The organism is Marinobacterium sp. MBR-111 (assembly GCF_040547585.1).
GTDB classification, from domain to species: Bacteria; Pseudomonadota; Gammaproteobacteria; order Pseudomonadales; family Balneatricaceae; genus Marinobacterium; species Marinobacterium iners.
Genome location: NZ_JBEPQA010000029.1, coordinates 1 through 41803, shown reverse-complemented (window position 1 = coordinate 41803; position 41803 = coordinate 1). Strand labels below are relative to the sequence as shown.

The window sequence follows — 41803 nt, the reverse complement described above, 5'->3', positions numbered from 1 at the left end:
GGTGAATCGAGAATGGCGTCCATATTACCGCCGCAGGCCGCGTGGTTACAGGTGTGTGGAGATGCGAAGCTGAGTTTTAAGTCACGGAATCAGGTATATGGCATACTCAGCGCTGCACATGGAGGAACTGTGTGCATATAAATGGTGAAGTTTGTCGGTAGGGTTTCGATGTACGGCATTGTTCGTCGATGTTGTATCTGTCTACGCTTCCTAAGCTAATCCATCTTTGATACAAGGAGTGTCAAATGAGCTTCAAGAAATTGGCTTTCTCAAGCGCTTTCGCATTAGCTGCCTCCCTCATGATTGCACAGAGTGCTAGCGCCGCATCTGCTTCATACAGTACTCAAGCTGTTGCACCGTCGATTTACTATAAAAATGACTGGCAAAGCGTAGCTTATCCAGTATTAGGCAGCCCTCCAAGTAATGCGAAAGTGACCCAAGTAAGTTACACTTGGAGCTATACTTATCCACGGCCTACAGGCCTTTTAGTCTATTTATGCAATAATATTGGCACAGTCTGCTGGAATGTGACTAATTATGCGTCGGGCACAGTCAATTTTACAGGATATGACGTGCCTGCAAACCAGTCGTTGAGGCTTTATGCAAAAGTAGAAGGTACAGGCACGATGGCACCATTGTATGGTGGTACTACCACTGTTTCCGTAAATTACACATACTAGTCAACATTACTCCATCGGCAGTTCCTGTTGGAAAGCGATGAGAAACTATTCAGTACTCATCAGAAAAATACAGATCTAAAACTCTATCGGTTTGATAGTCAAAAAAGTGGGTTATTATTTAGATAACCCACTATTTAAAATTTTTATTTTTCTATTTAAAGAAGTAGCCATCGCCTGTTGCTTCACGATAAATATCACTAGAATTTCTATTGGTAAAATCTATCATCTTAGCTAGTATTTCTGAAGGATCTGTACCCATTGCCTTTTCTGATTTATATAGTGCTAGACGTTGCGCATCAAGAATTTTGGCTTCTTTCTCAAAAGCCTCTTTAAACTCGGTAAATGACTCATCAACGATTCTACCAGTAGTGGATAGTTTTATAGGACCATCATTATTAACGCTTTCACTTATATCATAGGCGATCATACTTCTAGAATAAGCCATTAAGTTAGCAGACTTCTCAGCAAATTCAGGATTTGACTTAGCCTCGTTTATCATTCTTTCTTGCCCAGGTGTTCTTTTAGGGTGTATGGCAGACTCTGGTATCTGATCAAAGCTCGTAGCAGCTAACGCCTTACCCTTATTGGATAATGTAACTTGCTCCCCAGCACTGGACGATTTAGTTTGCTTATCCGGCAAGATGTTGCCTCCTGTCTGAAGTTCTGAGGGCTGTTGAATTTTGTTGTAAGTCAATAGGTTATGGCTAGATTGAATGATCATGCTGCTCTCCTTGCTTTTGATGTTACTTTTCATAGCAGATTACGTGCCAATAATGTGATATGGAATTTTATTAACCCGGCGGCAGTTTCTGTCGGCAAGAAGCCAGGAACCATGCGGCCTCCAGCCTGATTTTACAGACCTAAATTGCCACCGGTTTAATATCATGTATCCCCTTTAGCGGCATATCGACACTGCCGCTTTCCTGAATTCCCGGGTACTTCCATAAATCAATGGGTTATAGCTAGAACCAACAATCATGATGCTGGTGCTCCTGTACCAATTTAATACTTGTAGGATGATCTGTACCAATTCAATACCTGTAAATAGTCTTCTGGCTGAGTTGCCATATACTCATGGATTTTCTTAAATATATCTGCGGCAGAACTTCCCATCGCTGATTCTGAATTGAAGATTTGCGTAGTTTTCTCAGTTATCGACTGAGTTAGTGCATTGAATCGCGCTTCACTTTCCTTGGTTACCGGTTGTCCAGTGGCCAAGTAGTGCGGAGTTCCACCAAAATTTTCCGGAATAGAAACTAGAGGTCCGCCCGGAATTGTTGCCATCATTTTAACATCATCCATCGCTTCCTGTTGGTCTGGATTATTGCTTAAGCGATTGATTACCTCCTGCACCCAGCCCGGCAATTCGTTTGATGCTGCTTGTTTGGCCTCGTCGGATATCGTAACTTCAGCGACTCTACTGGATGTAGAGTTCACTGCATCGTTCAATATGCTAGAGAAACGCGAATCCTCTTGTTTATCGTGGCTCTGCTTAGAACTGTTCTGATAATTATTGATGGTGTTTGAATAATTACCAATTGAAATGTTGCTCATAGGAATTACTCCTTTTTTGTCGGGGGATTAAATAGCTGGATCGCTTTAAAAGAGATCCAGCTGAGTTAACTTAATAGTTATAGTTAACAATTACCTGATCTGTTCCGCCATATACAGGAGCAAAGCTTGAGCTGCTCCCAATCCCGTAAATCAGAAAGAACTTAGTTGCTGCGGATCTGCCTCTGAAAGCCTCTGAAGAGCCACTAGATAATGTGCTTACGTTAATGCATGCACTGGTTGTTCCGTGGCATAGCCAAGCGACCCAAGTTCCGCCCGGCGGAATTGAGCGTGATGCATATTGCCAGCTAACGCTTGTTACAGAGGAATCTGACGGCGGATTACCTAACACATCAAAATTAGTTTGATACCAAGTATTAGGTGAGTAGATCGCCGCACCAGGTGAGGAGTCGACATACGAGGCTGAGCTCGCATAGGACACACTGCTGAGTGCACTAAACAGTAGGGCGGCGCAAAGTTTCAGAAAGTTCAATTTTTTCATTTTCAAACTCCATTTTTGGGCAGTCATCATATTTGTTATCAGGCCAGATGACTGAAATATCCCATGGTGGTGTAGGCCTGATTCTTTTCGACCTACCCCTTACCCGTCACTCCGATGACGTATTAGTATTAAGGGGAAAGCAGGAAGTGTGCCAGATCCATGCTCATACTGCCGGTAATAGTCAGTAGACAGGCGAATGCCCATAAAGTCCTTGTTTTTAGTACTTGGTGGTGTTTTTCTGAAATGGTTATTTGACTAAAAAGATTGTGGGCCTGTGGCAAGAAGTTGCCGTCCATGACAATTTTTGCCGGGAAATCATTAAGGCGATAACCGGTAGGTATTCTCTGGCGGGTTGTAAAGGCAGGAATAGATTCAGAAGACGATATTTTATCGACGATAGATCGTCTTTTGGTCCACAGTTGGGCGTAGACAATGCAATCCATGCAAGTTCCTTCCCTGTGCTCGCTCTATAAATAACGTTCCATAGAGAGAGCTAATGTAAGACTAAGTCTCGTCTATTGATTGTGTTTCAACCCAAATGGCTTCAATGCACCTAGTGTTGAAGTTTCTTCCTTTCTAGCATCAACATGATTTTTATTCAAGATGGCCGTCTGTATTTCTACGTAGCCAGATTCTATCCCGAAAACCTCCACACCTCCCGGCATAGCCCGTCCAGTGGTAACGGTGACACGTGTCGGCGGCTGTGACATATCGCTGCGATAGATAACGAATGTTTGACCCGAGTGATCTTGATGTAAAGCCTCTCCAGGAAGGACCAGTCCGTTCTCGGCGTGATAGGTCACAATAGCGAGCCTTGCGCTCATCCCCAGTCGTATTCGCTGTTGTTGCTCTTTCGTAAGAGGGTCGATGTTTACGGAGACTTCATATGTACTGCCGCCACCATATCGTTCGGTGGATAGGGTATTGGCCCCAATGCTTCCAACGACGCCTTGTAGGGTAATACCACTGAATCCGTCTCCGGATATTTGCACCGGCATGTTTTCTCGCAGCAGGTGCAGATCGGCTTCTTCCACACGGGTAACGGCCTTAATGCGCTCCATGCTCACCAGCTCAAATAGCGGCATTCCCCGAGTAGCCTGTATCCCCTGTAGCGGCATATCGGCACTGCCGCCTTCCTGCTTTCGTGGGCGCAGTACAATACCGGAAAATGGAGCATGAAGTTCATGCTCTTCACGCTGCTCCTGTAAAACCTTAAGCTTGGCTTGTGCGTTGGTCAGCTCCATCTCGGCTATCCGACGGTTTGTACCTTCACCCTTGTCGAGGGCTGCTTTCAGCTCCGTCTGGGCTCCGTCCAGATCAAGCTGATATGATCTGGCCTGCTCTTCCAAAGTATCCACTTCCATGCGTGCTACGATGCCCCGTTCGAACAGCCTCTGGGTGTCGGCGAGCTTGCTGCGGGTGTTGTTCAGTTTTAATTGAGCGTTGGTCACCGCCCGGCGTGCACGCGTTACCTCCTCACTTTGTGACCAATCCCGCATCTCTTGCACGGTATGCTGGGCTTTTAATTGATCGGCCATTGCCTCACGAAGCTGAATGTCCAATTGTGTTGTGTCGAGTGTCAGTAGCAGTTGTCCACGCTCGACTCTCTGACCTTCGAACACTTCTATTTTTTGTATCAAGCCTTCGAACGGTGCCGTCACGGTCGTGCGACTTGCGGCCTCGATACGTCCAACCAGGCCCAGGGTGTTTTCCAGGGTTTGCGGCTGCACATACAGCCATTGATTGTCAGGCGTATTAGCTGAGCTGTCGTTATGGGCAAAGAGGTAAACGGCTATCAGAGTCAGCGCTCCCAGACATCCTCCCAATAACCAGAGGCCGCCGTTGCGCAAATGCGGGAGTACGGAATACTTAGTCTTTAAGATCAATGTCCCAGCTCTCCAGGGTAGTGCCCAATGTCTGGTCAAGGTCGGCCTGAGCGTTCAGGTAGGCGATCAGCGCATTGAGACGGGCGCTTTCGGCACTGCGTAAATCCGCTTCGAAACTCAGAACCTGAAAGTTGCTGGAACGACCTGCTTGGAGTTTTTCGCGCTCGATCTCCAGTTTCCGGCGCGACAGATCACGTGCCCGCTGAGCAATGATGTATTGTCGCCAGCGGGTGCCAAGATTGCGTACCGCGTTTTCCACGTCACGCTCCAGTGACTGGCGCGCATCGGCCAGAAGGATCTCCTGTGTATCGACTTCGACCTGGGCATGCACTTCTGATTGACGCTGGTTTAAGCTGCCCAAGGGGATCTCAATTTGAACGCCTGCGTAGGTCTTCCAGTTGCGTGATGAGGTATCGATTGCCGAACCGGTCTGATAAGACCGATTTTGGCTGGCGCCAGCGATTAGTGAAACATCCCACAGCGTTTCATCGTGGGCAATCGTAAGATTGATCGCCGCCTGTTCCGTCGCAAGCACTTGTTTAAGGTAGGCAGGTTGTTGCTCTTTAGCGATAGCCTTGGCCCGAGCCAGGCCTATATCAACTTGAGTCGCGTTGAGAGAATCGACTGCTTTGATTGGAGTATTCAAATCCAGAGCCAAGAGCTTTAGCAATTCAAGACGGCTGGCATCGAGTTGGTTGCGGGCTTCTTCGACGGCCAACTCCTGAGTTGCAACGTCAGCTTCAGTCTGTACGACTTCAAATTCCGCCATACGCCCAGCAAGGATCATTTCGCGGTTTGCCGTTAGCAACTGCTGTGAACGCCTCAGTGCATCGCGTGCTATTCGGACTTGCTCCTGGGCACGCAACAGCTCTCGGTAAGCGGTAATGATATTGGTGATCGTGTCCGATACGGTGGCTTTGAGAGTTAAACGATTTGCCTGTTCTGTGGTCTGTGCAAGCCGTACGGGTGCCGTAGCTACCTCTCTTCCTGCGCCGCGTAACAACGGTTGTATTACTGTGAAACTTGCCCCGTCATGATCAGATTGGCCGCTGTTGTTTGTTTGCGTAAATTGTTTGGCCCACGACAGGCTGAATTGAGTACCATATTCTCCCTGCAAGGTCACCGTTGGGGATAGATTGGTTTGCCGGTACTGGTCATCCTGATTACGGTAGGCCAAATGACTACCTTTAATTGTCAATTTAGGGCTAAAGTTATCTTCCGCTACACGCAGATCGAATTTTTGAGCAACTCTCTGTAGATAAGCGCTACGGATAGAGTGGTTGTCGCGCAACCCCAGCGACACAGCTTCGTTTAGCGTAAGCGCTACTGTCTGTTCTTTCAGGGAAACACTGTTGACGGATATACCGGTCCGAGAAATTGGGGGGGACACGGGCGCTGCAGCATTTGATGTAGTACAGGAGAGCTGCATCAAGCCTGTTAGGCAGATGAGCAAGGTGCGTAGTTGCCAAATACGATTAGTCATCACGCAGAGCCTGTACGGGTTCCAGACGGGCTGCACTGCGGGCAGGGTAGAGGCCAAAGAACAGGCCGATAGCAACCGAACTGATAATGCCAAGCGGTAATGCGAGTGCAAAAAGTGAAAACTCCCATTCGGAGACCTCAACGAAGAGCCAGCCCGCGAATACGCCTATGATAGCGCCGGTCACCGCGCCCACAGAGGTGAGAACTCCGGCTTCCAGCAGAAAGAGTACGGTGATATCCCATGGCCGTGCACCTAAAGCCATGCGTACACCAATCTCCCGACGCCGTTCCGATACATTCATAATCATCAGGTTCATGATACCTATGCCACCGACCAGCAGAGAGATGCTTCCCACCCCAGCTAGCAGGTAGGAGAATGTCTGAGATTGTTTTTTAATCCCATCGAGAAGTTGTTGGGGGATCTGGACCTGAACAGAGTGGTCCGGCGCTAAGGGGGAGAGGTAGTCTTTTAGTGCAATTGCATCCTCCGGCAGCGTTTCGGTTCGTCGCCCTCTTGCGATAATGCTGTTTATTTCAGGAGTAGGGGTAATGCGTCGCATCCCTTCTATGGGGAGTACAATCGCGTCGTCCATTGGAAGAGGGATCAAAGGGTTCTGCCCTTGTTTGGCTAGGATACCCACAACTTCGAAAAGGTAGTTTCCCACCTGTATCTGGCTGCCTATTGGTTCGACCAGATTCAACTCTTTGGCCGCGTTAGCTCCAAGAACGGCATAGGTACTTTGACTATCGTAGATCGTGAGGAAGCGGCCGTTGCCGATATGTAGGTTCATTACATCCTGTAGGTCAGGAGATGTACCTACAATGCTTAAATTATGCTTTCGGCTGGCAGCATAAACATCCGTGGAATAGAGGATGGCTGGTGCTATATGAGCAATGCCTGACAACGACCGCGTTGCCGCTTTGGTATCCAGTTTCGCTGGAGCGGGGCTCATATTAACACCTGGTACCGCGGAAAAGCGGGCAACGATAATATCGCTCCCCAGCCCCCTGAACATCTTTATCGACTCATTAGCGGCATTGTGGCCGATATTCAACAGTGCCACAACGGAGGCACAACCCACTGTTATACCCACTAATGCCAGTAGTGAACGGCGTCCTAACAAACGTAGACTTGCAAGCGGCTCAGTCAGGGTGTGCCTTAGCGAAGGGCCGTAAGCAAGTGGCTTCTCCTCAGTCATGCGATACGGGTTACTACGACTCATGCAACCGACCGTCCTCGACACGAAGACAACGTTGCATCTGCTGAGCCATCCTTTCATCGTGCGTCACTACGACGAGAGTCACACCTTGTTCTCGGTTCAGAGAGAGGAGCAGGGACAAGATTTCTTTTGCGGTTCCGCTGTCGAGGTTCCCGGTGGGTTCATCGGCAAGTAGAAGTGCCGGTTTCCCGATCAGGGCTCTGGCAATGGCAACACGCTGCCTCTGTCCACCGGACAAATCTGCAGGAATATAGTGCGCCCGCTTGGCCAACCCGACTCGCTCAATCTCACGTTGTGCGGCTCTGCGAGCAGCTTGTCGTTCGTACCCCCTATAAAGAAGCGGCAGTGCTACATTATCCAGGGCGCTAAGCCGGGGGAGCAAGTTGAAGCTCTGGAAAACAAAGCCGATAGTTTGATTACGTGTGATCGCGCGAGCTTCGGGGCTAGCGTGGGTTATATCCTGTCCATCGAGTAGAATATGCCCGCTAGTAGGCTGGTCCAGCAGCCCTATAATATTGAGTAGAGTGCTCTTACCCGAACCGGAGGAACCGACGATAGCACAGCTTTGTCCTCGGGTTACTGATAGAGACACTTGGTGTAGGACAGGCTGAGGGTCGGTTCCAACATCGTAGGTACGACAGATCTCGTTGAGTTGTATCAGGCTTCTGTCGGTAGGAATAGTTAATTGGCCGTTCTCTTCGTTAAACACAGCATCATCCATAATGCGTAGTATTCTCTCTGAAAAGTGATATCAGGACGTCAGTTATAGCACATTCACCTCTGTGATGTTGATAGCCAGCGATAGATAAACAAAACAGGTTATGCCGAAGTTAGGTAAGCTGTGATTAAGTCCACATCATGATGCATTCGTGGTCGTCAGCAGCATCAGGGAGGTGCGTATTGGAGCAGCTGCTCGGGCTTGAAGAGAACCAACCTCGTCGCAGCGTGCATCTTTCCGTGCCAGAATGATCAGCATATGAACGAGAGGTTCCATTCATGAATTTCCAGCAAATTGAAGATGAAGCACTGCATCTTCCAAAAGAAAAGAGAGCTCGGCTGATTCACCGGCTGGTATTGAGCCTGGACACACCTACTGAGGAAGAGCTGCGTTCTGACTGGTTGCATGAAGCTCAGCGTCGGGCAGAAGAGCTTGATGATGGCGCTGTGCAGGCTGTACCAAGTGAAGAGGTTATGAGAAAGGCCCGAGCGCTGACCAAATGAGCTATTACTTTCACCCGGCAGCGGAAGCCGAGTTCCTGGAGTCGGTCGGTTACAACGACGACTGGATTGCGGTCTGTGACCATGTGCCGTTGACCTTGAGCATCAATGAGAGCTGACAGCATGACCCAAGATACCCCCTCCATCCATGACTTCGATTTCAGTCTGATCTGTGAATATTTCGCGGCACTGGAGCGGCAAGGGCCGGGAAGTCCCGAAGTGACGCTCAAGGCGCTGAGTTTCACTGACGGGCTGACACTTGACTCACGCATTGCCGATATCGGCTGTGGTACGGGCGGGCAGACGCGGGTACTGGCGCAGCAAGCGCCTGGGCAGATTACCGGGCTGGATCTGTTTCCCGATTTTATCCACAGGTTCAACGCCAGGGCTCAGGCTGAAGGGCTGGCGGATCGCGTACGAGGTGTGGTCGGGTCAATGGAGGCGTTGCCTTTTGCCGATGAAGAGCTGGACCTGATCTGGTCTGAAGGGGCGATCTACAATATCGGCTTTGAACGTGGCCTGCGCGAGTGGCGCCGTTTTTTGAAGCCGGACGGGTATCTGGTTGTATCAGAGGCGTGCTGGTTTACCGAGCAGCGACCGGACGAGATCGAGCGCTTCTGGGTCGATGCCTATCCCGAAATCGATACCCTCGCCAACAAGCCCAGGCAGGTTCAGCAGGCCGGTTATCTGCCGGTAAGCATGTTTATCCTGCCGGAAACATGCTGGACCGATCACTTTTACACGCCGCAGGTATCACATCAGCAGCAGTTCCTGCAGCATGCAGGGAATGCCGCAGCGGCCAGTCTGGTCGCCGAACAGCGGCGTGAAGCCGAGCTGTACGATCGCTACAAGGCGTATTACGGCTATGCCTTTTTCATCGCGAAAAAGGTGGCTTGACCCATTTTGGGTTAGGCTATGTCTGTACCGTGTTCCTGTTTTCATAATCATCCTGAGACGATCCACCGATGAGCCAAACACAGCCCAACAATCCACTGCACGGCCTGACCCTTGAAAAGACCCTGACGCGCCTGGTCGAGCATTATGGCTGGGAAGGGTTGTATGACGAGGTTCGGGTGAATTGCTTCTGTAACGAGCCGTCCATCAAGTCGTCGCTCAAGTTTCTGCGTCGCACGCAATGGGCACGGGACAAGGTGGAAGCCTTGTATATCAATACGTTCTGCTGAAGGCGGATATCACATGAACACCATACTGATCGGCAAGGGTGAGCAACCGGTACGGTTGCTGGGCCATTACGGCAACCGACATGGCTTGATTGCGGGGGCCACCGGTACCGGTAAAACGGTATCGCTCATGGTGCTGGCCGAAGGCTTTTCACGCATGGGAGTGCCGGTGTTCATGGCGGATGTGAAAGGCGATGTGTCGGGCCTTGCCATGGCCGGTCAGCCTGGCGACAAGCTGATGCAACGTGCCGCCAAAATCGGTATGGAAGGGTTTGCCACTGAGGCGAGCCCGGTGCTGTTCTGGGATCTGTACGGCCAGGCCGGGCACCCGGTGCGCACCACCATCAGCGAGATCGGACCCACACTGCTGAGTCGCATCCTTGAGCTGAATGATACCCAGGCCGGTATTCTTGAGGTGGCCTTCAAGCTGGCCGATGATCAGGGCCTGTTGCTGCTCGACCTTGACGATCTGCGCGCCCTGCTGGGCTTTGTGGCAGACAATCGCAAGGACATATCGGCTCAGTACGGGTTGGTCAGTGCCCAGTCCATTGCCGCCATTCAGCGCAGCCTGCTGTCACTGGAGCGCGAGGGCGGTACCGCCTTCCTGGGCGAGCCGGCGCTTGAGATCATGGATCTGATGCGCACGGATATGAGCGGCCGTGGCGTGATCAGCATCCTCATGGCGAACCGGCTCATGCTGAAACCGCGCCTGTATTCCACCTTCCTGTTGTGGCTGCTGTCAGAGCTGTTCGAAAACCTGCCCGAGGTGGGGGATCTTGAGCGGCCCAAAATGGTGTTCTTCTTTGATGAGTCCCACCTGCTGTTTGATGACGCTCCGGCGGCGCTACGGCAGAAGGTGGAACAGGTGGTGCGGATGATTCGCTCCAAGGGCGTCGGCATCTATTTCTGCTCACAATCACCCGATGACATACCGAACGAGATTCTGGGTCAGCTGGGCAACCGTATCCAGCACGCGCTGCGGGCCTACACGCCGCGTGATCAGAAAGCGGTGAAAACCGCTGCCGAAACCTTTGTGGCCAACCCTGGGCTGAACGTGGAGGAGGTAATTTCACAGCTGGCCGTGGGCGAAGCGCTTGTTTCCACCCTACAAGAGGGTGGTGTGCCCATGCCGGTCGAGCGCACACTCATCTGTCCGCCGCGCTGTCGCATGGGCGCCCTCACCGCGGAAGAGCATGCCGCCGTGCTGGCGCGCAGCCCGGTCGCGCAAAAATACGATACGCCGGTCAACCGCGAGTCGGCCTATGAAATTCTGGCCCAGCGTGCGGCTGAAAGCTCAGCGGTTAAGGAGACCGCCAAGCCGGAACAGGATGAAGCATCCGAATCCAAGGGGGTGGTCAGCGACCTCCTCTGGGGCAACAAGCGGCGTCAGGGGCTGGTTGAAACCATGGCCAAGCAGGCGGCACGTACGGTCGGGAATCAGCTGGGCCGCAAGATCCTGCGCGGTCTGTTGGGCGGACTGTTGGGTGGCAAGGGACGTTAACGGACAGATTAGCAGGCCCGCGACCAGTGGCAGTGGGCTCAGGGAGTAATGCCATGAAAAAAATCCTGCTCGCACTGGTTGTCGTATTTGGCCTGTTCCAGTTACAGGGTGGTCACCTTGATGGACTGCTGGGCAGTGCCCCCGCGACAGGACAGTCCCATCTTTCTGCGCAAGAGCAGGAACTGTACAACACGCTTGAGCGGATTCGCCAGAACGGCCCTTATCCCTATCAGCGTGACGGTATTACCTTCGAGAACCGCGAACGATTATTGCCGATCAAGCCAAGGGGCTATTACCGGGAATTCACCGTAGATACACCCGGGTTGTCACACCGTGGGCCACGCCGTGTGGTAACAGGCGGAAACCCTCCTGAAGTGTTCTATTACACGGAAGATCACTATCGTTCCTTCCGGCGTATTCAGGGGCGCCAGAATGACTGAAAAGCCTGCTCCCATCATCTGGCAACACAGTGCGCAGCCCGACCCGCAGGCCATCCCGCTGGATGAAAATGGTTGCCTGAACAAGGCTTCAATCCTGAACCGTCTTAAAGCCGCATTTCAGTTTCCGGATTACTTCGGTGAGAACTGGGATGCCGCCTATGATGTGCTGCTGGATCATGTCGACCAATTGGAGGCTGAAACCGTGTGGCGGTTTTCAATTGGTCGTGACACCAAGGTGAATGAGCCGGAGCTGGCGGTGTGGGTTCAGCTGATGACGGATCTGTGTGCCTACGCCGATGCACAAGGGCTGACGTTACAGGTGCTGATCCAGCAGCCTGCGGCAACATTCAAAACATAAAACCTGACTATCGTGTCTTAAAACCGGATAATACGGCTCAAGTTAAGCATTCACCCATCCGGTACCCCGCTCATGGAAATCAAGGTCAACTATCTCGACAATCTCCGGCTTGAAGCCAAATTCGACGACTTCACGGTGATCGCCGATCAGCCGATCCGTTACAAGGGGGATGGCTCGGCGCCCGGTCCGTTTGACTATTTCCTGGCATCCTCGGCGCTGTGTGCGGCCTATTTCGTCAAGGTGTACTGCAACGCGCGTGATATTTCCACCGAGAATATCCGCCTGTCACAGAACAACATTGTTGATCCTGAAGACCGCTACAACCAGATCTTCAAAATTCAGGTGGAGCTGCCGGAGGATATTTCCGACAAGGATCGGCAGGGCATTCTGCGCTCCATCGACCGTTGCACCGTGAAGAAGGTGGTGCAGACCGGCCCCACGTTTGAAATCGAGGTTGTGGATAACCTGGATGAAGACGCGCAGGCGCTGCTGCTGGCCAAGCCCGAAGGCGAAGGTGCCACCTGGATCGAGGGCAAGGATCTGCCGCTGGAGCAGACCATCGCCAACATGACGCAGATTCTGGCGGATCTGGGTATGAAGATCGAGATCGCCTCCTGGCGCAATATCGTGCCCCATGTCTGGTCGCTGCATATTCGTGACGCAGCGTCCCCCATGTGCTTCACCAACGGCAAGGGTGCCACTAAGGAGAGCGCGCTGGCGTCGGCGCTGGGTGAGTTCATTGAGCGACTCAACTGCAACTTCTTCTATAACGACCAGTTCTTTGGCGAAGAGATCGCCGATAGCGCGTTTGTGCACTATCCCAACGAGCGCTGGTTCCAGCCCGGGCCGGATGACGCATTGCCCGAGGGTATTCTGGACGATTACTGTCTGGATATTTACAACCCGGATGGCGAGCTGTTCGGCTCCAATCTGATCGATACCAACTCGGGCCGTGTGGACCGTGGCATCTGTGCGCTGCCGTTTGTGCGTCAGTCTGATGGCGAAACGGTGTACTTCCCCTCCAACCTGATCGAGAACCTCTACCTCAGCAACGGTATGAGCGCCGGCAATACGCTGGTGGAGGCACAGGTACAGTGCTTGTCAGAGATTTTCGAGCGTGCAGTGAAGCGAGAGATCATCGAGCAGGAGCTGGCGCTGCCGGATGTGCCGCTTGAAGTGCTTGAACAGTACCCCGACATTCTGGAAGGCATTCGTGCACTGGAAGAGCAGGGCTTCCCGGTGCTGGTGAAGGATGCCTCCCTCGGAGGGCAGTTCCCGGTGATGTGCGTGACCCTGATGAACCCGCGCACCGGTGGCGTGTTTGCCTCGTTCGGTGCCCATCCCAGTTTCCATGTGGCGCTGGAGCGCAGCCTGACCGAGCTGCTGCAGGGCCGCAGTTTCGAAGGTTTGAATGACTTCCAGCCGCCCACTTTTAACAGCCTGGCCGTGACCGAGCCGAACAACTTTGTCGAGCACTTCATCGACTCTTCTGGCGTAATCTCCTGGCGCTTTTTCAGTGCGAAGTCGGATTATGACTTCAACCACTGGAACTTCTCTGGCAGTAACCAGGACGAAGCCGATACCCTGTTCGGCATTCTGGCTGAGATGGGCAGGGAAGTGTACATGGCGGTGTATGAGGACTTGGGGGCGCCGGTCTGCCGCATTCTGGTACCGGGCTACTCCGAGGTCTATCCGGTGGACGATCTGGTGTGGGACAACACCAACAAGGCGCTGGACTACCGTGAAGAGATTCTCAACCTGCACCGCTTGAGTGATGATGAACTGGCGGATCTGTCCGAGCGGCTGGACGAGAGCCAGCTCGACGTCTACACCGACATTCGGACCTTGATCGGCGTGGAGTTCGACGAGAATACCGTCTGGGGTCAGCTCACCATTCTGGAACTGCAGCTGCTGATCATGCTGGCGCTGGAGCGCCATGAAGAGGCGCTGGAGCTGGTGGAGCAGTTCCTGCAGTACAACGACAATACCGTCGAGCGTGGCCTGTTTTACCGTGCCGTGCAGGCGGTGTTGGAGGTGGTGCTGGATGATGAGCTGGAGCTGGACGATTTTCTGCCCAACCTGTCCCGCATGTTCGGAGCAGAACGGATGCAGGCCGTGGTCGGCTCGGTGATGGGCGAGGTGCGTTTCCATGGCCTGACGCCCACCAGTATGAAACTGGAAGGACTGGACAGACACCTACGTCTGATCGACAGTTACAAGAAATTGCACGCCGCGCGTGCAGCAAAGGCCGGTTTGTCTTGAGGGGCGGTCGGTTTCATCAGATCTGTGGAGGTAAGGAATGCTGACAACAAATCGTTCATCGGCGTTGATTCTGGGCGTGTTTCTTCTGCTTGGGCTGTCAGCGCTGGGTGGCCTGCTGGGCAAGGCGGCGCTGGATCATAAACAGCTTGATCGCACGGTGACTGTAAAAGGGCTGTCGGAGCGAGAATATCAGGCCGATATCGTAATCTGGCCGATCCCCTTCGCTGTGGCCAGTAATGATCTGGACTCGCTGTACACCGATCTGGAGGTGAATGCGGCACAGATTCGTGATTTCCTGACCGAAAATGGCATCCAGCCGGACGAGATCAGCTATGCGCCGCCGGTGATTACCGACCGTTCGGCGCAGCAGTATGGCGGCGACAACCGTGCCGAGTTCCGCTATGTGGCCAGCCGCATGGTTACGGTCTATTCGGAGAATATCGAAGGGGTGCGGGCTGTGATGAATGAACTGCCAGAGCTAGGCAAGCGCGGCATCGTGTTGACCGGGGGTGACTATCAGTCGCAGACTGAGTACATCTTCACACGCCTCAATGAGGTCAAGCCGGAGATGATCGAAGAGGCGACCCGTAATGCACGTGAGGTGGCGCAGAAGTTCGCGGCCGACTCACAAAGCCGGCTGGGCAAGATCCGACGCGCCTCTCAGGGCCAGTTCAGCATCAGTGAGCGTGACCGAAACAATCCGCACATCAAGCAGGTACGGGTGGTGTCCACGGTCGAGTATTACCTGTCCGATTAAGTCTTTAAACAGCTGTTTTTGATCCAGCCCGGCGTCCGGGGCTTCAGTCCCGGGCCGCTTTGTGGGACAGTGTCGGCTGACAGCAGCATTGATGGAAACACAGCGTTCGATGAGCAAACTCAATATTCTGGTGGTCGATGACGCTCGCTTCATCCGCGAGCGCGTGACCTCCATGGTGCGGGAAGCCTTTCCCGACTTCAGCGTGATGGCAGTGGAAAACGGTACCGAAGCCACTCGGGCCATGCAGCAAAAACGTTTTGATCTGATTTTGTGTGACTGGGAAATGCCCGAAATGAGCGGGCTTGAGGTGCTGCAGTGGACCCGGTCGCAGGACGATTACAAACAGACCCCGTTTTTGATGGTGACCAGCCGTGGCGAGCGTGAATATGTGCTCAAGGCCATTCAGGCAGGCGTGAACGACTATCTGGGCAAGCCCTTTACCCGTGAGCAGCTGGTGCAGAAGATGGTCAAGGCGCTGGATAAGCGTCAGCAGCTCAGCCCTGAGCAGCAGGCGCGTGCGGCGGCCATGCTTGAGGCAGATAAAAAGGCTACACCTGCCGAGGCTTCGGCGCCTGCCAAAATGCGCTCCAAGCCCAAGGGGCTGGCGCAGCTGCGCAATAGCGAACAGACTTTCCGCTGCGCCATTAAGGATCTCAACCTGCGTGAAGTGAAGGTTGTGATCAAGAATGAAGGTGCGTTTCCGCAGGTACTGGAACAGGTGGTCGTGGATATCGAGCAGCTGTCAGGCGACAGCGTAGCGCGTATCAATGGCTTCATCACCTCGATACAGGCCACGGAACAGAAGCTGGATGCGGCCTATGTGGACGTGAACGTATTTTTTATGGACGATGACCCGGACAAACTGGCGCATCTGTCCAAATACATTGCCAGTGTGCGTTAAGTCATGAAACTGCGAGTTGCATTCCTGTTGGCCCTGTTGCTGGGCGGTTGTGCCGCCCCGCCGCCCCCGGTGTCTGAGCCAAGGCAACAGGAGCCGGGTGTCTCCCCATTGCCACTGTCGATCGTGCCCGTGTATGACAGCCGTGCCGAGGTACAGCTAGGGCAGGCGCTGGTGCAGCACTATCTGAGCGGCCCCTATTACCGCATTTCGGCTCCGCTGCTGCTGTCGCAGCAGTATCAGGCCCTTTATGCCGCAGACACCTCTGACCCGCAACGGATGCTGGCGCTGTTCAGCCACCCGCAGGGGCATTGGGGTTTTGTGGCCGTGAGCGTGGCGCAGGGCAGTGTAATGAACCTGTTCGAGCTGCAACATCGTAATGAAACCGGTTATGCACTGGTACTGAAGCGGGCGCGGATCTGCTTCAACACCGGCGCCGACCAGCCGCCACGCTGGCAGGGGCGCAGCTGGGTGTATGCATCACAACCGGGGAAGTTCGAGTGCACTGGCCAAACCAACGGCTCCCTGTTCCAGCTTGGCTCCGGCCTGCCTGGTGCGTTGGGGCCCTATGCCGAGTCTGGTGATACCGTGCTGTACAGTCGCGACCGCGAGTCGCTGCAGCAGATCGCCAGCCTGTTGAAGCACCAGTTCCGTCATCTTCGGGTTCCGCAGATCCGGCCCGACCCGCTTTGATCCCATTTCAGGACACACCATGCTCAGCTATCAGCACGGCTTTCATGCCGGCAATTTTGCCGATGTTCACAAACACCTGACGCTGGTTCTGCTGTTGCAGGCTTTGAACCGCAAGGCCAAACCCTGGAGTTATCTGGAAACCCATGGCGGGCGTGCGCAGTATGATCTGCACGGTGATCAGGCGGCCAAGACCGGCGAATTCCAGCAGGGTATTGCCCGCCTGTGGCGTCAGTCGGTTCCCGAAGCGGTGCAGCCCTACCTTGAACAGGTCGAAGCCGTAAACGGGAAGGCGTTGCAACATTACCCCGGCTCTCCGCTGATCGCGGCCCAGATGGCGCGTGATGCCGATCAGATCAGTGTAATGGAGCTGCACCCGGCCGAGGCTGAAGCGCTGAAGCAGGTATTCCGTCAGGATGGCCGAGTGGCGGTACATCATCGTGACGGCTATGAAGGGGTGCTGTCGCTGTTGCCGCCGAAACCCAACCGTGGGGTGGTGTTGATCGACCCGGCCTACGAGGTGAAGCAGGAATACCAGCAGCTGGTGCGTTTTGTCAGCAAGGCGGTCAAGCGTTGGCCCAATGGCTGCTTTGCCATCTGGTATCCGTTACTGCCGGCAGGGCTGTGGCAAAAGATGAAGTCAGAACTGGCGGCGAGCGGGATTCGCAACATTCTCTGTTCCGAGCTTGAAATTGCTGCAGCAGAGGGCGAACGGGGCATGTATGGCAGCGGTATGCTGGTGATCAACCCGCCCTGGCAGCTGGATGCCACACTTGGGCAGGTTTCACCCTGGCTGCAGGCAACGCTGCAGCAGGGGGAAGGGCGCTGGCGCGTGGAATGGCTGGTGCCTGAGTAAGGCTCAGTACAGCGCTTTCTCGTCACGCACCACGTCGATCAGCAGCTCCAGAAACAGGCGGTCGGCATCGCTCTGTTCCAACGGAATCTTGACGTTGGTGGTGGATGACAGCTCTTCGGCGATCAACACGCCGGCGTTCTTGTCATTGAAATGCTTGCGAGCGATCTCCAGCGCTTTCTCGCTGATATCAGGCTCGACCAGCACCTTGCGGATAAAACGCAGCAGCTCGTTGATCACGCGCTCCTTGTTTTTGATCTCGGCAATGCTCATTGTTTTGCTCTCCGGCATGTAGAACGTGGACATGCGCCTACTATAACGCTAATGCCCGACAACGCCCAGAGGGCTGTCCTGTACAGTATCGGCGTCGTTCAATGGTCGTAGGCGGTTGATCGCAGCTTGTCAAGGTGCGAGAATGTCAGGCTATTTTCTTGACTTGTGGCATGCAGGAAATCCCGACGTCACAAGGGGTTATTAAGCGAACCCGGCTTAAGTCTCAGAACAGGTCTGTCAGATAAGAGATCCTCATCTGACCAGCACCGAACATGATCCAATGATGCCTGCGGGCAGGGCGCGGCCAGCGATACGATTGCTCCGCGGCCGGGTCATGTTCTCGTTGCAGAAACGCTGAAACTGTTAGTTCGCCGGCAGGTGGCCGGCGCTGAGTAGAGGGTACAACAGTGGAATTACTTTCAGGCGCAGAAATGGTGGTACGCGCCCTCAAAGACGAGGGTGTTCAGTACATCTATGGTTATCCGGGCGGGTCGTTGCTGCATGTGTACGACGCTCTGTTCCAGCAGGAAGATGTACAGCACATTCTGGTGCGCCATGAGCAGGCTGCAACTCACATGGCGGATGCTTATGCGCGTGCAACCGGTAAAGCCGGTGTCGCGCTGGTGACATCCGGTCCGGGTGCAACCAATGCCGTGACCGGTATCGCGACCGCGTTCATGGACTCCATCCCGATGGTGGTGATCACCGGCCAGGTGATGAGTCATCTGATCGGTGAAGATGCCTTCCAGGAGACCGACATGCTCGGTATCTCCCGTCCCATCGTGAAACACAACTTCAGCGTCCAGCGTCCGGAAGACATCCCGGCGATCGTGCGCAAGGCGTTCCATATTGCCGAGAGCGGCCGTCCCGGTCCGGTGGTAATTGACCTGCCCAAAGACATGACCACGCCGACCGAGCGCTACCCGTACGAGTTTCCGAAACACGTCAAGATGCGTTCGTACAGCCCGATCACCCGTGGTCACAGCGGTCAGATCAAGAAGGCAACCGACATGCTGCTGGCGGCCAAGCGTCCGGTGATCTATACCGGCGGTGGTGTCATCATGGGTGACGCCAGTGCCGAGCTGACCGAGCTGGCCAAACTGCTGAACTTCCCGGTAACCAACACCCTGATGGGGCTGGGCGGTTATCCGGGTACCGATCGTCAGTTCATTGGTATGCTGGGGATGCATGGCAGCTACGAAGCCAACATGGCGATGCACCATGCTGACCTGATTTTGGCTGTGGGCGCTCGCTTTGATGACCGCGTAACCAACGCCTGTGACAAGTTCTGTCCGACTGCCAAGATCGTACATATCGATATTGATCCGGCCTCCATTTCCAAAACCATCCAGGCGGATGTCCCCATCGTGGGTCCGGCCAAAGTGGTACTGGAAGAGATGGTGCAGCTGGTCAAGGGCAGCAAGAAACAGCCGGATCAGGATGCACTGCACGCCTGGTGGCAGCAGATCGACGAGTGGCGTCAGCGTCACGGCGGTCGTTACCGCACTGATGACTCCGCATTGATGAAACCGCAACAGGTTATCGAAATGCTGAGCCAGGTGACCAATGGCAACGCCTTCGTAACTTCTGACGTGGGCCAGCACCAGATGTTTGCGGCGCAGTACTACAAGTTCAACAAGCCAAACCGCTGGATCAACTCCGGTGGCCTCGGCACGATGGGCTTCGGTTTGCCGGCTGCCATGGGTGTGAAGATGAACTTCCCGGATGACGACGTTGTATGCGTCACCGGCGAAGGCAGCATCCAGATGAACATTCAGGAACTCTCCACCTGCAACCAGTATGATTTGCCGGTGAAGATTCTGTGCCTCAACAATCAGTCGCTGGGCATGGTACGCCAGTGGCAGGACATGAACTATGAGTCCCGTCACTCCCAGTCTTACATGCAGTCGCTGCCTGACTTCGTCAAGCTGGTGGAGGCCTATGGTCATGTGGGCATGAAGGTCGAGAAATACTCTGACCTGGAAGGCGCCATGCGCGAAGCCTTCGCGCTGAAGGATCGTCTGGTCTTCATGGATATCGCGGTCGATCCGTTCGAGCACGTTTATCCGATGCAGGTACCGCGCGGTTCCATGCGTGACATGTGGCTGACCAAGACAGAGAGGACCTGAGCATGCGCCATATCATTTCAGTCCTGATGGAAAACGAGCCGGGCGCCCTGTCGCGCGTGGTAGGGCTGTTCTCCCAGCGTAACTACAACATCGAATCGCTGACGGTTGCACCGACCGAAGACTCCACCCTGTCACGTCTGACCGTGACCACCATCGGCAACGATCGTGTTGTGGAGCAGATCACCAAACAGCTGAACAAGCTGATTGACGTGGTCAAAGTGGTGGACCTGTCCGAGGGTGATCACATCGAGCGCGAAGTGATGATGATCAAACTCAAGGCCAGCGGCCAGATGCGCGCCGAGATCAAGCGGACCTGCGACATCTTCCGTGGTCAGATCATCGATGTGACCCCGACGACCTATACCGTGCAGCTGGTGGGCGCATCCGACAAACTGGATGCCTTCATCAATGCGCTGGGCAGCGCTTCCATTATGGAAGTGGTGCGCTCGGGTGTGTGTGGTATTGCGCGTGGCGAGAAAGTCCTGAGCCTTTAAAAGCTATCGGCGTCACAAAAAAAACCGCTGGCCGTGCAGACGACCAGCGGTTTTTTGTTGCCCACTGCCAACTCAGTGGGCGTCGAGGCGGTTGCGTCGGTCCTGCCGCCAAAGCAACACGCCGGTAATCAACACCGCGATGCTGACCAACCCGACAATGATCGTCGCCAGGGCGTTGATTTCGGGGCTGACCCCGAGGCGAACGCTGGAGTAGACCACCATCGGCAATGTGGTAGCACCGGGGCCTGACACAAAGCTGGCCACCACCAGATCATCCAAAGACAGCGTGAATGCCAGTAGCCAGCCAGCGATCAGCGAAGGAGCGATGATCGGCAGAGTGATGCTGAAAAATACCTTCAGCGGGCGGGCTCCCAGATCCAGCGCCGCTTCTTCCAGCGACAGGTCCATATGCGCCAGTCGGCTTTGTACCACCACGGTGACATAGGCCATGGCAAAGGTGGTGTGGGCGATCACGATGGTGGTCATGCCGCGTCCGGCAGGCCAGCCGATGACGTTTTCCATCGCCACGAACAACAGCAGCAGCGACAGGCCGATAATCACCTCCGGCATTACCAGAGGAGCTGTAACCATCACCTCCAGCGAGCCCCTGCCGCGAAAGCGACGGAATCGCACCAGCGCTAGTGCCGCCAATGTGCCCAGCACCACCGCTATTGTGGCGGTCAGAGCGGCAATGCGGACACTGAGCCAGGCGGCCCCGAGCAGGGCTTCATTCTGCAGCAGTTCGCCGTACCATTTGGTGCTGAAGCCGCCCCATACCGTGACCAGCCGACTTTCATTGAATGAATACACGATCAAGCTGATGATCGGGCCGTACAGAAAGGCATAGCCCAGCAGCAGAATGGTAATCAGCAGTGGCATGCGTTGTTTCATGCGGCACCCTCCTCGGAGGCTCTGCGCTCAAAGTGGCGCAGCAGCACAAAGGGCACAATCAACGCCACCAGCAGCAGTGCCGCCAGCGAAGACGCCAGTGGCCAGTCCTTGTTGTTGAAGAACTCGGTCCACATCAGCTTGCCCAGCATCAGCGTATCAGGCCCGCCCAGCAGGTCGGGAATGACGAATTCGCCCATCACCGGAATGAACACCAGCATGGCACCGGCCAGTACGCCCGGCAGCGACAGCGGCAGGGTGATCAGCAAAAACTGCTTCCAGGGGCGACAGCCCAGATCGGCGGCCGCTTCCAGCAGGGTCAGATCCAGTCGGATCAGGGTGGCGTAGAGCGGCAACACCACAAACGGCAGATAGTTGTAGACCACGCCGATATAGACTGCGAACGGTGTGTGCATGATCTCCAGCGGGGTGTCGATCAGGCCGGTCCAGAGCAGGAAGTTATTGAGTAGCCCGTTGCCCTTGAGGATACCGATCCAGGCATAGATGCGAATCAGGAAAGAGGTCCAGAACGGCAAAATGATCAGCATCAACAGCGGCAGACGCCAGTGCGAGGGTGAGCGCGCGATGGCATAGGCCATGGGGTAGCCGATAAACAAACAGCAGAGGGTGGAGATCGCCGCGACCTTGAGCGAACCCAGCAGGGCGCTCAGATAGAGTGAATCTTCCAGCAGCAGCTGATAGTTGCCGAAGTTGACCATGATGGTCACCAGCCCGTCTTCGATCTCGCGGAGCAGGTCCAGATAGGGTGGCTGTGCCAATACCGGCTCGGACAGGCTGATCTTGAGTACGAAAAGGAACGGCAACAGGAAGAACAGCGCCAGCCAGAACCAGGGGATGGCGATGATCAGGTTGCGCGCCGGTGGCAAGTGCCGTTTCAGCTTCATTCCGTCAGCACCCCGCAGCTGTTGGCCGACCAGCCCAGCAGTACCTCTTCGTCCCAGGTCAGTGGCTGCTCGGCCAGTGCCTGCACGTTGGACTGGGTGAACTGCACTCGCTTACCGCCAGCCAGCTCCACATGGTAGATCGATACGTCGCCCAGATAGGCGATCTCTTTGATGATTCCACGCAGTTGGTTGGGTGCATCGGCATCCAGCTGACTCAGGACCCGAACTTTTTCAGGACGCAGCGCGACCGTCACGGCCATTCCAGGTACCAGTGGCTGACTGTGGCGTACCAGCAGCTGAGAGTCGGCCTCGTCACACTGCACAATCACCTGATCGTCGTCCTGTTGCACCACGTAACCGTCAAACAGATTGACCGACCCAATGAAGCTGGCGACATAACGGGTGGACGGAAACTCATACAGACGTCGAGGCGGGTCGACCTGTTCTGTGCGCCCTTCATGCAACAGCGCGATGCGCGAGGACATGGTCATCGCCTCTTCCTGATCGTGGGTCACCACGATAAAGGTGATGCCGAGGCGTTCCTGAATGTTGACCAACTCAAACTGGGTTTGCTCACGCAGTTTCTTGTCCAGCGCCCCCAGCGGCTCGTCCAGCAGCAGAATCTTCGGGTGTTTGGCCAATGCGCGGGCCAGCGCCACACGTTGGCGTTGGCCGCCGGAGAGCTGATGCGGTTTGCGTTGAGCCAGCTTCTCGATCTGAACCAGTGCAAGCATTTCGGCGACACGAGCCTGACGCTCGGCCTTGGGCATGCCTTCCTGCTTCAGGCCGAAGGCGATGTTGTCTGCCACGGTCATGTGCGGAAACAGGGCGTAGGACTGGAACATCATGTTCACCGGTCGCTCGTATGGAGGCACATCAGTGACATCCTGACCGTCGATGAAAATGCGACCGCTGGTCGGGGTCTCGAAGCCGGCCAGCATGCGCAGCAGGGTGGTTTTGCCGCAGCCTGAGGGGCCAAGCAGAGAAAAGAACTCACCCTGATGAATGTGTAGGCTGACATCGTCGACCGCATAGAATGAGCCGAAGCGTTTGGTGAGGTTTTCGATTCGAACCAGAGGCTCCCCTTCGGGGGCCTGCCAGGGCTCTTCGGGTTTGAACTGGCGCAGTGTTGCCATCAGTGGTGGGTACTCCCGATAAAAAAGATGCCCCTGATTTCAGGGGCATCTCAGGTTCAGGTGATCGACTGGGTTCAGCGGCCGGTTTTGACTCGGGTCCAGCTACGGTTCATGTCGCGAATCTGGCGTTCTGTCGGCGTTTTCAGCACGATCAGCTTTTCACGCGTTTCCTGCGGCGGATAGATCCCGGCATCGTTGCGGATCTCTTCGTCGATCAGTTCGGTAGCCGCCACATTGGCGTTGGCGTAGGCCACATAGTTGGTGATCGGTGCGATGACGTCCGGCTGCAGCAGGAAGTTGATGAACTGGTGCGCGGCTTCCGGGTGCGGTGCATCCACCGGAATCACCATCACATCGGTCCAGACCACAGCACCTTCGGAGGGTACAGCATAGGCCACTTCAACCCCGTTGCCGGCTTCGGCCGCACGGTCACGGGCCTGCAGAATGTCACCGGAGTAGCCATGCGCGACACAGATATCGCCATTTGCCAGGTCGTTGATGTACTGCGAGCTGTGGAAGTAACGAATATTCGGACGTACGGCCATGACGGTTTCAGCTGCCTTTTCCAGTGCAGCCTTGCTGAAGTCGGTGGTATCCTCGCCCAGATAGGCACGTGCCGCGACAAATACTTCGGTCGCATCGTCCATCAGCGTCACGCCACAGCCGGCCAGTTTGGCTACGATTTCCGGATCAAACACCAGGCGCCAGGTATCCAGCGGCATGTCGTCTCCCAGAATTTCACGCACCTTCTTTACGTTGTAGCCAATGCCGGTGGTGCCCCACATATAAGGCACCAGATGTTGGTTATCCGGGTCGATGTCGGCCAGTGATTTCATGATGACCGGATCCAGGTTATTCAGATTGGTCAACTTATCTTTGTCCAGCTTCTGGTAAAGGCCTGCCTTGATGTGACGGTCGGCAAAAGGGCGTGCTGTCGGGAACGCCAAATCATAGCCGCTGCGACCTGCCAGCAGTTTGGCTTCAAGCACCTCGTTGGAATCGTAAACGTCATAGACGACCTTGATTCCGGTCTCCTGTTCGAACCGCGCCAGTGTGTCTTCAGCGATATAGTCAGACCAGTTGTATACGTTGAGTTCCTGCGCTGATGCGGCTCCCGCCAGCAACATGCCAGGGAGCAGTTTTCCGAGTTGCTTGAACACTTTTTTCATCGCCATGGGTCTCCGGCAACGCTGTGAATGGTGGAGGCTCAAGAGAGTCTCACGGTGTGTCCGGCAGCGAATGCAGCGGACGGATTCAAGCGTGAATATGGAACAAAAGACTGGCAAAAAAAAGTATTTTTTTGCAACTGCGGTTAAACAGGGCGGTTGAGCCTGATCAGTTTTATCAGTTGATCGCGTACAGCTGACTGAAGACGAGTGTGGTCTATAGTGAGACACACCACAGAAGGACAAGGAGAACGGGCATGTGTGATATCAAGGGGTGTGGCAATACGCATTCGGACAAGCCGCTGCCGCAGGCAACCGGTGAAGAGCGGCGCAATTTTCTCAAGGGCATGATGGCATTGCCCCTGGCGGTGGTGCTGGCGGATCCGTTACTGGCGCAAGCGGCAGGCAACCGGACTCGGTCGGTGCAGCTGGCACTGGGGGGGGGTGACAAGGTGCAGGCACACCTGGCCATGCCCGAGGGTGATGGGCCTTTTCCTGCGGTGGTGCTGATTCACGAATGGTGGGGGCTGAATGACCAGATCAAAGCGGTGGCGGCTGAGCTTTCCAATTTAGGCTTTATGGCGTTGGCGGTGGATCTTTATAAAGGCGGTGTGGCTGATACCCGTGAGGATGCAATGTCATTGATGCAGGCGGTCAATGAAGAAGAGGCAACAGATACACTGACCGGCTGGATCGACTGGCTGCGCCGGCACCAGAAGTGCAATGGCAAGGTCGCGACCATGGGCTGGTGTTTTGGTGGTGGCTGGTCGCTCAATGCGTCCATGGAAACTCCGGTTGACGCGACCATCATCTATTACGGCAACGTGACCCGGACGCCAAAACAGCTGTCACGGCTGCGGGGGCCGGTGTTGGGTCATTTCGGAACTCTAGACAAGAGCATCGATGAGGCGATGGTCGGTGGCTTCGAGAGCGCCATGGCTGAAGCCGGCAAGGCCGAGCAGCTGGACGTCTACTGGTATGTGGCGGACCATGCCTTTGCCAATCCCACCGGGGCCCGTTATGACGCCGATGATGCGGCCCTGGCATGGTCGCGTTCGGTCAGTTTCCTGTACCGACAGCTCGGTTGACGCAGCGTATCAGAACGGAAACAGCATTGGCGTCAGTATCAACGTGATTGCCAGTGCCAACAGCTGCAACGGAATACCCACCCGGGCGAAGTCTGCAAAGCGGTAGTTGCCCGGGGCTAGTACCAGAGTGTTGACCGGTGACGCGATGGGGGTGGCGAATGCGGTCGAGGCTGCAATAGCCACGGTCATCATCACCGGTTCCGGGTTGACGCCGGTCAGCTGGGCGGTGGTGATGGCGATGGGTGCCAGCAGGACCGTAGTGGCAGTATTGGAGATGAATTGACTTAGCAAGGAGGTCAGCATGAAAAGGCTGGCACAGAGAACCAGCGGACTGCTGTCGCCGACCAGGCTGACGAGGTGTTCAACTACCCAGGCCAGGGCGCCGCTGCGTTCCATCGCCAGTGCCAGCGGTAGCATGCCAGCGATTAAGATCAGGCTGGTGGCGTTGAGTGAGCGGTAAGATTCCTGCAGTGATACGCAACCGGTGAGGATCATCGCTAGCGCTGCCAGCAGAATGGCGGACAGGTTGTCCAGCCAGCCCGTGGTCATGCAGACCAGCATTGCCAGCAGAATAATCAGAGCAACCGGTCCACGGTTGCCGTGGGTGGGGATCTCTTCCAGCTCGGCAGGTGTCTGCAATACCACCAGCTCGCGTGAACCCTGCAGGCTGCGGATCTGCTCCCAGCTGCCGGCCAGCAGCAGGGTGTCGCCGGGTGTGAGTTGAGTTTCGGTAAAACTTGTATCCATGGCTGCCTGGTCTCGGCGGATACCCAACACGCTCAGTCCATAGCGCTCGCGAAAATGTCCTTCCTTTATTGAACGATCACACAGCGGTGACTCAGGGGGCAGCAGTACTTCGGCCATACCGAACTGACGTTCCAGCTGACTTATCTCCCGCGCCGGAAAGCCCATCCGCTTCAACTTCAGTGTTTCGCACAGGTGTTCCAGCCGTGCTTCGTCGGCATATACGATCAACTGATCCTGATACTGCATGCGGGTGTTGCTCAGTACCGGCACTAAACTGGAGAGCAGCCCGCCACTGCGGGAGATGGCGATCACGGTGACATCATATTCAGTGCGCAGTGCCGCTTCGGCCGGTGTTTTCTGTGCCAATGGGCTGCCGGGTGTGATCATCAGCTTGTGTAGCTGACGACTCAGGGCATAACGGCCGCTGATGGCGGCGACGCCCGGCGCGGTGTTTTCCGCCAGTTGCTGCGCTCGCTCGGGCAGCAGTTTGCGGGCCACCAGAATCAGATAGCCCATGCCTGCAATCAGAATGGCCAGCCCCAATGGGGTAAAGTCAAAGAAGCCAAACGGCTCAAGGCCTGCGCTGCGCATCTGGCTGCTGACGATGATATTGGGTGGAGTACCGATCAGTGTCAGCATGCCACCAATAAGAGCGGCAAAGGCTAGCGGCATCATCAACTGTGAGGGTTGCATGCCGGAGCGGCGTGCCATGCTCAGTACCACAGGAATCAACAGTGCAACGGCACCAGTGGAACTCATGAATGCGGACAGCAGCGCCACCACAGGTAACAGGAATAGCAGAAGTCGGGTTTCGCTGCTGCCGCCCATGCGCAGCAGCCAGTTACCTGCGGCAGCGGCGATGCCGGTGCGAAACAGCGCTTCACCGACCACAAACAGGGCGGCGATCATGATCACCACCGGCTCACCGAAGCCGGCTACTGCTTCCGCAGGCGTGATGATGCCGGAGAGTGCCAGCGTAACCACAACCATCAGTGCAACCAGATCCATGCGGATACGATCACTGACAAACAGGGCGATGGTAATGCCGAGGGTGGCAAACACAAACAGCATGTCGGGTGTCATCGAGCGGGGCCCTCTTTGAAAGTTCAGCCGGCAGTGTAGGGATTAATCCGTGACAGGGCCATTATCCAACAATGACCAGAACGCCCGGATCAGCGGGGAGCGAAGCTTGCGCTCCAGTGCAAACAGGCCGATCTCGTAGGGCTCCAGTGCCGGTGATACCGGCAACACCCGTACCCGATCTGCCAGGGGGCTGTTGTCCAGCACGATCTGGGGTACCACTCCGATGCCGAAACCCAGACTGACCATGCTGACGATCGCTTCGTTGCCGGCGACCTGGGCATAAATGCGCGGCTGGATATGACGTTGGATGAACCATTGATTGACGCGATCACGTGAGATACCGCTTTCGGGCAGAATCATCGGCTGGCGGCTCCACTGTGCTTCACTGCCGAGGGTGTCGCTCGACTCGCTGGCAGGGGCGATGAACAGCAGCGGGGTGCGGTCGATGGGGCGAAAGGCCACCCCGGTGGGCAGGTGAGCGGGGCGGGCGGCGATGGAGATCTCTTCACGACCGCTCTGCACCCGGGCGATCGCATGCTCGGGGTCGCCGGTATGCAGCTTGATCTCGACACGTGGATACAACTGGCGAAACCGGCTCAGCAGTGAATACAAAAAGCTGTAACTGGCAGTGACCGAGCAGTATACGCTGATCTCGCCCTGCAGCTCGCTGGCGCTTTCCAGCAGCGAGTGTCGTACCTGTTCCCACTGTTGCAGCGCTTCGCGGGCGTACTGGGCGAAACGCATTCCCTCGGGCGTGAGTTGGACGCTGCGGTTGTCACGCAGGAAAAGTTCAACGCCCAGCGAGTCCTCCAACTGCTTGATGGCGCGACTCAGGGTTGAGGGGCTGACATGGCAGGCTTCACTGCTGCGACCGAAGTGCAGGGTATCGGCCAAACTCAGAAACAGGCGCAGGGTACGGGTATCCATTATGTTTCTTAGAATGAAATATGATGTTGCAAATATATCATTTTACGCAATGATTCCTATCCCTTAATGTAGACGCCATTGCTATAGTCATCACGGCTATATGCACCCAATCACTCCATTCAAGTCAAAGGATCAGAACCATGCAGGTTTATTACGATAAAGACTGTGATCTCTCCATCATCCAGGGCAAGAAAGTTGCCATCATCGGTTACGGCTCTCAGGGCCACGCCCATGCGTGCAACCTGCACGATTCCGGCGTTGATGTAACTGTTGGTCTGCGTGCCGGCTCTTCTTCCCGTGCCAAGGCTGAAGCTCACGGTCTGAAAGTGGCTGACGTGGCTGACGCCGTTGCCGCTGCCGATCTGGTGATGATCCTGACTCCGGACGAATTCCAGGGCCAGCTGTACAAGGCCGAGATCGAGCCGAACATCAAGCAGGGCGCTACTCTGGCCTTCGCTCACGGCTTCTCCATCCACTACAACCAGATCGAGCCGCGCAAGGATCTGGACGTGATCATGATCGCGCCGAAGGCACCGGGTCACACCGTGCGTAACGAATTCGTCAAGGGCGGCGGTATCCCTGACCTGATCGCGATCTTCCAGGATGCGTCCGGCAACGCCAAGAATGTTGCTCTGTCTTACGCTTCAGGCGTGGGCGGCGGTCGTACCGGCATCATCGAAACCACTTTCAAGGACGAGACTGAAACCGACCTGTTCGGTGAACAGGCTGTTCTGTGTGGCGGCTGTGTTGAGCTGGTCAAGGCCGGTTTCGAAACCCTGGTTGAAGCCGGTTATGCACCGGAAATGGCCTACTTCGAATGTCTGCACGAACTGAAACTGATCGTGGACCTGATGTACGAAGGCGGCATCGCCAACATGAACTACTCTATCTCCAACAATGCCGAGTACGGTGAATACGTAACCGGCCCTGAGGTGATCAACGAAGAATCACGTCAGGCGATGCGTAACGCACTGAAGCGCATACAGGATGGTGAGTACGCCAAGATGTTCATCAGCGAAGGCGCGACCAACTACCCGTCAATGACAGCCCGTCGTCGCAATAACGCCGCGCACCCGATCGAACAGACCGGTGAGAAACTGCGTGCAATGATGCCGTGGATCGCTGCCAACAAGCTGGTCGACAAGGAAAAGAACTGATCCCGCATTTAGTTGTGTGATTAGATTAACTGCCGGGCTTTGCCCGGCAGTTTCGTTTCGGCGCTGCGGTGCACATCAACGGTGCTGCTTGCACCGGTTTGACGCAAAAGCTGAACCGTCTTTTCTTCCTTCTGCTGCAATATCCCTGTCATCCTTGATAACCATAATTCCCGCAGGGTTTTGGCACGGCATCTGCTTGTGTCACCCATGCGTAATAAAGTGACAGGCCCAGCCTGGCTTGGGCTTTGTTCGTATTACGCCAAAGTATTAGAGGAAGAACCACTTTTCTTGATCCAGGTCGTGAAGTGGATTCCGGAAACTTGAACTCCGGTATGGGCGTGCTATGAATGGCTTCACTAATAAAAATAAAACGCTTGGTAGTGCGCCCCGGCCCTTAGGCTGTAACCGGATGTGCTTGTGCTACCAACAGTCAAGGATGCGTCCATCATGAGTAATGTCGATTTTTCCGTTCTGTGTGAGCAGGCGAAGGCCTATGCCGGGTTTGAGCCGCAAGATGAACTGATCCTGGTTCAGGAGGCCTCCAGGCTACAGCCACACTTCTCCGCCATCACCGATGCCTTTTACGCCGAGTTGCAAACCATTCCAGAAGCCCTGCCATTTCTGGAGGGGCGTGTCGATACTTTGAAAACCACCCATACTGCATGGCTCAGCAAGGTTTTTACCGGCCCTTACGATGCCGATTTTGCTGCCTATATGCACCATGTTGGCGTGGTGCATGTGCAGGTGAAGCTGCCTGAGAAGTTCATGACCAGTGGTATCGGACTGATCAACAAACACCTCATTCCGTTGTTGCCTGAAATCTATGCCAATGATGTGGGTAAAATCGGTCAGGTACTCAAGGCGCTCAACGCCGCTACCAGTTTTTGCCTGTTGATCATGCTGGAATCCTACCGTGGCCATGAACTGGAGCGTTTCATGGAGGTAACCGGCATCAGTCGAGTGCTCTACAATAATTTGGCGGCCGCCTATCGCAGCCATCATGGCCATGCGGCCTGAGTTGAATCGAACTCCCCCTGTACCCGTCACCCGGCGCCTGTATTCATCCACCGCTGGGTGACTCTTAAGTGATAGACGTTTCGAACCATAACAAGTCAAAATCAGTCTTTTCTGGAAAGGGCTCTGCCACTGTGTGCAGGGTCCATTGCAAGGATGTGTTTAATGCGACAAATCGATTTTTCCCACCTGAATCAACAGGCCAAGCTGTTTGCCGGTTTTGATGCTCAGGATGAGCATGAATTATCACGTGCCCTGCCTCAATTGATGACAGAGCTGGACTCTGTGACGGATGCCTTTTATGCGGAACTGGCCGGGATTCCCGAAGCAATGCCCTTCCTTGAGGGGCGACTGGATGCGCTGAAAGCGACTCATCGGAAGTGGCTTGAAAAGATATTTACTGGTCCCTATGACGATGAATTTGCCGCATACATGCATAAAGTGGGTGTTGTGCATGTACAGGTGCGCCTGCCTGAGCGCTTCATGGCCAGTGGCATTGGATTGATCAGCAAACACCTTATTCCTGTACTGGCACAGCAGTTCCGTGATGACCCGGAACGCTTGGGTACACTGATGAAAGCCGTGAACGGTGTTACGGTGTACTGCCTGATCATCATGCAGGTTTCCTATCGCGAACACGAACTGGAACGGTTTATGGATGTGACCGGGATCAGCGAAGCGCTCTATGCCAACCTGTCGGCAGCCTATCGTAAGAAAACAGGTGTGTCGTCAGACTGAGTCAAAGCGACATGCAATTGAGGCATTGATTGTTCTCTTTAAATAACAGTGGCTTGTGTTAGTTTAGCAAACCTTGATATTTGTGGTTGGAGTGAGAAAATAGCGCCCCTTTCGAGGGTCGCCGGGAGTGACCCTGAGCCAACACATGCAAGGATGTACCTGATGAGCCAGACAGATTTTGCCACCCTGTGCCAGCGTGGGAAGCTGAATTCCGGGTTTGATTCTGAAGACGAAAAGCTGCTGCTTCAGGAGGGAGGTAGGCTGCTTCCCTATTTGGCGGAGGTGACCGAAAAATTCTATGACGAATTGCAGCAGATACCGGCGGCAGTGCCTTATCTTGAAGGGCGCGTCGAAGGGCTTAAGGCGACTCACTTGGCCTGGCTGCAAACCATTTTCAGTGGTCCCTACGATGCGAATTTTGCCGCCAGTATGCACAAGGTGGGGGAGGTACATGTCCAGGTCAAGTTACCGGTCGAGTTCATGGCCAGTGGTACCCTGCTGATCAAGAAACATCTGGTACCGATCCTGACACAGGTTTATGCCGGTGATGCCCTGCGTATGGGGTTGATGATGAAAGCGGTTAACGGTGTAACGGGGTTCTGCCTGATCATTATGCAGGAGTCCTATCAGAGCTCCTTGCTGGCACAGGAATTGGATAAATTCATGGCGATTACCGGTATCAGCCGGGCGCTGTTTAATAATCTTGCCAATGCCTACAAGGATGATGGTGGGACTGGGATGGTCTGATCTTCTCGGAGCGTTGGGTTTGGCCCTTGCTGTCGGGTAGAATGAGGCTTCCGGTTACACCAAAGAGGCAGCTTTGAATGAGTGATCAGCAACAATCGCCGAGAGATGAGAGTGAGCATCAAGACAACAGTGCCCAGCGTCACCGTGGTGTTTACCTGTTGCCAAACCTGTTTACCACCGGCGCCCTGTTTTCGGGTTTTTATGCCATCGTTGCTGGGATGAACGGACAGTTCATACCTGCTTCCATTGCCATATTTGTTTCCATGCTGCTTGATGGGCTGGATGGACGAGTGGCTCGCATGACCAATACTCAAAGCGCATTCGGTGCCGAATATGACTCGCTGGCCGACATGGTCTCCTTTGGAGTGGCGCCGGCGCTGGTAGCGTATAACTGGTTGCTGTTCGATCTTGGCAAATTGGGCTTTTTTGCCGCGTTCGTATTTGCGGCGGGTGGTGCATTGCGGCTGGCGCGTTTCAATACTCAGATCGGTTCGGTCGACAAGCGCTATTTCATCGGTTTGCCAAGTCCTGCTGCGGCAGCGGTCGTGGCTGGGCTTGTCTGGACGTGTGCTGAATACGAGCTCGACATGAGTGGTACCGCCTATCTGGTGGCGTTCTATGTGGCGCTGTGCGGTGTATTGATGGTCAGTAACGTGCTGTATTACAGCTTCAAGGATATTGACTTCAAGGGCAAGGTACCGTTCTGGATTCTGGCGGTGATCGCGCTGGTTCTGGGGGTCATTTCGATCAGTACTTCTACTTTCCTCTGGTTGCTGTTCCTGCTGTATGCCCTTTCTGGACCACTGCTGTGGTGCTGGCGCCGCTTTAAACATCGCCACTGATTCTTAAAACGGGCTTCGGCCCGTTTTTGCCATCTGCTCTTCACCATCACTGGCCGTTTGGTGTGTTTGTCAGCTATACCTCAATTGAGGTGATTACCATGGCAAACAAGCCTGATTGGCTGCAGGCGTTGCTGAGCGTGCTGGCAGCCTTCTTTGGTGTGCAGTCTGAACGTAATCGTGAGCATGATTTCAGCCAGGGGCGCCCGCTGCATTATGTCCTGGCGGGCCTGCTCTTGGCGCTGGTGTTTGTGCTGGGTGTGATCCTGCTGGTGTGGTGGGTGCTCAGTCTGGCGGGTGTTTGACTCAGATCATTGCGCTTGCGCTTTTTTCAGGGCTGCTATACTCCAGATACCGGATCGCCTGTCGGACAGCATTGTGAGCCTGGCCGCAGGCCAAGACGGGGAGGCCTGGAGATGGGACTTAGAATAATAAAAACCATCGGCTCAGGGGTTGGATTGGCGCTGCTGGCACCTGCATCTTTGCGTGCGGAATGGGGCTTCAATCTGACACCCGGTGTCACGGATGTCAGCCGTTCGGTATATGACCTTCACATGACAATCTTCTGGATCTGTGTCGCCATAGCACTGGTGGTGTTTGGTGTCATGTTCTGGTCGATCTTTCATCACCGCAAGTCGCGAGGGGCCAAGGCCCACCACTTTCATGAAAATACACTGGTTGAAGTAATCTGGACGTTGATACCGGTACTGATACTGGTTGGTATGGCTGTTCCTGCAACTGCCACCCTGATCAAAATGTACGATCCGTCCGAAGCTGAACTGGATGTGCAGATTACCGGCTATCAGTGGAAGTGGCGTTACGACTATCTGGATCATGAGCTGAGCTTCTTCAGCAACATGTCGACCCCGCGTGAACAGATAACCAATGTCGCTGAGAAGCAGGAAAACTATCTGCTTGAGGTGGACCGTCACCTTGTGTTGCCGGTGGGTACCAAGATCCGATTTCTGCTGACCGCCAACGATGTTATCCACAGCTGGTGGGTGCCTGCGTTGGCCGTCAAGAAGGATGCCATTCCCGGTTTTATCAATGAGGCCTGGACCATCATTGATGAGCCGGGTATCTACCGGGGGCAGTGTGCCGAGCTTTGTGGGCAGGATCATGGCTTCATGCCAATAGTGGTCGAAGCGGTCAGCAAAGAAGACTTTGATGTCTGGCTGATGGCGGCTCGGGCAGAAAAAGAGGCTCAGGTTCAGGCTGCTGAGCGCAGCTGGACACTGGATGAGTTGATGCAGCAGGGCGAGCAGGTGTATCTGCAGGCCTGCGCGGCCTGTCACCTGCCGAGCGGTGAGGGGGTGCCGGGTGCTTTCCCTGCCCTGAAGGGCAGTCCAGTCGCATTGGGTGATGTGTCTGCACATATCGATATCGTACTGAACGGCAAGGCGGGTACCGCCATGCAGGCGTTTCGTGATCAGCTCAGCACCGTTCAACTGGCCGCTGTGATCACCTATGAGCGTAATGCCTGGGGCAACAGCTTGGGTGAGGCGGTATCACCGGCTCAGATCTCGCGCTTGTTGCAGTCGGCCGATGGGGAGGGTGAGCAATGAGTACGCTGGATACCACTCTGGAAACGCATTCAGATGAGCATCATGGCCCCGCCAATGGTCTCGGGCGCTGGTTGTTTACCACCAACCATAAAGATATCGGCTCCATGTACCTCTGGTTCAGCCTCTTGATGTTTCTGGTGGGTGGCTCCATGGCGCTGATGATCCGCGCCGAACTGTTCCAGCCGGGGCTGCAACTGGTGGAACCGGGCTTCTTCAATCAGATGACCACCATGCACGGGCTGATCATGGTGTTTGGGGCGGTGATGCCGGCGTTTGTGGGGCTGGCCAACTGGATGATACCGATGATGATCGGTGCCCCGGACATGGCGCTGCCGCGAATGAATAACTGGAGCTTCTGGATCCTGCCATTTGCTTTCGCCATGCTTATCTCGACCCTGTTTATGACGGGAGGGGCGCCAAACTTCGGCTGGACCTTCTATGCACCACTGTCGACGACCTATGCCCCGCCGAGCGTGACCTACTTCATCTTCGCCATTCACATGATGGGAATCAGTTCGATCATGGGCGCGATTAACATCATTGCGACGATTCTCAACATGCGGGCACCGGGCATGACGATGATGAAACTGCCACTGTTCTGTTGGACCTGGTTGATCACCGCTTTCCTGCTGATTGCGGTCATGCCGGTGCTGGCGGGGGTGGTAACCATGATGTTGATGGATATCCATTTTGGCACCAGTTTCTTTGATGCTGGTGGCGGTGGGGATCCGGTGCTGTTTCAGCATGTGTTCTGGTTCTTCGGTCATCCCGAGGTCTACATCATGATTTTGCCGGCCTTCGGCATTATCAGCCAGATCATTCCCGCCTTTGCTCGCAAGCGTCTGTTTGGCTACGCCTCCATGGTATATGCCACCGCTTCGATCGCGATACTGTCGTTTCTGGTTTGGGCGCACCACATGTTCACGGTCGGTATTCCGCTGGCCGGTGAACTGTTCTTCATGTATGCCACCATGTTGATCGCAGTGCCTACCGGGGTGAAGGTGTTTAATTGGGTGGCTACCATGTTCCGCGGCTCGATGACCTTCGAAACGCCAATGCTGTTTGCGCTGGCATTTGTAGTGCTGTTTACCATCGGCGGTTTTTCGGGGCTGATGCTGGCGATCGCACCGGTGGATTTCCAGTACCACGATACCTACTTTGTGGTGGCTCACTTCCATTATGTGCTGGTACCGGGGGCCGTTTTTGCCATTATGGCAGGTGTCTACTACTGGTTGCCGAAGTGGACTGGTCACATGCTGGATGAGCGCATGGGTCGGTTTCACTTCTGGCTGAGCTTCATTGGCGTCAATATCACCTTCTTTCCCATGCACTTCATCGGGCTGGCCGGCATGCCACGCCGCATACCGGATTACGCACTGCAGTTTGCCGACTTCAATATGGTGGCCTCGGTGGGTGCCTTTCTGTTTGGCCTGTCACAGTTGATCTTTGTCTGGAACGTGATCGCCTGTGTACGCGGTGGCCGCAAGGCTGAAGCCAGAGCCTGGGAAGGTGCCGAAGGGCTGGAGTGGGAAGTGCCATCACCGGCGCCTTACCATACCTTTGCCGAGCCGCCGAAACTGCCGGAGTCTCTGCGATGAGCCCGCAAGCAGCCAATCGCAGGCTGGTAAAGCGGCTGGTATTGGGTTGTGTGCTGATGTTCGGTTTTGGCTTCGCGCTGGTCCCTTTGTATGACGTGTTTTGTGAAGTGACGGGGCTAAACGGAAAAATTACCAATACCGGCCCGGTTGCGGCATCGGAGGCGGATACCAGTCGAGAGATCAGGGTGAGATTGATTGCGGTTCATAACGAGGCAATGCCCTGGAAATTCGGGCCGCAGCAGAATCTGATTCTCACCCACCCGGGAGAGATGAAGCAGACAGCTTTTATGGCAACCAACCCGACCGGCCGGCGTATGGTGGCGCAAGCTATTCCGTCGGTTGCTCCTGCAGAGGCTGCGCGCTATCTGCATAAGGTGAACTGCTTCTGTTTTGAGCAGCAGGTCCTTCAGTCTGGTGAATCGGTCGAAATGCCGCTGCTGTTTGTGGTCGACAGGAACCTGCCGGAGCATATCCGCTCGCTGACCTTGTCCTACACCCTGTTTGATATCTCGCCGGAGATTTCATCAACAGAGCAGGTTGAAAAGGAGCAATCGTTATGAGCAGTTCAACCTATTATGTGCCTGAGCAAAGTCGCTGGCCGATTTTGGCATCCATTGCACTTTTCCTGTTGGCCTATGGTGCCGGTACCCTGATGAATGCGCTGAGTGCGCAGCAGGGAGGCGGGCTTGGCGTCGTGCTGTTGTTGGCGGGGGCGTTGATGATGGGGCTGATTCTGGTGGGCTGGTTCGGCAATGTGATTCATGAAAGCCGCAGCGGGCTGTATTCTGAGCAGATGGACCGTTCCTTTCGCTGGGGGATGAGCTGGTTCATCTTCTCGGAAGTGATGTTCTTTGCCGCTTTTTTTGGCGCTCTTTTCTACGTGCGTGTACTGGCGCTTCCCTGGTTGGGAGGTGAAGGTGACAAGGGGGTAACCGAGCTGCTCTGGCCCGGGTTTGTGGCAGAGTGGCCCCTGCTCAACCCACCTGACAGTGCGCGTTACCCCGGACCTGAAGCTGTCATCAGCCCCTGGCACATACCGTTGCTCAATACCTGCCTGCTGGTGACGTCCAGCCTTACTCTGACACTGGCACACAAGGCCCTGTTGCAAGACGAGCTGATTATGGTGCGCCGCTGGATGGCGCTGACAGTTCTGTTGGGTCTGATTTTTATCGGCTTCCAGGCTTATGAATATGTGCATGCGTATCAGGAGTTGGGACTGACGCTGCAGTCCGGTGTTTACGGTGCCACCTTCTTTATTCTGACCGGCTTCCACGGTCTGCATGTCACCTTGGGTACGCTGATGTTGATGATCATTCTGGGGCGCGTGGTATTGGGTCATTTCAGCTCACGCCAGCACTTCGGTTTTGAAGCGGTGGCCTGGTATTGGCATTTTGTGGATGTGGTCTGGATTGGGCTGTTCCTGTTTGTGTATGTGCTCTGAGCTCTGCCAGGGAGCATGTGAGCGAAGGCGACCGCTGCTGAAACCGTATACCAGAAGCAGTATCAGCAATACGCTGAAAATGACACGCCAAAGCAGGCGATTGGCCGTGGTGCCATCGGCTGAAGGTCGTCGAAGCAGAGACCAAAGACTGCTGAACAGTGCGATCAATATGGCAATAAACAGCAGGACGATCAGAAGATGCAGCATGGAAATTTCCTTATGTCTGATCAACCAAGTAAAGCGGATAGCCCCGTTGCATTCAAATATCTGCGCTGGCTGTTGGCGCTGCTCGGTGTTCCGTTGCTGTTTGGTTTGGGCTACTGGCAGCTGCAGCGTGCCGAACAAAAGCAGATTTGGCTTGATCAGCAGGCCGTTGAGCCGATGACGCGTGCAGCCACTGCGCTCAGGCAGCTTGAGCGCCAGGCATGGGTGCCGGTACGACTGGAGGTTGAGCTGTTGCCATATCGTATTTTTCTGCTGGATAACCGTACCCTTAATGGGCGCGTGGGCTACGAAGTAATCGTTCCGATGCGCGTCGATGAGGGCTCCTTCTGGCTGGCCAGTTTGGGGTGGGTTGAAGCACCATCACACCGAGACCGGTTGCCTGCCTTGCAACTTGAACAACAACGCATACAGGTCGATGGGATGCTGGCTCATCCAACCGGGTCGATGACGCTGGCAGACCTGCCCGCTGAAGTAGGCTGGCCACGACGAATTCAATCCGTCGATCTGGAGCAGATCAGACAGGCTTTGGAGATGGAAGTTGAGGCGGTCATGCTGCACCTCAAGACGCCAATGAGTGATCAAATCACGCCGAGGAGTGCTATGCATCAAGGAGTCAGTCCACAGCGGCATCAGGGCTATGCAGTGCAATGGTTTGCGCTGGCCATCACATTGTTGCTTTGGCTGTTCTGGGCGGCTCGACATGGCAGGAGGCAGGGCGATGGCAAGTAATAGGTGCATTTTCTGGGCTATATGGGCATTGGGCATGTTGCCAGTGTTGCTGGCCGTGGCGGTATATACCACAGGCGTCGGTATACCGAATGAACAGGTGAATACTGGCAGGTTGTTGCAGCCGGCAGTGCCGCTGCAGCAATGGGGCGGGCAGGCTGACCGCTTTACGCGTCATTGGTCGTTGCTGCTGGTGCACCGGGGTGGGTGTGACCATGGATGCTTGCGGCAGGAGGAAAGGCTTAAACGTATACATGATGCTTTGGGTCGGGATGCTGATCGCTTTCGGGTAAGAATGGAGGCTTCAGACGCATTGGCGCCAGGTGTTTGGGTTGTTGATCCGTTGGGCAACTTGGTACTGCATTACAGACAAGCCTATGAGGGCAAGGCAGTGCTGACTGATTTGCGACGACTGCTGAAAGCATCGAGGCTTGGATGAGTGCGCTGAAACTGGTAAGAGGCGCGATAGTACTGGCGTTGATTGTTGTGCTGCTGGGCGGCTGGACACGGTTGAATGGCGCAGGCCTTGGCTGTCCCGACTGGCCGGGATGTTATGGAACGTGGGTGTTGCCATCAGATCATGTTGAGCTGGCTCAGGGCTATCCAGGAGTTGTGATTGATCTACGCAAAGGCTGGATCGAAATGATACATCGGTATGCGGCCGCTTGTCTGGGCCTCGTTGTACTGGTCTTGGCTGTAATGGCGCTGAGAAATCGCACGGTGACAGGGTATCCGTCGAAGCTGTCGCTGCTGTTGCTGGGGCTTGTGGTATTGCAGGGGCTGTTTGGAATGTGGACGGTTACTTTGAAGCTGTTACCGGTCATAGTGACGCTGCACCTGATGGGTGGTCTTGCGACATTGACGCTGCTGGTACTGCTGGAACAACGATTGAAGCATTTTTACAGCCCACAAGCTCAACCAAAAGGGGGCTATGTGGGAACACGCATACTGCTGTTCTGCCTGTTCCTGCAGCTGTTGTTAGGTGGCTGGACCAGTACCAACTATGCCGGCTGGGCCTGCAGCGACTGGCTGTTGTGCAATGCAGATGAAACAGTTGGATACGACTTTTCAACCGGGCTTAATCCTTTCATGGCCATAGGGCCAAACTACGAAGGTGGGTTACTGGATGCTCCGGCAAGGGCGGCCATTCAGGTCTCTCATCGTTTGGGGGCGTTACTGCTTATAGTGGTGTCGTGTTGGGTTGCGCTGTCGTTGTGGCAAAGGAGGTATCTGCGCTTTCATATCACGTTGTTTATGGCTGCGCTGGGTGTGCAGGCGCTGCTGGGTATTGCCAATATTGTATGGATGTTGCCACTCGGGCTGGCAGTTGCACATCACGCGGTAGCCGTGTTGCTGTTGTTGCTGGCGCTGAATCTGCACGACCGGGCGAGAAGTCCGGTAATGGAGGCAAGTCATGAGTATCGTGTCGTTTGCGGGTAATACCGTTTCAGATGCTGGCTGGAGAGACTATCTGGCGCTATGCAAGCTGAAAGTTGTCGCCGTAATGTTGCTGACATTGGTGGTTGGTTTCTGTCTGGCTGAACCCGGAATGCCATCGCTGCCATTGCTGCTGATAACCAGTATAGGAGTCGGGCTAGCCGCAGCCTCGGCAGCGGCGGTCAACCATGTTCTGGATCACAATATCGATCGTTGTATGGCAAGGACCGCGCGACGACCGCTACCGCAGGGGCGAGTCAGTCCGGGTAATGCACTGCTGTTCGCTGCGGTTATTGGCTGCATCGGGCTGTTACTGCTGGCCACATTGGTGAACCCTCTTACGGCGGGTCTGACACTGGCATCACTTATCGGCTATGCCATTGTATATACAGCTGTTCTGAAACGAGCCACACCGCAGAATATTGTGATTGGTGGAGTTGCGGGTGCGGCTCCACCGTTGCTGGGTTGGACGGCCGTAACAGGCTCGCTGGACTCGCAGGCATTATTGCTGATGCTGATTATTTTTGCCTGGACACCACCTCATTTCTGGGCGCTGTGTATTGCTAGAAAGGATGACTATGCTCGTGCCGGAGTGCCGATGCTCCCCAATACCCATGGTGAGTCCTATACGCGGCTGCAAATTCTGCTGTACACAATACTCACAACAGTGGTGACATTGCTGCCGTTTATTAATGGTATGAGCGGACTTATCTATCTGGCAGGGGTCAGTATCATCAACTACCGCTTCATTGCCTGGGCTGTACGATTGAATATTTCACGTAAGCCGGGCGATCCGATGAAAATGTTTCGTTACAGCATTGTGTACATCATGTGGCTGTTTGCCATACTGCTTGTAGACCATTATTGGCAGCTATTCGTATAAACGGTTGTGGAGAAAGTAACGCGAACGGATTCGGGCTGAATCAATACAATAAAAATTGTAGCCCGGGGCCAACCCGGACTGCGAGGAGGATAGTGATATGTTCCTGCAGCACATGATGGGGGTGTTCTATCACCCGAAGCAGGAGTGGCGCTCGATACGCAAAGAGCATTACTCGGCGATGCATGTATTTCTTGCCCAAATAAGTGTACTGGCAGCAATACCTGCCGTGTCACTTTTCATTGGTACCACTCAAGTTGGCTGGAGTCTGGGAGGGTCAGAGTTTGTCAAATTGAGTGTGGCCAGCGCGTTACCGGCAGCACTCGCGTTTTATGTGGCAATGTGGGTGGCTGTCGGTTTCATTGCCTGGTCCATTCACTGGATGGAGAAAACCTATGGTGGGAATGTCAGCTATGAAGAATGCCTGGTGCTGACAACCTTCACCGCTACACCTCTTTTTCTGTCGGGTCTTGCAGGCCTCTACCCGATGCTTTGGTTCAACGTGATTGTCGGCATGATGGCATTAGCCTATACAATCTATCTGTTATACACGGGCGTACCGGAAATCATGCAAATTCCTGAAGAGCGCGCATTTTTCTTTGCCACTTCAATTCTAACAGTTGGGGTCTGTGTGTTGGTCGGGCTGCTCGCGGCAACCGCCATTCTATGGGGCACGTTTGTGCCACTTACCTATACCGCCGGTTAGGACGCTTCCAGCACACATGAGCAACAGGCGCTCCGGCGCCTGTTGTTGTTTTGGGGTGGGGCAATGCCGGTTTTCATCTTTCTGAAACTTTTTTACAGACAGGTGTTGACTCCCTCAGTGGTGTCTGTAGAATTCGCCTCCTCGCTTGAGACGCCCCACCGGAAACGGTTCAGGGCAGACCGATTGAGCAAGTGGTAAGATGTTGAATTAAGTGGTTTTTTGGTTCATCATTGCGCTTCTTGAGTGACTGCCGAATCGTTGTTTGAGTGCTCAGCACTGAAACAGAAAACGAAAAAAACGGTTGACACTGAAACGGGTTTCGGTAGAATACGCGCCTCGCTTGAGACAACAGGTTGCACCGAACGGTGCGGTTGGCCAAGCCCGCTCTTTAACAAATTGATCAGGTAATATGTGT

At 54.8% G+C, this 41803-nt stretch carries 47 protein-coding genes; 30 read left to right on the top strand and 17 right to left on the bottom strand.

What is annotated here, in order from left to right:
- Window positions 1-245 precede the first annotated feature (245 nt).
- On the top strand, window positions 246-680 hold the full coding sequence (locus ABIE61_RS16305; protein WP_354411412.1) for a flagellar protein FlhE: 435 nt from the start codon (window positions 246-248) through the stop codon (window positions 678-680).
- 151 nt (window positions 681-831) lie between these two features.
- Here ABIE61_RS16305 and ABIE61_RS16300 read toward each other — a convergent pair whose 3' ends face one another.
- The 8 genes from ABIE61_RS16300 to ABIE61_RS16265 form a co-directional block, all read right to left on the bottom strand.
- A complete protein-coding gene (locus ABIE61_RS16300; RefSeq protein WP_354411409.1) occupies window positions 832-1401 on the bottom strand; it encodes a hypothetical protein in 570 nt (189 codons plus the stop codon).
- A gap of 281 nt (window positions 1402-1682) precedes the next feature.
- On the bottom strand, window positions 1683-2234 hold the full coding sequence (locus ABIE61_RS16295; protein WP_354411406.1) for a hypothetical protein: 552 nt from the start codon (window positions 2232-2234) through the stop codon (window positions 1683-1685).
- A 70-nt stretch (window positions 2235-2304) separates the two neighbouring features.
- Complete coding sequence (locus ABIE61_RS16290; RefSeq protein ID WP_354411405.1) at window positions 2305-2733, bottom strand: flagellar protein FlhE; 429 nt, start codon at window positions 2731-2733, stop codon at window positions 2305-2307.
- Window positions 2734-2861: 128 nt separating this feature from the next.
- The gene (locus ABIE61_RS16285; protein ID WP_354411402.1) at window positions 2862-3176 is read right to left on the bottom strand and encodes a hypothetical protein; all 315 of its coding nucleotides are present in this window, start codon (window positions 3174-3176) and stop codon (window positions 2862-2864) included.
- Between the two features lie 72 nt (window positions 3177-3248).
- On the bottom strand, window positions 3249-4619 hold the full coding sequence (locus tag ABIE61_RS16280; RefSeq protein WP_354411399.1) for an efflux RND transporter periplasmic adaptor subunit: 1371 nt from the start codon (window positions 4617-4619) through the stop codon (window positions 3249-3251).
- Window positions 4603-6102: a TolC family protein gene (locus tag ABIE61_RS16275; RefSeq protein WP_354411398.1), complete on the bottom strand. Its 1500-nt coding sequence runs from the start codon at window positions 6100-6102 to the stop codon at window positions 4603-4605. Before ABIE61_RS16275 ends, ABIE61_RS16280 begins: the two co-directional genes overlap by 17 nt.
- Window positions 6095-7324: an ABC transporter permease gene (locus tag ABIE61_RS16270; RefSeq protein WP_354411395.1), complete on the bottom strand. Its 1230-nt coding sequence runs from the start codon at window positions 7322-7324 to the stop codon at window positions 6095-6097. Before ABIE61_RS16270 ends, ABIE61_RS16275 begins: the two co-directional genes overlap by 8 nt.
- The gene (locus tag ABIE61_RS16265; RefSeq protein WP_354411392.1) at window positions 7314-8042 is read right to left on the bottom strand and encodes an ABC transporter ATP-binding protein; all 729 of its coding nucleotides are present in this window, start codon (window positions 8040-8042) and stop codon (window positions 7314-7316) included. The genes ABIE61_RS16270 and ABIE61_RS16265 overlap by 11 nt, the downstream gene beginning before the upstream one ends.
- Window positions 8043-8317: 275 nt before the next feature.
- Here ABIE61_RS16265 and ABIE61_RS16260 point away from each other — a divergent pair, with 275 nt between their 5' ends.
- The 11 genes from ABIE61_RS16260 (at window position 8318) to ABIE61_RS16210 (ending at window position 17482) form a co-directional block, all read left to right on the top strand.
- Window positions 8318-8542, top strand: coding sequence for an addiction module protein (locus tag ABIE61_RS16260; protein ID WP_354411389.1), 225 nt, complete (start codon window positions 8318-8320; stop codon window positions 8540-8542).
- Between the two features lie 120 nt (window positions 8543-8662).
- Entirely contained in the window at window positions 8663-9436 is a 774-nt protein-coding gene (locus ABIE61_RS16255; protein WP_354411387.1) for a class I SAM-dependent methyltransferase, read from the top strand.
- A gap of 68 nt (window positions 9437-9504) precedes the next feature.
- Window positions 9505-9723, top strand: a complete 219-nt coding sequence (locus tag ABIE61_RS16250; protein WP_354411384.1) for a VF530 family protein — start codon at window positions 9505-9507, stop codon at window positions 9721-9723.
- Window positions 9724-9736: 13 nt separating this feature from the next.
- Window positions 9737-11221, top strand: coding sequence for a helicase HerA-like domain-containing protein (locus ABIE61_RS16245; protein WP_354411381.1), 1485 nt, complete (start codon window positions 9737-9739; stop codon window positions 11219-11221).
- A gap of 53 nt (window positions 11222-11274) precedes the next feature.
- Window positions 11275-11661, top strand: coding sequence for a guanyl-specific ribonuclease (locus ABIE61_RS16240; RefSeq protein WP_354411379.1), 387 nt, complete (start codon window positions 11275-11277; stop codon window positions 11659-11661).
- A complete protein-coding gene (locus ABIE61_RS16235) occupies window positions 11654-12019 on the top strand; it encodes a barstar family protein (RefSeq protein WP_354411377.1) in 366 nt (121 codons plus the stop codon). The genes ABIE61_RS16240 and ABIE61_RS16235 overlap by 8 nt, the downstream gene beginning before the upstream one ends.
- 72 nt (window positions 12020-12091) lie before the next feature.
- Entirely contained in the window at window positions 12092-14281 is a 2190-nt protein-coding gene (locus ABIE61_RS16230) for an OsmC domain/YcaO domain-containing protein (protein ID WP_354411375.1), read from the top strand.
- A 37-nt stretch (window positions 14282-14318) separates the two neighbouring features.
- Complete coding sequence (locus ABIE61_RS16225; RefSeq protein ID WP_091827926.1) at window positions 14319-15038, top strand: SIMPL domain-containing protein; 720 nt, start codon at window positions 14319-14321, stop codon at window positions 15036-15038.
- A gap of 91 nt (window positions 15039-15129) precedes the next feature.
- Window positions 15130-15939 carry a response regulator gene (locus ABIE61_RS16220; RefSeq protein WP_254775069.1) on the top strand — a complete coding sequence of 270 codons (810 nt, stop codon included), beginning with the start codon at window positions 15130-15132 and terminating at the stop codon, window positions 15937-15939.
- A 3-nt stretch (window positions 15940-15942) separates the two neighbouring features.
- Window positions 15943-16629, top strand: a complete 687-nt coding sequence (locus ABIE61_RS16215; protein WP_354411371.1) for a hypothetical protein — start codon at window positions 15943-15945, stop codon at window positions 16627-16629.
- Window positions 16630-16648: 19 nt separating this feature from the next.
- Window positions 16649-17482: a 23S rRNA (adenine(2030)-N(6))-methyltransferase RlmJ gene (locus tag ABIE61_RS16210; RefSeq protein WP_354411368.1), complete on the top strand. Its 834-nt coding sequence runs from the start codon at window positions 16649-16651 to the stop codon at window positions 17480-17482.
- Between the two features lie 3 nt (window positions 17483-17485).
- Here the strand turns inward: ABIE61_RS16210 and ABIE61_RS16205 are convergent, their stop codons facing one another.
- On the bottom strand, window positions 17486-17752 hold the full coding sequence (locus tag ABIE61_RS16205; protein WP_091827923.1) for a hypothetical protein: 267 nt from the start codon (window positions 17750-17752) through the stop codon (window positions 17486-17488).
- A gap of 407 nt (window positions 17753-18159) precedes the next feature.
- Here ABIE61_RS16205 and ABIE61_RS16200 point away from each other — a divergent pair, with 407 nt between their 5' ends.
- Window positions 18160-19881: an acetolactate synthase 3 large subunit gene (locus ABIE61_RS16200; RefSeq protein ID WP_206838526.1), complete on the top strand. Its 1722-nt coding sequence runs from the start codon at window positions 18160-18162 to the stop codon at window positions 19879-19881.
- Between the two features lie 2 nt (window positions 19882-19883).
- Window positions 19884-20375, top strand: coding sequence for an acetolactate synthase small subunit (gene ilvN / locus ABIE61_RS16195; protein ID WP_091827921.1), 492 nt, complete (start codon window positions 19884-19886; stop codon window positions 20373-20375).
- 72 nt (window positions 20376-20447) lie between these two features.
- Here the strand turns inward: ilvN and ABIE61_RS16190 are convergent, their stop codons facing one another.
- The 4 genes from ABIE61_RS16190 to ABIE61_RS16175 all read right to left on the bottom strand — a co-directional run bounded on the left by ABIE61_RS16190 (window position 20448) and on the right by ABIE61_RS16175 (window position 24473).
- Entirely contained in the window at window positions 20448-21266 is an 819-nt protein-coding gene (locus tag ABIE61_RS16190) for an ABC transporter permease subunit (RefSeq protein WP_354411363.1), read from the bottom strand.
- Window positions 21263-22168 (bottom strand): ABC transporter permease subunit, encoded by a 906-nt coding sequence (locus ABIE61_RS16185; protein WP_354411361.1) that lies wholly within the window; start codon window positions 22166-22168, stop codon window positions 21263-21265. The genes ABIE61_RS16190 and ABIE61_RS16185 overlap by 4 nt, the downstream gene beginning before the upstream one ends.
- The gene (locus ABIE61_RS16180) at window positions 22165-23304 is read right to left on the bottom strand and encodes an ABC transporter ATP-binding protein (RefSeq protein ID WP_354411360.1); all 1140 of its coding nucleotides are present in this window, start codon (window positions 23302-23304) and stop codon (window positions 22165-22167) included. Before ABIE61_RS16180 ends, ABIE61_RS16185 begins: the two co-directional genes overlap by 4 nt.
- A 74-nt stretch (window positions 23305-23378) precedes the next feature.
- Window positions 23379-24473: a polyamine ABC transporter substrate-binding protein gene (locus ABIE61_RS16175; RefSeq protein ID WP_502915067.1), complete on the bottom strand. Its 1095-nt coding sequence runs from the start codon at window positions 24471-24473 to the stop codon at window positions 23379-23381.
- 254 nt (window positions 24474-24727) lie between these two features.
- Between ABIE61_RS16175 and ABIE61_RS16170 the strand changes: the two genes are divergently transcribed.
- Window positions 24728-25558 (top strand): dienelactone hydrolase family protein, encoded by an 831-nt coding sequence (locus tag ABIE61_RS16170; RefSeq protein WP_354411354.1) that lies wholly within the window; start codon window positions 24728-24730, stop codon window positions 25556-25558.
- A gap of 9 nt (window positions 25559-25567) precedes the next feature.
- Here the strand turns inward: ABIE61_RS16170 and ABIE61_RS16165 are convergent, their stop codons facing one another.
- Window positions 25568-27388, bottom strand: a complete 1821-nt coding sequence (locus tag ABIE61_RS16165; RefSeq protein WP_354411352.1) for an SLC13 family permease — start codon at window positions 27386-27388, stop codon at window positions 25568-25570.
- Between the two features lie 42 nt (window positions 27389-27430).
- Window positions 27431-28315 (bottom strand): HTH-type transcriptional activator IlvY, encoded by an 885-nt coding sequence (gene ilvY, locus ABIE61_RS16160; RefSeq protein WP_354411350.1) that lies wholly within the window; start codon window positions 28313-28315, stop codon window positions 27431-27433.
- A 98-nt stretch (window positions 28316-28413) separates the two neighbouring features.
- Here ilvY and ilvC point away from each other — a divergent pair, with 98 nt between their 5' ends.
- From ilvC to ABIE61_RS16110, 10 genes are all read left to right on the top strand, one after another.
- Window positions 28414-29472 (top strand): ketol-acid reductoisomerase, encoded by a 1059-nt coding sequence (gene ilvC / locus ABIE61_RS16155; RefSeq protein WP_354411413.1) that lies wholly within the window; start codon window positions 28414-28416, stop codon window positions 29470-29472.
- A 447-nt stretch (window positions 29473-29919) separates the two neighbouring features.
- The gene (locus ABIE61_RS16150) at window positions 29920-30489 is read left to right on the top strand and encodes a protoglobin domain-containing protein (RefSeq protein ID WP_354411347.1); all 570 of its coding nucleotides are present in this window, start codon (window positions 29920-29922) and stop codon (window positions 30487-30489) included.
- Window positions 30490-30651: 162 nt separating this feature from the next.
- Window positions 30652-31224, top strand: coding sequence for a protoglobin domain-containing protein (locus tag ABIE61_RS16145; RefSeq protein ID WP_354411345.1), 573 nt, complete (start codon window positions 30652-30654; stop codon window positions 31222-31224).
- Between the two features lie 162 nt (window positions 31225-31386).
- Window positions 31387-31971 carry a protoglobin domain-containing protein gene (locus ABIE61_RS16140; RefSeq protein WP_354411343.1) on the top strand — a complete coding sequence of 195 codons (585 nt, stop codon included), beginning with the start codon at window positions 31387-31389 and terminating at the stop codon, window positions 31969-31971.
- A gap of 77 nt (window positions 31972-32048) precedes the next feature.
- Window positions 32049-32813, top strand: coding sequence for a CDP-diacylglycerol--serine O-phosphatidyltransferase (gene pssA / locus ABIE61_RS16135; protein ID WP_091827910.1), 765 nt, complete (start codon window positions 32049-32051; stop codon window positions 32811-32813).
- Between the two features lie 98 nt (window positions 32814-32911).
- Complete coding sequence (locus ABIE61_RS16130) at window positions 32912-33115, top strand: DUF2970 domain-containing protein (protein WP_091827909.1); 204 nt, start codon at window positions 32912-32914, stop codon at window positions 33113-33115.
- A 111-nt stretch (window positions 33116-33226) separates the two neighbouring features.
- Window positions 33227-34375 carry a cytochrome c oxidase subunit II gene (gene coxB / locus ABIE61_RS16125; RefSeq protein WP_354411340.1) on the top strand — a complete coding sequence of 383 codons (1149 nt, stop codon included), beginning with the start codon at window positions 33227-33229 and terminating at the stop codon, window positions 34373-34375.
- Window positions 34372-35973 carry a cytochrome c oxidase subunit I gene (gene ctaD / locus ABIE61_RS16120; protein ID WP_354411337.1) on the top strand — a complete coding sequence of 534 codons (1602 nt, stop codon included), beginning with the start codon at window positions 34372-34374 and terminating at the stop codon, window positions 35971-35973. Before coxB ends, ctaD begins: the two co-directional genes overlap by 4 nt.
- Window positions 35970-36533 (top strand): cytochrome c oxidase assembly protein, encoded by a 564-nt coding sequence (locus tag ABIE61_RS16115; RefSeq protein ID WP_354411336.1) that lies wholly within the window; start codon window positions 35970-35972, stop codon window positions 36531-36533. The genes ctaD and ABIE61_RS16115 overlap by 4 nt, the downstream gene beginning before the upstream one ends.
- Window positions 36530-37414, top strand: a complete 885-nt coding sequence (locus ABIE61_RS16110) for a cytochrome c oxidase subunit 3 (protein WP_354411334.1) — start codon at window positions 36530-36532, stop codon at window positions 37412-37414. The genes ABIE61_RS16115 and ABIE61_RS16110 overlap by 4 nt, the downstream gene beginning before the upstream one ends.
- Here ABIE61_RS16110 and ABIE61_RS16105 read toward each other — a convergent pair.
- The gene (locus ABIE61_RS16105) at window positions 37319-37621 is read right to left on the bottom strand and encodes a DUF2909 domain-containing protein (protein ID WP_354411332.1); all 303 of its coding nucleotides are present in this window, start codon (window positions 37619-37621) and stop codon (window positions 37319-37321) included. The two genes, ABIE61_RS16110 and ABIE61_RS16105, sit on opposite strands and share 96 nt — an antisense overlap.
- A 12-nt stretch (window positions 37622-37633) precedes the next feature.
- Between ABIE61_RS16105 and ABIE61_RS16100 the strand changes: the two genes are divergently transcribed.
- From ABIE61_RS16100 to ABIE61_RS16080, 5 genes are all read left to right on the top strand, one after another.
- Window positions 37634-38368 carry an SURF1 family protein gene (locus ABIE61_RS16100; protein ID WP_354411330.1) on the top strand — a complete coding sequence of 245 codons (735 nt, stop codon included), beginning with the start codon at window positions 37634-37636 and terminating at the stop codon, window positions 38366-38368.
- Window positions 38358-38804, top strand: a complete 447-nt coding sequence (locus ABIE61_RS16095) for a redox-active disulfide-containing membrane protein (RefSeq protein WP_354411327.1) — start codon at window positions 38358-38360, stop codon at window positions 38802-38804. Before ABIE61_RS16100 ends, ABIE61_RS16095 begins: the two co-directional genes overlap by 11 nt.
- Window positions 38801-39805: a COX15/CtaA family protein gene (locus ABIE61_RS16090; RefSeq protein ID WP_354411325.1), complete on the top strand. Its 1005-nt coding sequence runs from the start codon at window positions 38801-38803 to the stop codon at window positions 39803-39805. Before ABIE61_RS16095 ends, ABIE61_RS16090 begins: the two co-directional genes overlap by 4 nt.
- Complete coding sequence (cyoE, locus tag ABIE61_RS16085; RefSeq protein WP_354411322.1) at window positions 39780-40685, top strand: heme o synthase; 906 nt, start codon at window positions 39780-39782, stop codon at window positions 40683-40685. The genes ABIE61_RS16090 and cyoE overlap by 26 nt, the downstream gene beginning before the upstream one ends.
- Before the next feature lie 97 nt (window positions 40686-40782).
- Window positions 40783-41388 carry a Yip1 family protein gene (locus tag ABIE61_RS16080; protein ID WP_354411319.1) on the top strand — a complete coding sequence of 202 codons (606 nt, stop codon included), beginning with the start codon at window positions 40783-40785 and terminating at the stop codon, window positions 41386-41388.
- Between the two features lie 227 nt (window positions 41389-41615).
- Here the strand turns inward: ABIE61_RS16080 and ABIE61_RS16075 are convergent.
- Window positions 41616-41803 (bottom strand): hypothetical protein (locus ABIE61_RS16075; RefSeq protein ID WP_354411316.1); only part of this gene is annotated, 188 nt, incomplete at its 5' end.

Excerpts from the sequence above, each read along its gene's own strand:
- ABIE61_RS16265 (WP_354411392.1), bottom strand. The coding sequence starts at position 8,042 with ATGGATGATGCTGTGTTTAACGAAGAGAACGGCCAATTAACTATTCCT.
- ABIE61_RS16205 (WP_091827923.1), bottom strand. The coding sequence starts at position 17,752 with ATGAGCATTGCCGAGATCAAAAACAAGGAGCGCGTGATCAACGAGCTG.
- ilvN (WP_091827921.1), top strand. The coding sequence starts at position 19,884 with ATGCGCCATATCATTTCAGTCCTGATGGAAAACGAGCCGGGCGCCCTG.
- ABIE61_RS16215 (WP_354411371.1), top strand. The coding sequence starts at position 15,943 with ATGAAACTGCGAGTTGCATTCCTGTTGGCCCTGTTGCTGGGCGGTTGT.
- ABIE61_RS16095 (WP_354411327.1), top strand. The coding sequence starts at position 38,358 with ATGGCAAGTAATAGGTGCATTTTCTGGGCTATATGGGCATTGGGCATG.
- pssA (WP_091827910.1), top strand. The coding sequence starts at position 32,049 with ATGAGTGATCAGCAACAATCGCCGAGAGATGAGAGTGAGCATCAAGAC.
- ABIE61_RS16285 (WP_354411402.1), bottom strand. The coding sequence starts at position 3,176 with ATGGATTGCATTGTCTACGCCCAACTGTGGACCAAAAGACGATCTATC.
- ABIE61_RS16290 (WP_354411405.1), bottom strand. The coding sequence starts at position 2,733 with ATGAAAAAATTGAACTTTCTGAAACTTTGCGCCGCCCTACTGTTTAGT.
- ABIE61_RS16115 (WP_354411336.1), top strand. The coding sequence starts at position 35,970 with ATGAGCCCGCAAGCAGCCAATCGCAGGCTGGTAAAGCGGCTGGTATTG.
- ABIE61_RS16305 (WP_354411412.1), top strand. The coding sequence starts at position 246 with ATGAGCTTCAAGAAATTGGCTTTCTCAAGCGCTTTCGCATTAGCTGCC.
- ABIE61_RS16245 (WP_354411381.1), top strand. The coding sequence starts at position 9,737 with ATGAACACCATACTGATCGGCAAGGGTGAGCAACCGGTACGGTTGCTG.
- ABIE61_RS16080 (WP_354411319.1), top strand. The coding sequence starts at position 40,783 with ATGTTCCTGCAGCACATGATGGGGGTGTTCTATCACCCGAAGCAGGAG.
- ABIE61_RS16210 (WP_354411368.1), top strand. The coding sequence starts at position 16,649 with ATGCTCAGCTATCAGCACGGCTTTCATGCCGGCAATTTTGCCGATGTT.
- ABIE61_RS16225 (WP_091827926.1), top strand. The coding sequence starts at position 14,319 with ATGCTGACAACAAATCGTTCATCGGCGTTGATTCTGGGCGTGTTTCTT.
- ABIE61_RS16130 (WP_091827909.1), top strand. The coding sequence starts at position 32,912 with ATGGCAAACAAGCCTGATTGGCTGCAGGCGTTGCTGAGCGTGCTGGCA.
- ABIE61_RS16100 (WP_354411330.1), top strand. The coding sequence starts at position 37,634 with ATGTCTGATCAACCAAGTAAAGCGGATAGCCCCGTTGCATTCAAATAT.
- ABIE61_RS16145 (WP_354411345.1), top strand. The coding sequence starts at position 30,652 with ATGCGACAAATCGATTTTTCCCACCTGAATCAACAGGCCAAGCTGTTT.
- ABIE61_RS16105 (WP_354411332.1), bottom strand. The coding sequence starts at position 37,621 with ATGCTGCATCTTCTGATCGTCCTGCTGTTTATTGCCATATTGATCGCA.
- ilvY (WP_354411350.1), bottom strand. The coding sequence starts at position 28,315 with ATGGATACCCGTACCCTGCGCCTGTTTCTGAGTTTGGCCGATACCCTG.
- ABIE61_RS16240 (WP_354411379.1), top strand. The coding sequence starts at position 11,275 with ATGAAAAAAATCCTGCTCGCACTGGTTGTCGTATTTGGCCTGTTCCAG.
- ABIE61_RS16300 (WP_354411409.1), bottom strand. The coding sequence starts at position 1,401 with ATGATCATTCAATCTAGCCATAACCTATTGACTTACAACAAAATTCAA.
- ABIE61_RS16220 (WP_254775069.1), top strand. The coding sequence starts at position 15,130 with ATGGAAACACAGCGTTCGATGAGCAAACTCAATATTCTGGTGGTCGAT.
- ABIE61_RS16255 (WP_354411387.1), top strand. The coding sequence starts at position 8,663 with ATGACCCAAGATACCCCCTCCATCCATGACTTCGATTTCAGTCTGATC.
- cyoE (WP_354411322.1), top strand. The coding sequence starts at position 39,780 with ATGAGTATCGTGTCGTTTGCGGGTAATACCGTTTCAGATGCTGGCTGG.
- ABIE61_RS16270 (WP_354411395.1), bottom strand. The coding sequence starts at position 7,324 with ATGAGTCGTAGTAACCCGTATCGCATGACTGAGGAGAAGCCACTTGCT.
- ABIE61_RS16260 (WP_354411389.1), top strand. The coding sequence starts at position 8,318 with ATGAATTTCCAGCAAATTGAAGATGAAGCACTGCATCTTCCAAAAGAA.
- ctaD (WP_354411337.1), top strand. The coding sequence starts at position 34,372 with ATGAGTACGCTGGATACCACTCTGGAAACGCATTCAGATGAGCATCAT.
- coxB (WP_354411340.1), top strand. The coding sequence starts at position 33,227 with ATGGGACTTAGAATAATAAAAACCATCGGCTCAGGGGTTGGATTGGCG.
- ABIE61_RS16275 (WP_354411398.1), bottom strand. The coding sequence starts at position 6,102 with ATGACTAATCGTATTTGGCAACTACGCACCTTGCTCATCTGCCTAACA.
- ABIE61_RS16295 (WP_354411406.1), bottom strand. The coding sequence starts at position 2,234 with ATGAGCAACATTTCAATTGGTAATTATTCAAACACCATCAATAATTAT.
- ABIE61_RS16190 (WP_354411363.1), bottom strand. The coding sequence starts at position 21,266 with ATGAAACAACGCATGCCACTGCTGATTACCATTCTGCTGCTGGGCTAT.
- ABIE61_RS16110 (WP_354411334.1), top strand. The coding sequence starts at position 36,530 with ATGAGCAGTTCAACCTATTATGTGCCTGAGCAAAGTCGCTGGCCGATT.
- ABIE61_RS16090 (WP_354411325.1), top strand. The coding sequence starts at position 38,801 with ATGAGTGCGCTGAAACTGGTAAGAGGCGCGATAGTACTGGCGTTGATT.
- ABIE61_RS16250 (WP_354411384.1), top strand. The coding sequence starts at position 9,505 with ATGAGCCAAACACAGCCCAACAATCCACTGCACGGCCTGACCCTTGAA.
- ABIE61_RS16140 (WP_354411343.1), top strand. The coding sequence starts at position 31,387 with ATGAGCCAGACAGATTTTGCCACCCTGTGCCAGCGTGGGAAGCTGAAT.
- ABIE61_RS16235 (WP_354411377.1), top strand. The coding sequence starts at position 11,654 with ATGACTGAAAAGCCTGCTCCCATCATCTGGCAACACAGTGCGCAGCCC.
- ABIE61_RS16185 (WP_354411361.1), bottom strand. The coding sequence starts at position 22,168 with ATGAAGCTGAAACGGCACTTGCCACCGGCGCGCAACCTGATCATCGCC.
- ABIE61_RS16230 (WP_354411375.1), top strand. The coding sequence starts at position 12,092 with ATGGAAATCAAGGTCAACTATCTCGACAATCTCCGGCTTGAAGCCAAA.
- ABIE61_RS16180 (WP_354411360.1), bottom strand. The coding sequence starts at position 23,304 with ATGGCAACACTGCGCCAGTTCAAACCCGAAGAGCCCTGGCAGGCCCCC.
- ABIE61_RS16175 (WP_502915067.1), bottom strand. The coding sequence starts at position 24,473 with ATGAAAAAAGTGTTCAAGCAACTCGGAAAACTGCTCCCTGGCATGTTG.
- ABIE61_RS16150 (WP_354411347.1), top strand. The coding sequence starts at position 29,920 with ATGAGTAATGTCGATTTTTCCGTTCTGTGTGAGCAGGCGAAGGCCTAT.
- ABIE61_RS16170 (WP_354411354.1), top strand. The coding sequence starts at position 24,728 with ATGTGTGATATCAAGGGGTGTGGCAATACGCATTCGGACAAGCCGCTG.
- ABIE61_RS16165 (WP_354411352.1), bottom strand. The coding sequence starts at position 27,388 with ATGACACCCGACATGCTGTTTGTGTTTGCCACCCTCGGCATTACCATC.